At 59.3% G+C, this 57,671-nt stretch carries 39 protein-coding genes and 5 tRNA genes (1 of these 44 running past the window's edge); 35 read left to right on the top strand and 9 right to left on the bottom strand.

The genetic code is table 11. The features are described from left to right. Window positions 1-603: 603 nt before the first annotated feature. The 29 genes from NG895_RS12705 to NG895_RS12845 all read left to right on the top strand — a co-directional run bounded on the left by NG895_RS12705 (window position 604) and on the right by NG895_RS12845 (window position 35,992). Window positions 604-972: a hypothetical protein gene (locus NG895_RS12705; RefSeq protein ID WP_252852885.1), complete on the top strand. Its 369-nt coding sequence runs from the start codon at window positions 604-606 to the stop codon at window positions 970-972. A gap of 127 nt (window positions 973-1,099) precedes the next feature. Then, entirely contained in the window at window positions 1,100-1,402 is a 303-nt protein-coding gene (locus NG895_RS12710) for a hypothetical protein (protein ID WP_252852886.1), read from the top strand. A 106-nt stretch (window positions 1,403-1,508) separates the two neighbouring features. After that, entirely contained in the window at window positions 1,509-2,984 is a 1,476-nt protein-coding gene (locus NG895_RS12715) for an SDR family oxidoreductase (protein WP_252852887.1), read from the top strand. A gap of 131 nt (window positions 2,985-3,115) precedes the next feature. After that, window positions 3,116-3,436 carry a winged helix-turn-helix domain-containing protein gene (locus NG895_RS12720; RefSeq protein WP_252852888.1) on the top strand — a complete coding sequence of 107 codons (321 nt, stop codon included), beginning with the start codon at window positions 3,116-3,118 and terminating at the stop codon, window positions 3,434-3,436. Between the two features lie 22 nt (window positions 3,437-3,458). After that, on the top strand, window positions 3,459-4,694 hold the full coding sequence (locus NG895_RS12725) for a metallophosphoesterase family protein (protein WP_252852889.1): 1,236 nt from the start codon (window positions 3,459-3,461) through the stop codon (window positions 4,692-4,694). A 36-nt stretch (window positions 4,695-4,730) separates the two neighbouring features. Then, window positions 4,731-5,717, top strand: a complete 987-nt coding sequence (gene mgrA, locus NG895_RS12730; protein WP_279676295.1) for an L-glyceraldehyde 3-phosphate reductase — start codon at window positions 4,731-4,733, stop codon at window positions 5,715-5,717. Between the two features lie 38 nt (window positions 5,718-5,755). Then, on the top strand, window positions 5,756-6,670 hold the full coding sequence (locus NG895_RS12735; protein ID WP_252852890.1) for a malate dehydrogenase: 915 nt from the start codon (window positions 5,756-5,758) through the stop codon (window positions 6,668-6,670). A gap of 155 nt (window positions 6,671-6,825) precedes the next feature. Further along, a tRNA-Thr gene (locus tag NG895_RS12740) sits at window positions 6,826-6,898 on the top strand. Between the two features lie 187 nt (window positions 6,899-7,085). Next, window positions 7,086-7,168 (top strand) — tRNA-Tyr (locus NG895_RS12745). 97 nt (window positions 7,169-7,265) lie between these two features. Continuing rightward, a tRNA-Gly gene (locus tag NG895_RS12750) sits at window positions 7,266-7,336 on the top strand. Between the two features lie 103 nt (window positions 7,337-7,439). Further along, a tRNA-Thr gene (locus tag NG895_RS12755) sits at window positions 7,440-7,512 on the top strand. A gap of 85 nt (window positions 7,513-7,597) precedes the next feature. After that, the gene (gene tuf, locus NG895_RS12760) at window positions 7,598-8,797 is read left to right on the top strand and encodes an elongation factor Tu (protein ID WP_252852891.1); all 1,200 of its coding nucleotides are present in this window, start codon (window positions 7,598-7,600) and stop codon (window positions 8,795-8,797) included. A 74-nt stretch (window positions 8,798-8,871) separates the two neighbouring features. Continuing rightward, a tRNA-Trp gene (locus NG895_RS12765) sits at window positions 8,872-8,947 on the top strand. 91 nt (window positions 8,948-9,038) lie between these two features. Continuing rightward, window positions 9,039-9,482, top strand: a complete 444-nt coding sequence (gene secE, locus NG895_RS12770; RefSeq protein ID WP_252852892.1) for a preprotein translocase subunit SecE — start codon at window positions 9,039-9,041, stop codon at window positions 9,480-9,482. A gap of 68 nt (window positions 9,483-9,550) precedes the next feature. Beyond that, complete coding sequence (gene nusG / locus NG895_RS12775) at window positions 9,551-10,435, top strand: transcription termination/antitermination protein NusG (protein ID WP_252852893.1); 885 nt, start codon at window positions 9,551-9,553, stop codon at window positions 10,433-10,435. 193 nt (window positions 10,436-10,628) lie between these two features. Further along, window positions 10,629-11,054: a 50S ribosomal protein L11 gene (gene rplK, locus NG895_RS12780; RefSeq protein ID WP_252852894.1), complete on the top strand. Its 426-nt coding sequence runs from the start codon at window positions 10,629-10,631 to the stop codon at window positions 11,052-11,054. Between the two features lie 126 nt (window positions 11,055-11,180). Further along, window positions 11,181-11,858 carry a 50S ribosomal protein L1 gene (gene rplA, locus NG895_RS12785; RefSeq protein WP_252852895.1) on the top strand — a complete coding sequence of 226 codons (678 nt, stop codon included), beginning with the start codon at window positions 11,181-11,183 and terminating at the stop codon, window positions 11,856-11,858. 59 nt (window positions 11,859-11,917) lie between these two features. After that, on the top strand, window positions 11,918-12,442 hold the full coding sequence (gene rplJ, locus NG895_RS12790; protein ID WP_252852896.1) for a 50S ribosomal protein L10: 525 nt from the start codon (window positions 11,918-11,920) through the stop codon (window positions 12,440-12,442). 187 nt (window positions 12,443-12,629) lie between these two features. After that, window positions 12,630-13,046 carry a 50S ribosomal protein L7/L12 gene (rplL, locus tag NG895_RS12795; protein ID WP_252852897.1) on the top strand — a complete coding sequence of 139 codons (417 nt, stop codon included), beginning with the start codon at window positions 12,630-12,632 and terminating at the stop codon, window positions 13,044-13,046. Between the two features lie 400 nt (window positions 13,047-13,446). After that, window positions 13,447-17,169, top strand: coding sequence for a DNA-directed RNA polymerase subunit beta (gene rpoB / locus NG895_RS12800; protein WP_252852898.1), 3,723 nt, complete (start codon window positions 13,447-13,449; stop codon window positions 17,167-17,169). A 127-nt stretch (window positions 17,170-17,296) separates the two neighbouring features. Beyond that, window positions 17,297-21,673 (top strand): DNA-directed RNA polymerase subunit beta', encoded by a 4,377-nt coding sequence (gene rpoC, locus NG895_RS12805; protein WP_252852899.1) that lies wholly within the window; start codon window positions 17,297-17,299, stop codon window positions 21,671-21,673. Window positions 21,674-21,814: 141 nt separating this feature from the next. Next, window positions 21,815-22,183: a 30S ribosomal protein S12 gene (gene rpsL / locus NG895_RS12810; RefSeq protein ID WP_252852900.1), complete on the top strand. Its 369-nt coding sequence runs from the start codon at window positions 21,815-21,817 to the stop codon at window positions 22,181-22,183. Between the two features lie 92 nt (window positions 22,184-22,275). After that, window positions 22,276-22,746: a 30S ribosomal protein S7 gene (gene rpsG, locus NG895_RS12815; RefSeq protein ID WP_252852901.1), complete on the top strand. Its 471-nt coding sequence runs from the start codon at window positions 22,276-22,278 to the stop codon at window positions 22,744-22,746. Window positions 22,747-22,863: 117 nt separating this feature from the next. After that, window positions 22,864-23,070 (top strand): tautomerase family protein, encoded by a 207-nt coding sequence (locus tag NG895_RS12820; protein WP_252852902.1) that lies wholly within the window; start codon window positions 22,864-22,866, stop codon window positions 23,068-23,070. Between the two features lie 39 nt (window positions 23,071-23,109). Further along, a complete protein-coding gene (fusA, locus tag NG895_RS12825; protein WP_252852903.1) occupies window positions 23,110-25,236 on the top strand; it encodes an elongation factor G in 2,127 nt (708 codons plus the stop codon). A 197-nt stretch (window positions 25,237-25,433) separates the two neighbouring features. Continuing rightward, window positions 25,434-26,279, top strand: coding sequence for an exosortase-associated EpsI family protein (locus NG895_RS12830; RefSeq protein ID WP_252852904.1), 846 nt, complete (start codon window positions 25,434-25,436; stop codon window positions 26,277-26,279). 357 nt (window positions 26,280-26,636) lie between these two features. Continuing rightward, window positions 26,637-28,307, top strand: coding sequence for a sulfatase (locus tag NG895_RS12835; protein WP_252852905.1), 1,671 nt, complete (start codon window positions 26,637-26,639; stop codon window positions 28,305-28,307). Between the two features lie 296 nt (window positions 28,308-28,603). Next, complete coding sequence (locus NG895_RS12840) at window positions 28,604-29,821, top strand: Lpg1974 family pore-forming outer membrane protein (RefSeq protein ID WP_252852906.1); 1,218 nt, start codon at window positions 28,604-28,606, stop codon at window positions 29,819-29,821. A 444-nt stretch (window positions 29,822-30,265) separates the two neighbouring features. Beyond that, the gene (locus tag NG895_RS12845; RefSeq protein ID WP_252852907.1) at window positions 30,266-35,992 is read left to right on the top strand and encodes a dockerin type I domain-containing protein; all 5,727 of its coding nucleotides are present in this window, start codon (window positions 30,266-30,268) and stop codon (window positions 35,990-35,992) included. Between the two features lie 84 nt (window positions 35,993-36,076). Here NG895_RS12845 and NG895_RS12850 read toward each other — a convergent pair whose 3' ends face one another. From NG895_RS12850 to NG895_RS12880, 7 genes are all read right to left on the bottom strand, one after another. Beyond that, window positions 36,077-36,439, bottom strand: coding sequence for a carboxypeptidase-like regulatory domain-containing protein (locus tag NG895_RS12850; RefSeq protein WP_252852908.1), 363 nt, complete (start codon window positions 36,437-36,439; stop codon window positions 36,077-36,079). Window positions 36,440-36,467: 28 nt separating this feature from the next. Next, the gene (locus NG895_RS12855; protein ID WP_252852909.1) at window positions 36,468-37,523 is read right to left on the bottom strand and encodes a DUF1559 domain-containing protein; all 1,056 of its coding nucleotides are present in this window, start codon (window positions 37,521-37,523) and stop codon (window positions 36,468-36,470) included. Window positions 37,524-37,679: 156 nt separating this feature from the next. Further along, entirely contained in the window at window positions 37,680-38,690 is a 1,011-nt protein-coding gene (locus NG895_RS12860; protein ID WP_252852910.1) for a S66 peptidase family protein, read from the bottom strand. A 71-nt stretch (window positions 38,691-38,761) separates the two neighbouring features. Beyond that, complete coding sequence (locus tag NG895_RS12865; RefSeq protein ID WP_252852911.1) at window positions 38,762-39,709, bottom strand: M14 family zinc carboxypeptidase; 948 nt, start codon at window positions 39,707-39,709, stop codon at window positions 38,762-38,764. A 58-nt stretch (window positions 39,710-39,767) separates the two neighbouring features. Further along, the gene (locus tag NG895_RS12870; RefSeq protein WP_252852912.1) at window positions 39,768-41,852 is read right to left on the bottom strand and encodes a serine hydrolase; all 2,085 of its coding nucleotides are present in this window, start codon (window positions 41,850-41,852) and stop codon (window positions 39,768-39,770) included. Between the two features lie 102 nt (window positions 41,853-41,954). Beyond that, window positions 41,955-43,010, bottom strand: a complete 1,056-nt coding sequence (locus NG895_RS12875; RefSeq protein WP_252852913.1) for an N-acetyltransferase DgcN family protein — start codon at window positions 43,008-43,010, stop codon at window positions 41,955-41,957. Window positions 43,011-43,354: 344 nt separating this feature from the next. Further along, the gene (locus NG895_RS12880) at window positions 43,355-44,560 is read right to left on the bottom strand and encodes an AraC family transcriptional regulator (RefSeq protein WP_252852914.1); all 1,206 of its coding nucleotides are present in this window, start codon (window positions 44,558-44,560) and stop codon (window positions 43,355-43,357) included. 224 nt (window positions 44,561-44,784) lie between these two features. Here NG895_RS12880 and NG895_RS12885 point away from each other — a divergent pair, with 224 nt between their 5' ends. Continuing rightward, the gene (locus tag NG895_RS12885; RefSeq protein WP_252852915.1) at window positions 44,785-45,864 is read left to right on the top strand and encodes an anhydro-N-acetylmuramic acid kinase; all 1,080 of its coding nucleotides are present in this window, start codon (window positions 44,785-44,787) and stop codon (window positions 45,862-45,864) included. A gap of 70 nt (window positions 45,865-45,934) precedes the next feature. Here the strand turns inward: NG895_RS12885 and NG895_RS12890 are convergent, their stop codons facing one another. Further along, window positions 45,935-46,909, bottom strand: a complete 975-nt coding sequence (locus NG895_RS12890; RefSeq protein WP_252852916.1) for a BadF/BadG/BcrA/BcrD ATPase family protein — start codon at window positions 46,907-46,909, stop codon at window positions 45,935-45,937. A 45-nt stretch (window positions 46,910-46,954) separates the two neighbouring features. Beyond that, the gene (murQ, locus tag NG895_RS12895) at window positions 46,955-47,857 is read right to left on the bottom strand and encodes an N-acetylmuramic acid 6-phosphate etherase (RefSeq protein ID WP_252852917.1); all 903 of its coding nucleotides are present in this window, start codon (window positions 47,855-47,857) and stop codon (window positions 46,955-46,957) included. A gap of 293 nt (window positions 47,858-48,150) precedes the next feature. Between murQ and NG895_RS12900 the strand changes: the two genes are divergently transcribed. The 5 genes from NG895_RS12900 to NG895_RS12920 all read left to right on the top strand — a co-directional run. After that, window positions 48,151-49,620, top strand: coding sequence for a sodium:solute symporter family transporter (locus NG895_RS12900; protein ID WP_252852918.1), 1,470 nt, complete (start codon window positions 48,151-48,153; stop codon window positions 49,618-49,620). A gap of 64 nt (window positions 49,621-49,684) precedes the next feature. Next, the gene (locus NG895_RS12905; protein WP_252852919.1) at window positions 49,685-51,958 is read left to right on the top strand and encodes an exo-beta-N-acetylmuramidase NamZ domain-containing protein; all 2,274 of its coding nucleotides are present in this window, start codon (window positions 49,685-49,687) and stop codon (window positions 51,956-51,958) included. 45 nt (window positions 51,959-52,003) lie between these two features. Beyond that, window positions 52,004-53,710, top strand: a complete 1,707-nt coding sequence (gene ggt / locus NG895_RS12910; protein ID WP_252852920.1) for a gamma-glutamyltransferase — start codon at window positions 52,004-52,006, stop codon at window positions 53,708-53,710. Between the two features lie 69 nt (window positions 53,711-53,779). Continuing rightward, complete coding sequence (locus NG895_RS12915; RefSeq protein WP_252852921.1) at window positions 53,780-56,254, top strand: golvesin C-terminal-like domain-containing protein; 2,475 nt, start codon at window positions 53,780-53,782, stop codon at window positions 56,252-56,254. A 561-nt stretch (window positions 56,255-56,815) separates the two neighbouring features. Beyond that, a protein-coding gene (locus NG895_RS12920; protein ID WP_252852922.1) for a PEP-CTERM sorting domain-containing protein crosses the window boundary here: on the top strand, window positions 56,816-57,671 show its 5' portion. It continues 1,067 nt past the right edge of the window; the window shows 856 of its 1,923 coding nt (coding positions 1-856); the start codon lies at window positions 56,816-56,818; its stop codon lies off the right edge, out of view.

Consider the following 57,671-nt stretch of genomic DNA (forward strand, 5'->3'; position numbering starts at 1 on the left):
CCTGCGCTACCAACAAAAAACCGCTTGCGGCTTCGTCCCGTGGGCGAAGCCGCAAGCGGCGTGGAACAAACTTCCGGTCAATTGCGACGGAGTGGAGTCGCTCGAAGACAGACGCGAATCGGACGGTGCTGCGCACAGCCATGTGATCAATTCGGGCCAATCGAAATTTTAGGTCCTCCCGACGGAATGTCGACCGGAAAGTTTGACTTGGTAATCGACCGCCCGCGGGCAGTCGATGATTGTTTCGCAGGTAAGTTATCGGGCACTCGTGCCGACTGACTTAAGTGGCTCTGGTGCACTCTAGCGAGTTCGCTGCCCAGGTCAAATGAATTCTCTTCGTCGCGTCACAAATCCGAGCAACGAAATTCGGACACCTGGGGGGAGTGGAAGCCTACTGGAAAATCATAGTTCGGAAAAGGACGGTCGCCAGCGTTTTCCCCCGGAATCGAAAAATCGATGCCGTACGCAAACTCTGTGCCGCCCGAAGAATTCGCCGACTGATCTTGCCGCTGTTGCCGAGTTGCGGTAAACGCGGCACTCGGCCGCTTCGGTGGCCAACGTTGCGATTTCTCCTCTCTGTCACTTCTCCGAAAAAAGTGCGATATGAATTCACTTCGCATCAACTCGTGTCCCCCGTCATTCGCACCCGCCGCCGGTTGGTTGGTGGCCATCGCCGGAGTGATGCTGGCGGTACTAGCAGCATTGCCGTCCGAAGCGGCCATTCCGCGCGGGCCCGTGCTTGAAGAACGCCTGTTACTGGGCCTACGCGTGAAGACGGATGCAGATCGGCTGTTCATCCATCACGTCGTCGAACTGGTCGAAGACGGCAAGCTGCCCATCGGGCTGGTGGATGGCACCTACTTTTGGGCTCGAGAGAAGGCCGAAGAGCATCGCCGGTTGTACAACAATCCGATGGTGTTCTTCCGTCCCGCGCTGCGTGCTCGGGCGGCCCGGCTGGGCATCCGCATCTGACGGATGGGTAGGGCTTGCTTTGCGGAGTCTGCCGCGGAGGTGACCCGGTAGGCATTTCGGCACCGGGCCGCTAAAATCAGGGTTTCCCGGGGCCCCATCACCCTCCCGTCGATCGAAAGCATCCGCCATGGCGCGTAAAGTTGTAAGCCGCAGAGATAAACGAGCCGAAGTCGAGGCTGCCGAAGCCGCCGAGGCAGCGGAACCCAAGAAGAAAAAGAAAAAAGCCACCAAGCGGAAGAGCCGCTCGAAGGCCGCCAAAGAGGTGCGTCTGAAGGCTTTCTGGGGCGTTTTCAACCAATCGCTGCGGCGCGTGGCCCTGTATGAGTTCAACCAGCGAAAAGAAGCCGAAAAGAAGGCCAAGGAACTCAGTGCCAGTGGCAAGTCGCCGCACTTTGTTCAACCCGTGAAAGAAGCCATCGAAGAGGCCTAATTCACCCCGCGTCGAGCTGGTCACTCTTCTCGGCAGACCCTAGCGTTTCTTAGACGCCCCGCAGTAGTGGGGTGGTGCGAAGGAAACCATGTGCGGGGCCGCCAGCTTGAACCACAACGCTTCATCTCGCCGCATCCTGCTTACAGGCGCCACAGGTTATGTGGGCGGCCGGCTGCTACCGCTGCTCTTAAAGCGAGGCTTCCAGGTTCGTTGCCTGGCCCGACGCCCCGAAGCGCTGAGGTCGGAAGTCCACCCCGATGTGGAAGTTGCGGCTGGCGACGTGCTGGAGCGCACCGCTCTCGATCAGCCGCTGCAGGGCATCGATACGGCGATCTATCTCATTCACTCCATGGGCGCCACCGGCGACTTTGAGGCTGAGGACCGCCAGGCCGCCGAGAACTTCGCCCACGCCGCCACGGCCGCTGGTGTCCGTCGCATCGTTTATCTGGGGGGCTTAGGCGAGGATTCTCCTGATTTATCCAAGCATCTGCGAAGCCGCCAGGAAGTGGGACGAATTCTTCGCAGCTCGTCGGCCGAGGTGATCGAGCTGCGGGCGTCGATCGTCATCGGTTCGGGCAGCCTTTCGTACGAGTTGGTGCGAGCTCTGGTCGAACGGCTGCCAATCATGATCTGCCCCCGCTGGGTGCGGGCGCGAGCCCAGCCGATCGCCATTGAAGATCTGTTGGAGTACCTGGTGGCTGCTATCGATGTGGAGGCCGGCGGTTCGCGGGTATTCGAAATTGGCGGCCCCGAACAGGTCTCGTACGGCGACATCATGCGCGAGTACGCTCGCCAGCGGGGCCTGCGGCGGTGGATGATTCCAGTACCGGTGCTGACTCCCTATTTGTCGAGCTTGTGGTTGGGGCTGGTGACCCCCATTTACGCGCGGGTGGGTAGCAAATTGGTTTCGAGCTTGCGGAATCCCACGGTCGTCGCCGACGACTCTGCCCGCGAGGTATTCACCATCGAGCCGCGCGGCCTGACAGCAGCCATTTCGCGGGCGCTGGTAAACGAGGACCGCAAATTTGCCCTGACCCGCTGGAGCGACGCACTGGCCTCGAGCGGCAAACCTCAGGAGTGGGGCGGCGCGGTGTTTGGATCTCGCATCGTCGATTCGCGTACTGCCCAGGTCGGCGCCCCGACCTCCAAGGCATTTGCCCCCATTCAGCAGATTGGCGGCAGCCGGGGCTGGTACTACGGTAGCTGGCTGTGGCGGCTGCGGGGATTCTTGGATCTGCTGGCGGGCGGTATCGGCGTGCGTCGTGGCCGACGACATCCGGTGGAATTGCGGGTGGGCGATACGCTCGATTTTTGGCGTGTCGAAAAGTTCGAGCCAGGGCGGCTGTTGCGGTTGAGGGCCGAGATGAAGGTACCCGGTCGAGCCTGGCTGGAGTTCGACGTCGATCAGGGAGCCGATGGCAGGCATAGCGTCATTCGCCAGACGGCTGTTTTCGACCCGCATGGGTTTTTGGGGCTCGCGTACTGGTATGTCCTGTACCCGCTGCACAATTTGGTGTTTGCTGGCATGTTGAGAAACATCGCCCGCGCAGCCGAGCGAGATGCAGCCTCAACCGCCAATTAAGCATCTTGCCCGCTTGCATTCTGGGGCGAAGCGAACGACCATACAGCTCGTCGTGCCCGCTGCGTGATGCGGTCTGTCCGCCCGCCCCCGGTGTCCCGTCATTGCACCACTGTTTGAGAGAGGATCTTGCCGTGGCCAAGAAGAAAGCTACCTCCGGTTCGAAGTCGACTGCTCCCGAGAAAGCTGCGCCGAAAAAAACTGCTGCCAAGAAGAGCGCCCCCAAGAAAGCGGTAGCCAAACCGGCTCCCGCCCTCACGGCCGAAGAGATTGGCCATGCCGCTGGCCAGGTCTGGGCGGCGCTGGTCGAGGCGCCGGGGCAGACCGCCACGGCACTGAAGAAAAACGTGGACGCCCCTGGCGACATGGCGATGGCCGCAATCGGCTGGCTGGCACGGGAGGAGAAGCTCGAGTTCGACACGTCGGGTCGCACGGTCAAGATCTCGCTGAAGTAGATCTGCCCTTCCGGGAGCCAAAATGGATCGTCGAGTGTTTCTGGGCGCGGCACCTCTCTCCGCGTTTGCCTTCCAGCCGGCACAAGCAGCTGCCACAGTGGCTGCTGGACCCGTGTTGGCGGGACCGCCAGTGGTGCAGCATCCCGGACCTCGCGGATTCACCATTGCATTCGCCCTCGGTGGTCTCGCCACCGGTTGGGTGGAGTGGGGGCTTGCGCCGGACCAGCTCGATCGCCAGGTCATTCCGCGCCGCGGCGGACTCATCGATGCGAGCGATCGCGCCCTGGCTGTGCGTGTGGAACTCGATGATCCGATTTCGGCCGATCAGCCGATTTACTACCGAGTCGCCGCCCAGGGGTTGGCGTACCGCAACGCTTACCAGCTGACGCGTGCGGAACCGGAATTCGGTGCCATACAGAGTCTCCGTCTGCCGAAGACGGACAGCGAGTCGTTCCTGCTGGCAATGGTGAACGACACCCACGAAAACTCCGAAACCTTGTCGCAGCTGCACGCCACGCTCGAGCGACTCGAACCCGATGCCCTGCTGTGGTGTGGCGACACTTGCAACGACTTCGATGCTGCGGACCACCCCGAACAGGTAACTTTGGCGCCACTAGGGCAGCGGGACAGCGGGTGGGCCAGTCGCTGGCCGCTGCTGTTCGTGCCCGGCAATCACGACGTACGAGGGCAGCGTGCACGCGAGCTGCACGACTGCCTGCCGGGCTGGCCCGGTCAAGCGGACCTGCCGTACTGTCAGGCGGTGCGGCTGGGGCCAATCGGTTTAGTGATGCTCGACACCGGCGAGGATAAACCCGATCGCCATCCGGTATTCGCCGGCACCGCCGCCTACGAACCCTACCGTAAGGCGCAGACCGAATGGTTACGCGAAGCGTTAGCCTCGCCCGCCATGGCCACCGCGCCGTTCAAGATTGCCGCCTGCCACATTCCGCTGCGCGGCGTTCCGGGGGAGTCGGATGGGACCACACTCGAAGGCTATGCCAATCACTGTGGCGATGCCGCCCGACAGTGGTTGCCAGTGTTGGCCGAACATGGCGTGCGCCTCGTGTTGAGTGGCCACACGCACTCAACGCGGATCGACGATCCCACGCCTGAAATGCCTGTCATGCAGGTGGTGGGCGGCGGGCCAAGGCCCGCTGCCGCCTCGCTGACCACCCTTCACGCCACACCCGAACGTCTGGTGCTCTCCATCGAGCACCTGAACGGCGATGAGTGGATGCGGCGCGAGTTTCGCGCTTAGCCGACCAATACGCAATCCCCGCGGGAGAGCTTCCTGATGTACCAAGCAACTGAGAATCGCTACGAATCGATGCCTTACAAGCGGTGTGGCAACAGTGGTCTGCATCTGCCGGCGGTGTCGCTTGGCTTGTGGCACAATTTTGGCGGGGTGGACCAATTCGAAAACGGGCGGGCGATCATTCACCGCGCGTTCGATTTGGGGATCACGCATTTCGATCTGGCCAACAACTACGGACCGCCACCCGGGTCGGCCGAGGAGAACTTCGGTAAGCTGCTGGCCACGGACCTGGCCGCCTATCGCGACGAGCTGGTGATCAGCACCAAGGCGGGCTACACAATGTGGCCCGGACCGTACGGCGATTGGGGCTCGCGAAAATATCTGCTGGCCAGCCTGGATCAAAGCCTGAAGAGGATGGGCATCGACTATGTCGACATTTTCTATTCGCACCGCCGCGACCCGGAAACGCCCATGGAGGAGACGCTCGGCGCCGTGGCCAGTGCGGTGAAGCAGGGCAAAGCCCTGTACGCGGGTATCTCGAACTACAACGCCGAAGACACCCGCACCGCGTGCCAAATCCTGCGTGAAATGGGGTGTCCGCTGCTGATTCACCAGCCCAAGTACTCGATGTTCGTCCGCGAGCCGGAAGCCGGCTTGCTGGATGTGCTGGGCGAGGAAGGCGTCGGCTGCATTCCATTTTCACCGCTGGCCCAGGGTATGCTGACCGACCGCTACCTGGGTGGCATTCCCGCGGAGAGCCGGGCGGCCAAGTCGCATGGTTTTCTGCAAAAGAGCGACCTTACCGAGCAGCGCCTGGGGCAGATCAGCCGCTTGAACGAGTTGGCAGCTGGCCGCGGGCAGTCGCTCGCCCAGATGGCGCTGGCGTGGGTGCTGCGCGACGCGCGGATCACCACGGTGCTGATTGGGGCCAGCAGCGTGGAGCAGTTGGAACAGAATATCGCGTGCCTGGAGAAGCGAGACTTCTCCGACGATCAGCTTGCCGCCATCGAAGAGGTACTCGCGTAACATTTAGGCGATTGGTACGAGCGAAGAGGAATATGCCGATGAAAGTGGCCATTGTGGGCATTGGGCACGTCGGGGCCGCCCTGGCGTACTCGCTGCTGGAACTGGAGACCGTGCGCGAGCTGATGCTGGTGGGAAGAAATCTGAGCCGCATCGAAGGCGAGGCCATCGACCTGCGGCACGCAGGTTCGTTTTTCGCCGCGCCGCCTTCGGTTTCTTACGGTCCGGTGAGCGAGTGCCGCGACTCGGACATCATCGTACTGTGCCTGTCTCAGAAAACCACGAGCCTCGACCGCACGCACCTGGCCGTGGACAACGCCCAGTTATTTGCCGAAGTGGTGCCGGTGCTGACCCGCCAGAATCCGAACAGCATCTTCGTCGTGGCCACCAATCCGGTCGATTCGCTGACTCAACTGACGATCGAACTGAGTGACTTGCCCCCGTCCCGAGTCTTAGGGGCGGGCACCGTGATCGACAGTTGCCGATTCCGCCATGCATTGTCCGATCACCTGCGGGTCCATCCCGACGATGTGCGGGCTTACGTATTGGGCGAGCACGGCGAGTCGCAGTTCATTTGGCTCAGTGGTGCCGCTGTCGGGGGGGTGCGGCTCGAGGCTTCGGATATCCCCTTGCACGTAATCGAGTCGACGCGATCCAGTGGTACCGATATTTTTCGGCTCAAGGGAAACACCTGTTACGCCATCGCGCAGGCGCTGAAGTTGATGGTCCGCAGCATTGCGGGTAATCGACTGGGGACGATGCCGGTTTCGACCCAGGTGAACCTGGGCACCGACTTTCCCCTGCTGTGCCTGGCGACGCCTTGCGTGGTGGGCCGTCGGGGTATCGAGCAGGTGCTGAAACCGCATTTTTCCAGCGAAGAACAGCAGATGTGGCTGACCAGCGGGCGCCGCGTAGCGGCGACGTTGGCCGAAATTCACCAATCACTCGGAGTTTAGTCTCCAAAAGTGCTGGAATTAGCCAGCCCATGGCGTTTGAGGCTTCAGAGGCCCGCTCCGCCCGACCGAAACGTAAGTGCTAGTAGCGAACCACCCTTGCGGCTGCTGGTGTCACCTGTATATTAAGCGATTCGCACGATATCGCGAGGATTCGCGCTAGCGTAGCTCAATTGGCAGAGCAGCGGTTTTGTAAACCGCAGGTTGTGGGTTCAAGTCCCTCCGCTAGCTCTCTGGCATTGAGGTGCCACGCCGAAGCGGTCATCGCGAGGGTCTTGCGGCCGTGGCAGGCAAGTTTCTCCGCGATGGTTGGCCGGCAGGTTGGGTACCCACTGGGTTCGGTGGCGGTCGCTCAAGGCGGCTGGCGGCGAGATCGGCCAGTTCGCGGCGAAAAATCCCAGAGATGGGCCCCCTAGGGGGGAGGTTACCGAAGCGGTCAAACGGGTCAGACTGTAAATCTGATGGCTTATGCCTTCGTAGGTTCGAATCCTACACCTCCCACTGAAGAGATCGGAAAGGCGAAAGTGGAAAGGCGAACCAGATAGCGGGAAGCGGAGTTGCGTTTTTCCTTTCCGCATTCGGCTTTCGCCTTTGGTTTGCGGGTGTAGCTCAATGGTAGAGCAATAGCCTTCCAAGCTAAAGACGAGGGTTCGATTCCCTTCACCCGCTTTTGTGGCAATCGGCGTTCGACAGCCTCAGCTAGCCTTCGTGGCGTAAACATGGATAATTTCGTGTTGGCTGGAGGTTGGTCGCTGGCGGCCAGAGGCTAATTGCTGCTGTAGCTCAGTTGGTAGAGCACGTCCTTGGTAAGGACGAGGTCACGCGTTCGAGTCGCGTCAGCAGCTTTAACCGCGGTGACTTTCCGGTTACCTTTTAATTTGTATTTGTCAGCTTCTGTAATTTTCAGGTATTTGTGAGTTAGGGACAAAAATGGCCAAGGATACCTTTACCAGCACCAAGCCGCACGTGAACGTCGGCACCATCGGTCACATTGACCACGGCAAAACAACCACCACCGGCGCCATCGTGGCCGTGCAGGCTGCAAAGGGTCTGGCTAAGGCCAAGTCGTACGCCGACATCGCCAAGGGCGGTACCGTTCGCGATGAAACCAAAACAGTGACCATCGCCGCCGCCCACGTCGAGTACGAGACCGATACTCGTCACTACGCCCACATCGACTGCCCGGGCCACGCCGACTTTATTAAGAACATGATTACCGGTGCGGCCCAGATGGACGGCGCCATCCTTGTGGTTTCGGCGCCGGACGGCCCGATGCCCCAGACTCGTGAGCATATTCTGCTCGCCCGTCAGGTGGGTGTGCCCAAGATCGTGGTTTACCTGAATAAGTGCGACCTGGTCGACGACGAAGAATTGCTGGAGCTAGTGGAGATCGAAGTCCGCGAACTGCTGGACAAGTACGACTTCCCTGGCGACGAAGTGCCCGTGATCAAGGGTAATTCGAAGGCTGCTTACGAGAATCCTAGCGATCCTGAAGCCTCGAAGTGCATCAGCGAGTTGATGGACGCCATCGACACCTACATCCCCGAGCCCACCCGCGAAGTCGACAAGCCGTTCCTGATGGCCATCGAGGACGTTTTCTCGATCGAAGGCCGCGGTACCGTGGCGACCGGTCGTGTGGAGAAGGGTGTGATCAAGGTTGGCGACGAAGTCGAGATCATCGGCCTGACCGATGCTCCTTCTAAGACCACCTGCACCGGTGTGGAAGCCTTCAATAAGACCATGGAATCCGCCGAGGCTGGCCACAATGTGGGCTGCCTGCTGCGTGGTGTGAAGCGTGAAGACATTCAGCGTGGCCAGGTGCTCGCCAAGCCGGGCTCCATCACCCCGCACACCAAGTTCGAGGGCGAGGTCTACGTGCTGAGCAAGGAGGAAGGTGGACGTCACACGCCGTTCTTTAGCGGTTACCGTCCGCAGTTCTACTTCCGTACAACCGATGTGACCGGTACCGCCAACCTGATGGGTGATGCCGAAATGTGCATGCCGGGCGACAACACCCGTTTGAGCGTCGAGCTGTCGAAGCCGATCGCGATGGAAGACGGTGTCCGCTTCGCTATTCGCGAAGGTGGCAAGACCGTCGGTTCCGGCGTGGTGACGAAGATTGTTGAGTAGTTAAAAGCCAATGCCGGATGACCAATGGCCAAACGTGGCCATTGGTCATCCGTGCTTGCGGTTTTGTGATTTATAGGGGCGTAGCTCAATTGGCAGAGCGCTGGTCTCCAAAACCAGAGGTTGTGAGTTCGATTCCCACCGCCCCTGCCATTTTATGTGCGAAGCCGAGGATGGATGGGCGCCGTGCCCGGAAGCCGGCCGAGGCCCGTACGGACATTTATTCGAGTGGCGGGAGACGTCAGTGGGTGCGTTCCTTCAGGAGCTGCTGAAGTTCGATCTCTATAAGCGAAGCCAGGGACGCATCGTCCGCCAGGTGACATTTGCCGCCTGCGCCATCATCGTCGCTTTGGGTTGCTGGTCGTTGTCGTACAGCATGCAGGATGTGGACAATCAGGCGACGCGGTATCTGGTTCCGCTGGGGCTGCTAGCCGCCGGTGTGTGGGCCAGCTTCCGGCTGGTGCAGTTGCCTCAGTTTGCCGACTTTTTGATCTCGGTCGAAGCCGAGATGAATAAGGTCGCGTGGCCGAAGCGGCATGAGCTGATCAACGCGTCGATCGTGGTGATTCTGGTGATATTCATCATGGCGGCCCTGTTGTTCGGCTTCGACCTCGGTTTGCAGTACATCAAAGGAGTGCTCGAGTACTGGGTCACTGGCGGTGCCGCTGGTGAGCCCCCTGCCGGCTAGCCTGCAGGATGGCAGTCGCCCCGGGTAATTCGCACAAGCACGGTTTGCTAGAAAACGGTGGAGTTAGCGTGAACGACGAAGGTCACAAGGTGGATGCCGAGGAGCCGGTCGATTCGGCGGCAGCCGAAGCGAGCAATGCCGCTGCGCCGCAGCCTGCCAGTGATGAGCCCGTCGGCGAGCCTGTGCCCAGCAAACCCGATGAGGAAGCTGTGTCGCAGAGCGATCCGGACGTGATGGAGACCGCTGCCTCGGACGACACCGTGATGGATGCGCCCGCCTCGGCTGGGGACGCAGAGTCGAACGCCGAAGCCGACGAGGATGTCGAGGACGAACTGGACGACGAGGAGGATGAGCAGGACGAGGCCAGTGTCGCTTCGCCTGCGGGGCCCGTTGAGCTCGATTTGCCCGAGGAAGAGGACGTCAGGCTCGACTGGTATATCCTGAAGGTTCAGAGCAATCGCGAGCGCTCGATCGCCGACGCGTTGCGGCGAAAAATCGCCATCGAAGGTCTCGATCACCTGTTCGGCCAGGTATTGGTGCCCACCGAGAAGGTCACCGAGTTCAAGGGCGGCAAGAAGAAGATTGTCGAACGCAAGCTGTGGCCCGGCTACATCGCGGTCGAAATGCACGTGAACGATGACACTTGGTTCGCCATCCGCGAAACCTCGGGCATCGGCGATTTCACGGGCTCGGCGGGCAAGCCGACGCCGATGGAGCCCAGCGAAGTGGCCATGATTCTGCAGTCCGACGTCGAAGAGACCGAAGAGGCCCCCAAGCTGGACATCAAGTTCAGCCCTGGCGACAAGGTCAAGGTGATGGAAGGCAACTTCGAGAACTTCGAGGGCGAGGTCAGCAGCATCGACGAGACGCACGGTCGGGTCACCGTGATGCTCAGCATCTTTGGCCGGCCCACCCCTGTGGAGCTGGAATACTGGCAGGTCGAGGGGCTTTAGGTATTTCGGCCAGCCGAGTGGAGGCTGCCTACAGCCGTGCTCAACCGGAACTTCCGTGCCATTTTCTGGTGCCGCGTAAAAGTTTTCTTGAAAAGTCTCTCGCCCCCACTTCCACCCGCCGGGCTTTGCGGGTAGAAAACAGGGCTCGGCGATAGTCGATATTCATCATCTATAGCCCTCCCTTGGTGAGGTCATGGCAAAGCAAGTTGTTGGCAAAGCGGCGTTTCAGATTCCTGGTGGTCAGGCAACCCCTGCTCCTCCAGTTGGTACGGCGCTCGGTAAGCACGGTATCAACCTCGGTCAGTTCGTTCAGGCGTTCAACGACGCCACGAAGGAAGCCGGCGGGATGATGATTCCGGTGGTCGTCACGGTTTACAACGACCGCTCGTTCGACTTTATCACCAAGAGTCCTCCCGCAGCGGTGCTGCTGAAGAAAGCGGCCGGCCTGGCTAAGGGTTCCGGTGTGCCGAACAAGACCAAGGTGGGTAAAGTAACCAATGCCCAGCTTGAAGAGATCGCCAATACCAAGATGAACGACCTTAATGCCCGTGATCTGGAGCACGCTGTGCGAATGATTGCCGGTACTGCCCGCAGTATGGGTTTAGTGGTTGAAGGCTAGGGTGTGTGTCCGGGTTCACGGGAATTCGGAAACTTGGATTAGAGTTAAACAAACAAAACGTGGGACGTCGGATCCTGTAGTTCCGGCGGTTTGAACCACACTTCTTCCGCGAAAGGGGGAAGCACGATGCCAAAGCTATCTAAGCGACTGAAGTCGTCGGTGTCCAAGCAGCCCAAGACGCCATTGCCGCTTTCTGAAGCGGTGAGTGCCCTGAAGGCATACGACAAGACCAAGTTCGACCAGTCGGTCGAAATCGCCATGCGGCTTGGGGTCGATCACACCCAGGCCGATCAGATCGTCCGAGGCTCGATTGTTCTGCCTCACGGCATTGGCAAAGATCAGCGGGTGGTGGTGTTCGCCAAAGGTCCTCAAGCCGAAGCCGCCAAGGAGGCTGGTGCCGACGAGGTGGGCGAAGAAGAGCTCGCCAAAAAAATTCAAGGCGGTTGGACCGACTTCGATGTCTGTATTGCCGCTCCCGACATGATGAAGGTCGTTGGCCCGCTGGGTCGCGTCCTCGGTCCCCGCGGCTTGATGCCTTCGCCTCGAGCCGGCACCGTGACCCCCGACGTGGCCAAGACGGTCGAAGAGTACAAAGCCGGTAAGGTGGAGTTCCGCAACGACAAGGGTGGCAATATTCACGCCATTGTCGGCAGGTTGAGCTTCGACCCCGAAAAGCTGACCGAAAACGTGCAGGCGTTCGTCGATCGTATCGTTAGCATGAAGCCTTCGGCGGTAAAAGGTGTTTACGTGAAGAGCGTGCACCTGAGTGCCACGATGAGCCCCAGCGTCAGCGTCTCCGTTTGATTTTTTGTGAAATCTCCGGGGCCGCTCGCGAGTGCGGCTCACCAAGACGAGTATAAGTCATGAGCAAGCCAGTCAAAGAATACATCACCAACGATTTGAAGAGTCGCTGGGATGGTGTGAGCGATGCACTGCTGGTCGACGTTGCCGAACTCGAGGCGAACGACACGGTCGCCCTCCGCAAGCAGCTTCGCGAGAAGAGCATCCACCTGTTAGTGGTTAAGAACAGCCTGGCCCGTCGGGCGACCGAGGGTACTTCGCTAGGTCCTGCCTTTGAAGGGCTGGGCGGCACCACTGCCGTGGTGTGGGGCGCTGAGGACATTGTTTCTCTGGCCAAGGAAGTCACCAAGCTCGCCGATGGGAAGGACTTTGAGAAGTTCGAAACCAAGGGCGGCGTGATGGACGGCGCCAAGCTGTCGCCCGAAGAGGTAAAGCAGGTCAGCAAGTGGCCTAGCCGCACCGAGCAACTCAGCATGCTGATGGGTCAGATCCTTTCGCCGGGTGCGACATTGTCCGGTCAACTGCTCGCCGGTGGTGCCAATCTGGCGAGCCAGGTCAAGCAGATCAGCGAAAAAGAAGAAGAGTAGGGCGGAATCACTCCGCTTCTGCCAAACGAGCAAATCCAACGGATGGAATTCCGTTCCACATAGCAACGGTTTAGGCGCAGCCCTGGTAGCGATTGCCAAGCCCAGCGACATCGACAACTACAAACATCCAGTCAGTTTTTAAGGCCTTATCCAGCGAGGCCGGTCCAGCGAGAAAGGGAACCCTACCATGAGCGACGAAGCAGCCGTTGCCGAATACTCCGACACCACCAAGGATCTCGGCGAAAAGATCATCGGCCTCACCCTGAAAGAGGCCAAGGAACTGAGCGATTACCTGAAGGACGTCCATGGCATCGAGCCCGCTTCGGGCGGCGGTGTTGTAATGGCTGCCCCCGGTGCCGATGGCGGCGGTGGCGGCGAAGCCGAAGCCGAGAAGACCGAATTCGACGTCGTTCTCGAAGGTTTCGGCGACAAGAAGATTGGCGTCATCAAGGTCGTCCGCAGTGCGACGGGCTTGGGCCTGAAGGAAGCCAAGGAAATGGTCGAAGGCGCTCCCAGCAAGGTCAAGGAAGGTGTCTCGAAAGAAGACGCCGAGAAGCTCAAGGCCGAACTGGAAGAAGCAGGCGCCACCGTCTCGATCAAGTAACACCGGACTGCTCGCCCCGCCAATGGGGGTGGGGCGAGCGGCTGCGTGTTGATCGATATCGGTCGGGTGACACTCCGGCCACGCCCTGCTAGCACTGCTAGCGACGGCGAGGCTGCGAAAAGCTCAGAATTGAGCAATTTTTGTGCCACCCGAGTGCCCAAGGGGGCTGCGATTTGGTATAACTGCCGTTTCGCGGCTCGCGTTTGCCTGCTCTCCCTCTCGGCTGATTGAATGAGCTTACCGTCCCTGCCCTTCCCAATCGCCCCGCCGGTGAAGTGTGCTGGTCTGTGCTGCGCGCCCGTTGCGCAGTCTCTAACCGCCCAGCGGACGAAGGCTAGAGCTGCGTCCCTCACTCGACTTCTAACGGACCTCGCTGTCCAACCAACGGAGTAGACCCGCCATGGCTGTGCCTGCGCAACGACGTCTCGACACCCCCGAAATCCGTCGCTTCGGCGGAGGTCGTGATCCGCTGGAGATCCCGGACCTCACCGAAATCCAAACCGCCAGCTACGCCCGCTTCCTGCAGTACAATGGCAGCGGTTCGCCGTCGCAAAAGCGGAAGGAAGAAGGTCTCGAGTCGGTGCTGCAAGAGATCTTCCCAATCGAAAGCTATGACAAGTCGATTAGCCTCGACTATCTGCATTACGAGCTGGGCAAGCCGCGCTACGATCCGGACGAATGTCGGCAGTTGCGGCTGACCTACGGACGGCCGTTCCGCATCTGGCTGCGACTGAACAAGGGCGACGAGCCCGTCCAGGAAGAAGTTTACCTGGGCGATCTGCCCATCATGCTGGGTGGTGGTGAGTTCATCATCAACGGTGCCGAGCGTGTGGTGGTGAGCCAGTTGCACCGCAGCCCTGGTATCGACTTCGTCAGCGAGATTGAAGCCGGCGAGCGGAAGGTCTACAGCTGCCGGGTGATTCCCGAGCGGGGTAGCTGGATCGAGGTCAACACGACCAAGAAAGACAGCATCACCGTCCGTATCGACCAGAGTGGCAAGTTCTCGGTGGTCACCCTGTTGCGGGCGATGGATCCCAAGTATTCGCTCGACTCCGATATCCTCAGGGCATTTTCGGACACCAACAAGCAGAAGATCGTCGACGGCCGCAGTGCTACGAAGATCGAAGGCAAGGTGGCGGTCGAGGACATCGTGTATCCGGTTGGCAGCGATCGCGCCGGCGAGATCATCGTCGAATGCGGCAATCGCATCACGAAGAACACCGCCGAGTTGATTTGCACCTCGGGTGTGAAATCCGTCGAGGTAATGGACCCGCCGGTCACGCCGCACTTGCTCAACGCCCTGGCTGACGACGTGACCAGCAGTCACGAAGAAGCGTTGTTGCGAATCTATCAGCGTTTGCGTCCCGGTAACCCGCCGCAGCTCGAAAAAGCCAAGACGCTGTTCCACGAGAAGTTCTACGACACCAATCGCTACCGCTTGGGTCGCGTTGGCCGGTTCCGCATTAATCGCAAGCTGGACATCAATGTCCCAGAGAGCGAGATGATTTTGCGGCCCGAAGACGTGATCAATAGCGTCTCTTACATTCTCGGTCTGGCTGCTGGCGACTCGGATTTTCAGGTGGACGACATCGACCACCTGGGCAATCGTCGTCTGCGCACCATCGACGAACTGGCTTGCGACGAACTCCGCAAGGGCTTCCTGAAGCTCCGCCGCACCGTGCAGGAGCGGATGAGCCTCAAGGATCAGGAGGACATGACTCCGCGGAGCCTGATCAACCCGAAGAGCATCTCGGCAGCGATCGAGTATTTCTTCGGTCGTGGCGAGCTGTCGCAGGTGGTCGACCAAACCAACCCACTGTCGATGCTCACGCACGAACGGCGTCTTTCGGCGCTTGGCCCGGGCGGTTTGAACCGCAAGCGTGCCGGCTTCGAAGTGCGTGACGTGCACATTTCGCACTATGGCCGTATCTGCCCGATTGAAACACCGGAAGGTACGAACATCGGCCTGATCTCCAGTCTGGCGATGTACGCCTCGGTGGACGAGTACGGCTTCCTGATCACTCCTTACCGCGCGATCAAGAACACCAAGCTCACCGACGAAGTGGTGTGGCTGCGGGCCGACGAAGAGCACCGCGCTTACGTGGCTTCGGCCGACTCGGCAGTGAAGGACGACAAGCTGGAAGGCGACACGATCGTTGCCCGGTTCAAGTCCGACTTCGTGTTAGTGCCGACTGAGCGAATCGAATACATGGACGTGGCACCGAGCCAGATGATCGGTGTTTCGGCCGGTTTGATTCCGTTCCTCGAGCATGACGATGCGAACCGCGCGCTGATGGGCTCCAATATGCAGCGGCAAGCCGTGCCGCTGTTGGTGGCTGAGCCGCCTGTCGTGGGCACCGGCTTGGAACGCGACGTGGCCCGTCATAGTGGTATGTTGGTTCGCGCCGGCCACAAGGGCACGGTTACCTACGTGGACGCCGAGCGGATTGAGATCGGTCCCGAGGTGCATAAGCTTCGCAAGTTTGTCGGCCTGAACGAACGGACCTGCCAAAACCAGAAGCCGATCGTCAAGCCGGGCGACAAAGTGGAGAAGGGCGACGTCATTGCCGACGGAGCCGCCACGTTCCAGGGCGAATTGGCCCTGGGTCGCAACGTGCTCGTGGCTTTTATGTCGTTCGAAGGTTACAACTTCGAGGACGCCATCATTATCAGCGAAGAGCTGGTGCAGCGGGACACCTACACCTCGATTCACATCGAGGAGTTTGACGTCGAAATCCGCGAAACCAAGCTCGGTCGTGAAGAGTTCACGCGCGACATCCCCAACGTCAGCGAAAAGATGCTGCGAAACCTGGACGAGAGCGGCATCGTGCAGATCGGCACGTACGTTCAGTCGGGCGACATCCTGGTGGGTAAGGTTTCGCCGAAGAGTAAGACCGAACTGACGCCGGAAGAAAAGCTGCTGCACGCCATTTTCGGTCGTGCGGGCGAAGACGTGAAGAACGACTCGCTGGAAGTGCCCTCGGGCGTGGAAGGCATCGTGATCGATACCCAGAAGTTCTCCCGCCGCATGAGCCTGTCGGAAGACGAACGGAAGGAATTCGAGGCCTCGCTGAAAGCCGCCGAGCAAGAAGGCAATGAAGCGGTCGCCTCCGCTTTCAAGGCGATGGTCGAGGAACTCGAGGAGATCATCGGTCGCAAGCTGACCGACGACGATGGCAACTCGCTGGTTCACGATCAGGATCCCAAGTTTGTCGCCGAGCAGGCACACAATTTCCGCGTCGAAGCGATTGATGTTCGCAGCCCCGACAAGAAAAAGAACGTCGAGAAGTCGTTCAAACAGTTGTGGCCGAGCGTGGAAGATGCCATCGATCAACGCGATCGCAAGCTTAACAGCATGAAGCGAGGCGACGAGCTTCGCAGCGGTGTGCTGCAGATGGTGAAGGTCTACATCGCCACCAAGCGAGTAATCTCGGTGGGTGACAAGATGGCCGGCCGTCACGGTAACAAGGGTGTGATCTCGAAGATCATGCCGATCGCCGACATGCCGTTCCTGGAAGACGGCACGCCGATCCAGATCATGCTCAACCCGCTCGGCGTGCCAAGTCGTATGAACGTGGGGCAGATTCTCGAAACGCACCTCGGTTGGGCCGGAGCCAAGCTCGGCTTCCGGGCCGTGACGCCGGTATTCAACGGTGCCAACGAGGACGAGATCAACGAGTGTCTGGATGCAGCCGGCCTGCCTCGCAATGGCAAGGCGAAGTTGCTCGACGGCCGCACTGGCGAGCAGTTCGAGCAGGCCACCACGGTGGGCTACATCTATATGCTGAAGCTTCACCATCTGGTGGACGACAAGGTGCACGCCCGCAGCACGGGCCCGTACTCGCTGATTACTCAGCAGCCGCTGGGTGGCAAGGCTCGCTTTGGTGGCCAACGTTTCGGCGAGATGGAAGTTTGGGCCTTGGAAGCCTACGGAGCGGCCTACATCCTGCAAGAGTTGTTGACCGTGAAATCGGACGACGTAGAAGGCCGGACCAAGATTTACGAATCGATGGTCAAGGGCGAGAACACGCTGGAGGCCGGCACCCCGGCCAGCTTCGACGTGCTCACCAACGAGATCCGTGGCCTGGGCCTCAACATGCAGCTTGAGAAGCGACAGATTTGATTTAGCGCAAGGGATTCGATGCTCTCACGCAAAGACGCCAAGGCGTTACGGACATCGTGAGAGTGGAGTGACAAGCACTTTGCGACTTCGCGCCTTTGCGTGAAACAAATAATCCAGGAGTTTAAGTATGAGCCTGCTCGAAACTTCCAACTTCGATCGCATCAACGACTACGCTTCGGTCAAGATCAGCCTTGCCCGGCCGCACGACATTCGAAGCTGGTCGTTTGGCGAAGTGAAGAAGCCGGAAACCATTAACTACCGGACCTATCGTCCGGAGAAAGATGGTCTGTTCTGCGAGCGGATTTTCGGTCCTGAAAAGGACTGGGAATGTGCCTGCGGAAAATACCGCGGCATGAAGTACAAAGGTATGATCTGCGACCGCTGTGGTGTGAAAGTCACCCATAGCCGGGTGCGTCGTAAGCGGATGGGCCACATCGAACTGGCCGCGCCGATCGTGCATATCTGGTTCTTCAAGGCCATGCCCAGTCGCCTGGGGTCGCTCTTGGCTATGAAGACCACCAGCCTGGAAAAGGTGATCTACTTCCAGGACTACGTGGTTACTGAGCCCGGTGACACTGCGCTGAAGCCGCAGCAACTGCTGACCGAAGAAGAGTACCGCGCCGCTCGGGAAGAGTACGGCGAGGGAGCTTTCGAAGCCGACATGGGTGCCGATGCGATTCGCAAATTGCTGGGTGCTCTGGACCTGGTGAAGCTGTCGGAAGAGCTGCGTGTGGATCTGAAGGAAACCGGCTCGAAGCAGAAGGCCAAGGACCTGATCAACCGCCTGAAGACCGTTGAGGCCATCCGTGATTCGGACAACAAGCCGGAGTGGATGGTGCTGGACGTCATTCCGGTAATTCCCCCCGATCTGCGTCCGCTGGTGTTGCTGGACAGCGGCAACTTTGCCACCAGTGACCTGAACGACTTGTACCGTCGTATTATCAACCGCAACAACCGCCTGAAGAAGCTGGTCGACCTGAATGCCCCCGAGGTGATCATTCGCAACGAGAAGCGAATGTTGCAGCAGTCGGTCGACGCGTTGTTCGACAACAATCGTTGCAAGCGTCCCGTGCTGGGTAGCTCGAACCGGCCGTTGAAGTCGCTGACCGACATGATCAAGGGTAAGCAGGGCCGCTTCCGCGAGAACCTGCTGGGCAAGCGTGTTGACTACTCGGCACGTAGCGTGATCGTGGTTGGTCCGACTCTGCGTCTGCACCAGTGTGGTCTGCCCAAGAAGATCGCCCTGGAGCTGTATCAGCCATTCATTATCCGCCGGCTCAAAGAGTTGGGGCACGCCGACACGATCAAGTCGGCGAAGAAGATGCTGGAGCGGAAGGACGAGGAAGTCTGGGATATCCTCGAAGAGGTGATTACCAACCACCCCGTGCTGCTGAACCGGGCGCCCACGCTGCACCGCATGGGTATCCAGGCATTCGAGCCGATCCTGGTGGAAGGTAACGCCATTAACCTGCATCCGCTGGTTTGTAAGGGCTTTAACGCCGACTTCGACGGCGACCAGATGGCGGTCCACTTGCCGCTGTCGATCGAAGCTCAGGTCGAAGCTCACACCCTGATGATGAGCACGCACAACATCTTCAGCCCGGCGAACGGTGCCCCGATTATCAGCCCGTCGCAAGACGTGGTGATGGGTTGCTACTACATCACGATGAACGTGCCCGACTCCAAGGGCGACGGCATGGTGTTCAGTTCGCTGGAAGAGGTCGAGATGGCTTACGCTGCCGGCAAGGTCGGCACGCACGCCAAGATCAAAGTTCGCCTGCCCAGTGATCGTTGCCTCCGCGAAGAGATGTACGTCGAAGGCGCCAAGGGCAAGGTGATTGACACCACCGTCGGCCGGGTGATGTTCAACATGATCCTGCCTCAAGGCATGCCGTATTACGACGTGGCCCTGCGGTCCGGACAGTTGTCTCGGGTGATTAGCGATAGCTATGACTTCCTCGGTCGTCGGCAAACGATTGACCTGCTGGACGACATGAACCGCATTGGTTTCCGCCAGTCGACACTCAGTGGTCTGTCCTTCGCTACCGATGACCTGGTGACGCCGGACAGCAAAGAGAAGATCCTGGCCGCTGCCGAAAAGGAAGTGCTGAAGCGAAACAAACTTTACCAACGCGGTATCATCACCGAGGGCGAGCGGTACAACGGTGTTCTCGACGCCTGGACGCATGCTCGTGAAGAGATTACCCAGGCGATGATGAGTGCCCTGGAGACCGACTTCCGCGATGGCGGTTACGTCAATCCGGTGTACCTGATGGCGCACTCCGGTGCTCGTGGTGGCGTCGAACAGATGCGTCAGCTTGGCGGTATGCGTGGTTTGATGGCCAAGCCGAGCGGCAAGATTATCGAGACGCCCATTAAGGCGAACTTCCGCGAAGGACTGACGGTGCTCGAGTACTTCAGTTCGACCCACGGTGCTCGTAAGGGTCTGGCCGATACGGCTCTGAAGACTGCCGACAGTGGTTACCTGACTCGAAAATTGGCCGACGTGGCGCAGAACGTGGTGGTCACAATGCACGACTGCCAGACCACCCAGGGTATTACCAAGGGTATTATCTACCGGGGTGAGAAGGTCGAAGTGAGCCTGGCCGACTCGATTAAGGGTCGCGTGAGCCGTTCGAATATTGTTAACCCGATCACCGACGAGGTGATCGTGAGCGAGAACGATCTGATCACCGGCGAGATTGCTCACAAGATTGAGGAACTGGGGCTGGAGAAGATTCAGGTTCGCAGTGCCATGACCTGTGACGCGCCGCTTGGTATCTGCCGGCTATGCTACGGTATGGACCTTTCGACCGGTTCGATGGTCGAAGAGGGCATGGCCGTTGGCATCATTGCCGCTCAGAGTATCGGTGAGCCGGGCACGCAGCTTACCATGCGTACGTTCCATATCGGCGGTGTGGCCACCGGCGATTTGGAGAAGAGTGACATCAAGGCTAATAAGGAAGGTATCGTCAAGTACGCCCGACTGAAGGCCGTGGTGAACGCCGAAGGCGAGCGAATCGTGCTGGCTCGCAACGGTGAGCTGTCGCTGGTGGACGACAAGGGTCGCGAGCTAGAGAAGTACGATGTGCCGACTGGTGCCCATGTGATGTTCGAAGAGGACACCAAGGTCAAGAAGGGCGATGTGCTCTGCGAATGGGACCCCCACTCCATCCCGATCCTCGCTGAAACGGGCGGTCGTGTCCGCTTCGAAGACCTGATCGAGGGCGAGACGATTCGCTCCGAAAAGGAAGCGTCAGGTCACGTTCGTTACCTGGTGATGGAGCACAAGGGCGACCTGCACCCGCAGATTGTGGTGGAAGATCCCGCGGACGGTAAAATCCTCGACTTCTACTACATGCCTGAGAAGGCGTACCTGGAAGTCAAGGAAGGCGACACCGTTTCGCCGGGCTCGGTACTGGCCAAGACCCCGCGCGAGTCGGGTGGTACGCAGGACATCACCGGTGGTCTGCCTCGGGTAACGGAGATCTTCGAGGCGCGCAAGCCGAAGGATCCTTCGGTGATCGCCGAGATCGATGGCGTGGTCGAGATCATGCAGGAGAAGAAGCGGGGCAAGCGTTCCATTATCGTCCGCAGCGAAGGCGGCATCGAACGCGAGCACCTGGTGACGCAGAATAAGCATCCGCGGGTGCACACAGGCGATAACGTCAAAGCTGGCGACTCGCTGGTGGATGGACCGCTGGTGCCACATGATATTCTGCGCGTATCCGGCGAAGAGGCCGTGCAGCAGTATCTGACTCGCGAGATTCAGAACGTCTACCGCAGCCAGCGTGTGGACATCAACGACAAGCACATCGAGATCATCGTTTCGCAGATGTTGCGGAAGGTGAAGATCGAGTCGCCGGGCGACACCGACCTGTTGCCGGGTAGCGTAGTCGACAAGTACGACTTCCGCATGGCCAACGAAAAGGTCGCACAGTGCTTGAAGATCTCCGACAAGGGCGATAGCGACTTCGAAGAGGCTGCTATCGTTCCCAAGGATGTTCTGGAGCAGGCCAATGCCCAGATCGAGGCGCTTGGTGGATCGCTGGCCAAGGGTTCCAAGCCCAAGAAGGCCACGGCAGCTACTCAGCTGTTGGGCATCACCAAGGCGTCGGTGCAAAGCCAGAGCTTCATCTCTGCGGCCAGTTTCCAGGAAACCACCAAGGTGCTCACCGAAGCTGCCCTGGCAGGACGTACTGACCACCTGGTCGGCCTGAAGGAAAACGTGATCCTGGGCCACCTGATCCCGGCTGGTACCGGTTTCCGCACGATTCAGGAGTCGGAGGTTCGGATTCGACCCGAGGCCCTGGAAGCCTTGGCGGCCGAGAAGGCCTCGCTGCTGGAGCGGAGCTTCCCGCTGCTGGAATCAGGAGTCCCCGACGGGGTCAATGGCGACATTCCTCCCACCGTCGGCACCATCCCGAGCAGTCTGGACGCCCTGTTGGGCAACGACGGCGATTCGGGCGGCGGCGACGATTTGGGCAACGAAAGCCAGGAATAACGGAATTTCGGCCTGCCGCCGGCTCCGAATGGCCGGCGGCGCGGGCCGTCCCGTTGACGCCTGGGAAAAACCCCTTATATTGAGTGATTCTCCCTCGTTCGGGAGAGCCAACCGTAACCATTCAATCAGCGTGCACTGAGAATGCCAACCATCAATCAACTTGTCCGTAAGAACCGCAAAGCCAAGCGGAAGTTCTCCAAATCGCCCGTTTTGGAGAAGTGCCCGTTCAAGCGAGGCGTTTGCCTGCAGGTTCGAACCATGACGCCCAAAAAGCCGAACTCGGCTCTGCGGAAGATTACCCGTGTGCGTCTGTCGAATGGCAAGGAAGTGACGGTCTATATTCCGGGCGAAGGCCACACCCTGCAGGAACACAGCATCGTGCTGGTCCGAGGCGGTCGGGTTCGCGACCTTCCGGGTGTGCGATACCAGGTGGTCCGTGGTGCACTCGACACCCTGGGCGTCAGTGGCCGCAAGCAAAGCCGTAGCCGCTACGGTGCCAAGAAGGGTTAGTCCGCTGCCGGCTGTCAGCAATTGGCTGTCGGCCAGACATTGTTCCTTGCGAATCTAGCGTATAGCTGAAAGCCAATAGCCGAGAGCCAAATATGGGTCGTATCACTGCCAGCCGTAAACAACTCAAGCCCGATCCGATGCATGGATCGCTCTTGGCCGCGAAGTTCATCAACTACCTGATGCTCGACGGCAAGAAGAGCACCGCGCAGCGAGTGTTCTATGATGCCCTCGACGTGATCAAGGAGCGCGTGCCGGACGAGGAGCCGATTGAAGTCTTCACCCAGGCGGTGGAGAACGTCAAGCCGGCCATCGAAGTCCGTAGCAAGCGTGTTGGTGGTGCAGCCTATCAGGTGCCGATGCAGGTCAATCGCACCCGTCAGCAGTCGCTGGCCATCCGCTGGATCCTGATGGCGGTCCGCGAGAAAAAGGGCCGTCCCACGCACCTGAAGCTGGCCGACGAATTGGTGCAGGCATTCAATCGCGAAGGTACCGCGATGACCCGCCGCGAAAACGTGCACCGCATGGCCGACGCCAACCGGGCATTCGCTCACTTCGCCTGGTAGGCCGGTTTCCGCAGCCCCCCGCGAGAAGTCACAGGGTCAGGGGTCAGAGATCAAGGTTCTTGTGGTAGAATCTTGATCTCTGGCCCCTGGCTTTTTTCATGCGCTGGACGGATTTTTATGCCCTACGTCAACCTGCAGCTCACCAAAGAAGGTCTGACGCGTGATAATAAGGCGGAGATCGTTCGCCGTATCACGGAGGTGCTTGTCGAGGTGTTGGACAAGCGGCCAGAGCATACCCATATCATTATTGAAGAAATAGAAGAGGAAAACTGGGGATTCGCCGGTATGCTGACGGACGATTTTCGGAAGCTCCCGAACGATTGAGACTACAGTGCGCTGGGCGTCCTTGGCGGTTAGAGAATTATGGCCACCGACATAACAAAAATTCGCAACATCGGCATCATTGCCCATATCGATGCCGGTAAGACCACCGTCACCGAGCAGATGCTGTGGGTGAGCGGTGTGAAGCATCGCGCTGGCGCCGTGGATCAGGGCACCACCACCACGGATGACGATCCCGAAGAGGGGGAGCGTGGCATCACCATCTATTCTGCCTGCGTGCAGTTTCCGTGGAAAGAAGTGAACATCAACCTGATCGACACGCCGGGGCATGTCGACTTCACGGCCGAGGTGGAGCGTAGCCTGCGGGTGCTCGATGGTGCCGTGGTGGTGTTCAGCGCCCGCGAGGGTGTCGAAGCGCAAAGCGAGACCGTGTGGCGGCAAGCCAACAAGTATGGTGTACCTCGCGTAGCGTTTATCAATAAGCTCGACCGCGAGGGGGCCGACTATTACGCGGTGGTCGATGAGATCGAGAAACGCCTCGGAGCGACTCCCGTAGCGCTGCAGATACCGATAGGGCAGGGCCCCCCCCATACCGACAATCCATTCCGCGGTGTGATCGATCTGATCAAGATGAAGATGCTCACCTTCCCCGGTGGCAAGGAAGATGTTCGCATCGACGTGGAGGACATTCCCGAAGAGCACCTGCCCGAAGCGCAACTCTACCGCGAGAAGTTGCTGGAGTCCCTCTATGACTACAGCAACGAACTGATGGAACTGGCGTTGGCGGAGGAAGAGATCCCCGAGAAACTCATTCATAAGGTGCTCCGCGACGCAACGGTCCACCAGCAGATTCAACCTCTATTGTGTGGCTCGGCGCTGCATGGCATGGGAGTACAGCCGTTGCTGGACGCCGTGGCAGCTTACCTGCCGAACCCGCTGGAGATGCCTCCGGTGGCGGGCACCGACCCAACCGGCAAGGCGGGCAAAAAGAAGGACGACGACGAGCCGAGCAAGATCTACCGTAAGCCTGATCCATCCGAGCCGTTCTGTGGATTGGTGTTCAAGATCTTGCCCTACAAGACGGGCGACTTGTTTTGGGTTCGCATCTACTCGGGCGAGCTGAAACCGAACAGTCGGGTGCTGAACGCCGGCAAGAACAAGAAAGAAAACGTCGCGCAACTGTGGCGGATCCATGCCTCGAAAAAAGACGAGCAAGTGACCGGCGCACAGGCAGGCGATATCGTAGCGATTATCGGTCTTCGCGAGAGCATCACGGGCGACACTCTGTGCGATACCCGCGAGCCGATTTTGCTGGAGTCGATCGAGTTCCCCGAGACGGTCATCTCCATGGCCATCGAACCGGAGAGCACGGCGGACAAAAAGAAGCTGGGCGACGTGCTTGACATGCTTCGCAAGCAGGATCCCACCTTCGCCGCAGTGGAGAACGAAGAGACCGGGCAGACCATTATCAGCGGCATGGGCGAGCTGCACCTGGAGGTGATCCAGCATCGATTGCAGCGCGACTTCAATCTGAACGTAAAGGTCCATCGTCCACGGGTGAGCTACCGAGAAACGGTGGAAAAGGCCGTGGAGGTGACCGGCGAGTGCAATCGCCTGATCAACGGTGTGCAACACGCGGCGAGCGTCCGGTTAAAGGTGGAGCCGTTCGTCGCCACCGGCCCATTGGCTGCCCATGCGCCGCCGGTCGTGGTATCGATCGATCCCAATCAGAATCTACCGGGCGAGTTCCTGAACGTGGTGATGGAGGAACTCGAGACGGCAGCGTCCGGTGGCGGCACAATCGGCTTCCCGCTGATGCGGCTAAAGGTAACAGTGCTGGGTGGCGAAGTGCACGAAACCGACTCGACCGACATCGCGTTCCGTACCGCGGCAAACCACGCGTTCGACATGGGCCTGCGAGAGGCAGGCCTGGTATTGCTGGAGCCGATCATGAAGCTCGAGCTGTCCACGCCCGACGAGCATGTCGGCGACCTGGTGGGCGATTTGCAGCAACGACGAGCCATTATTCACCAAACGGAAACCCGCGGTACGGACACAGTGCTGCATGCCGAGGCTCCGCTAGCCAACCTGTTTGGCTATTCAAGCGCAATGCGGAGTCTCAGCCAGGGACGGGCGGGCTGCTCGATGACCCCCAGTGACTATGGCCCGGCTCCAGACGATGTGGTGAAGAAATTTATGGGCGAGTGACCCGCGCGAACCGTACGGTCGAACCGTTCGTATCAAATATGCCGCGGTAGCGATCCAAAGCCCGCTTCTGAGCGGTCCTGCGCGCTTGACACTCCCGTGAGCACCGCCTACCGTGAAAGTTTACCCCCACCGCCTTTGCGGATTTCCCCGCCGCACGGCGTCGTACCTACATCCTTGGGATCCACGGCGGACCTTCCATGCTCAAATACTTGCCCTTCATCGTTGTCGGCCTTGTCCTCATTCCACTCACTTACGTGCAGTGGCGGATGATGGATTGGGTATGGACTTCGAACGTACCTGCCCAGCAGTGCGCTTACTTGCTCCAGACGGAGATCCCGCAGGAAATTGGCGATTGGGTTGGAACAGATAACCCAGTTGATCCGGAAGTGAGGAAGACTGCTGGTGCGGATGGCTACATCAGCCGCACCTATGTCAATAAGAACTCCCCCGACCAGCGCGTTACTGTCTGGCTCATTGTTGGCCACTTCCGCAATGTGTCGCGTCACACCCCCAACATTTGTTACAGGGGTGCCGGTTACGAACAAGTCGAACGCGCCAGTGTCCAGCCCTTTGTTGTCGAAGGTATTCCAAAATCGAAGTTCCGGACAGCTAAATTCAAGGGAGCTACCAACCAGGGGCAACCGGTCTACGAGCGCGTGTTCTGGGCCTGGTGGAAGCCCGAACCTCTGGGCGATGGTCAGACGGTCGAGGACGTGAACATTGCATGGACCTCGCCCGAAGATCCCCGGCTGGAATATGGATTCTGTCGTGCATTGTACAAGCTGTACTTCACCGCCGTTTCGACGGAAGAGGAAGCTCCCATCGACAGTGTTTGCCACGAATTTGCCGAAGTGTTCCTGCCCGTGGTTCACGAACGCCTCCGCGAGAGTGGTATGGTGATGAGGAACGACGACCTGCCTGACAACTACGAAGAAGTGCTGCAGCAGATGGAGCAGGCTAACGAGCAGGGCAAGAGCGAAGATGCCGAGCCTGCCGAGGCAACCGAGTCTTCCTCTGAAGAAGAGACCGCCGAGGCCGCCTAAATCAAGCCTCACGCAGGCTTGGTGACGTTTCTCCGGACGGAGCGCTTCCATCGTCGAGGTGGCGGTCTGCTGCTTGGTCCGTCTGCATCGATAGATAGCATATTGCCTGCCTGGGCCTCTGTGCAGCGCGCCCACGCATCGGGGGCATTCCTGGGCACCAATTCTGGACACGCCGTAGCTGCCAGGCGATGCCGGTCCGGGCGTTTGGCCCGGCGGATAGGGAACGGGTAGCACTAGTTGGGGAAAAACCCCGCCACTTATCGCATCTACCATGCCCCCCGGAAGTGTGTCCCGCCCACTTTGACTATAATGATATTGCTTGCTTGATTCTTCTCGCTCTCGATTTGGAGCACGACGATGCAGTACGTTTACAGGCGATGTGGTTGGTTGCTCGCACTCGGCGTGATCGTGGCGAGCGGTTCGTTTGCGGCTGCCCAGCCGAATATCGTGTTGATCATGGCCGACGACCTGGGATGGTGCGATACGAGCAATCCGCTCACCACCAGGGGGCATGCCAGCGACTTCTACGAGACGCCCGCCATCGATCGACTGGCGGCCGAAGGAATGGCGCTGACCAATGCCTACACCAATGGGCCAAACTGCGCCCCCACCCGCGCTGCGATCCTGAGTGGCCAATGGGCGCAGCGGCCAACAAACAACATTTACCAGGTAGACCATCTGAACCGCGGCGGTCCGGATACGTTGCTGGTGGGTCCTCGCCAGGGCCTGCCCCGCGGCGACGACGCCTTGCCGACCAAGACGTTTACCTACGCGGAACACCTGCGCGATAACGGCGGCTACGCCACGGCCCACGTCGGCAAGTTTCACGTCGCCACCTCCGGCCGGCCGATCACGCAACAGCATGGGTTCCTGGAGAACATGGGCGGCGGTCGAGCCGGTGCGCCAACCGCATACCATTGCAACGACGGTGAGTTTGGCCCCCACATCAGCAGCTCGCTCGACAGGTTCGCAGGCTTCTATAGTCAGGACTACGTCGACCGACACATCAAGCCTTACGCCAGAAATCAGTCGCCCGAGAGCATCGACCAGTTGGTGGGCACGCCGATTCATGTTTCGGATGCAATGGCCGACGCGGCGACATGGTTCATGGAGCAACACAAGACGAAGCCGCTGATGGTGCAATTTCACCCGTTCGCCGTTCATACGCCCATCGGCAACAAACAGGCACGCCGAGACCTGTTGGCCAAGTACCAAGCCAAGACGCCTGGTGACGAAGATCGCAATGCCTCGTTCGCCGCGTTGATCGAAGGCATGGATCAGAGCGTCGCACGGCTGATCGACTACCTGCAGACGACCGACGACCCGCGTAATCCAGGGCAAACACTCGATAAGAATACGCTGGTCATTTTCCTTTCCGACAATGGCGGCAAGCAACCGCAGTCGAACAATGGTCCGCTGAAGGGTCAGAAGGGCGAGCTCGATGAGGGGGGCATTCGCGTGCCGATGGTTGCCTGGAGCGGCAATCCCACGCTCGTCGACCGCGGCACCGTAAACCACACGCCCGTCTCGGGCATCGACCTCTACCCCACGTTCGCCGCGTTGGCGGGCGCGGGCCTACCTGAAGGAGTAACACTCGACGGTGCGGATTTGTCTGGAATCCTGGCCGATGCCGAGGCGACGCTCGATCGCGATGCCTTGTACTGGCACCTTCCAGGGTATCTGATTGGCGGCGGTCGCGATCAGCATCCGCAATCGGTAATTCGCGCCGGCAAGTGGAAGCTACTGTACAACTACGAAGATCAAAGCTTCGAACTGTACGACCTGGAGGCCGACCTGGCCGAGGCGAACAACCTGGCCAGTTCCAACCCGCAAATGGTTCGCGAACTGGGCGCCAGGCTCATCGAGTGGCTCGCCGACACCGCTGCCCCGCTGGCGACGGTGCGGGCCGGCGAGTTGGAAGTCGAAGCGGCGGGGCCCTACTACGCAGACGGCGAGATTCGCGAGGCCAGTGGAACTCTTACGCTCACGGCCGGAGACGAAGTACCGCTGGTACTACCGGCCGAGTAGTTTTCGCCACGCGATCATCGCAGGCATAAGCCTCCGAACAGCAATCCGCCCCCCCCGCCAGTGCTAGCACTGCCTGCTCGACGTGGGCCGCAGATTCCGCGCAGTTTAACTAACCGGAATATCTCGAACAATGCGAACAAGCCGTATGAGGTTCGCCGAAAAACTCTCGTAGTCGGCAGAACCGGTACAAACCCATAACCAGTGGGTCGCTTGTCGGACGCACAGACCCAATTGGATGCGTCCCACCGGCCAGCCAACTCTTTGGGGTGGTCAAGATTCATTAGGGGGGAATCGAGATGACAATTAGACTTTTCACGACCGGACTGCGGTGGTCGGCCATGTTGCTGACCCTGGCCGGCGGTTGGGCAAATGTTTCCAGCGCGCAACAATTCAACGACTTGCACCGCGGCGGATCCATTAACGAGCCGAAGTGGGAGCAACTGGCCTTCTGCTCCGACTGCAACTCCGGTGGGGCTTATGTAAGCGACGACTATGGCAGCGCCTATGGCGACGCACCAGGCTGCTGCGACGACGGTTGCTGTGGCAGCTGTGACCTGGAGTGCTGCGACACGGGTTGCTGCGATCCTTGCACCCCGCCGTGGGCGCATCGCACCGGGGTGTGGGGTACGTTCCTGTACCTGCACGCTACGGGGGCGGATATGCATCACGCCCAGCAACAGAACGGCACCGGCGGCGCGGGCACCACGCCGTTTGGCCTGATTGGCGTGACCGATCCCGATCACGAGCCCGGCTTTCGCGTGGGGGGCCAGGTGGCTTGCGACATGTGCACCAGCGTGGCAGTGAACTACACGTTCTTCGAATCGAGTGCAATCGATAGCCTCGACATCCCCGCCAACGTGGGTGGTGGTTTGGGAACGGTCGGATCACTGGTTCATCATCCGGCAGCCGACATCACCAGCTCGGCTGGCCCGGTGAATGCCGACTATGACCTGAAGATGCAGCTGTTGGACGCCGACTATCGACGGTTGTTCCGCGCATCGAACTGTGGCTGGATGAACTACTTCGTCGGTGCTCGCTATGGACGTCTGGAACAGGACTTCCGCCAGTTGGGTACTTTCGGTGGCTCGCAAGGTGGCGTGATCGACACCACTACCCAGATCGACTTCGACGGCACCGGCCTGCGAGTCGGCCTGGACGGCGAGCGGATCCTTGGCCATGGCTGCTTCTCGGCCTATGGCAACCTGTCGGCGAGTGCCCTGGTGGGGTCATTCCGCGGCGACTACCGCATGAATAACGCCACGACGGTCAGCGACCTGGCCATCGTCCGCTGGGAAGACGACCGTGTCGCTCCCATGCTTGAGTACGAGGTCGGCCTGGCCTGGACCAGTTGCTCGGGCTGCTGGCGGGCTAAGATCGGCTACACCGCCATTCACTGGTTCAATGTTGCCACAACGCCCGACTTCGTCGACGCCGTGCAGGCTGACAACTACGTGGACATCGGCGACACATTGTCGTTCAGCGGTCTGACCTCCAGCGTCGAATGGCGGTTCTAGGCACTTTTCGAGCGAAAAACCAGAAAAACACTGACAAGCACCAACGCCAGGACCGCCCATTTGGGTGGCCCTGGCGTTTTTTCGTTCGATCGGTGCGCACCACCAGCGACGCCGCCAAAATTTACCCACGCAAAACAGCTTCAATAACCCGCAAGGTCGTTGTAACGGCTTCGGATTTCCGATACTCTATCTGCTTGTGGGGTCGGAGGCCCAAGCCCTGGTATTTCTTTCTCGGGGGCTGGGGGAGGCTGCTCGACCGTGCACGGACGGTCATATATTGCGCGACGGACCGCTTGGTTGTCCGTCGCTGCACATCTCAATCGGGGGAGTTGCGGCGGCGGAACTTGGCACCAAGTTTTGCTGCTTAGAGGTCCACTGATGGCACGCCGTCCGCGCTCGAATTCTGCCCGTCGTTCTCGCCTATTCCGCTCCGTCGATCGCGCAATGGAGTTCAAACGCAGTCGCACCTTGCGCTGCGAGCCGCTCGAAGAGCGTCATCTGCTGGCTGTGGATGTGTTCATCCATCCGGTAACGGGCAACATCACCATCATGGACCAGTCGGCCTTCAGCGAGGGCTCCGAGGTCCAGGAAGACAACAACGTCACGTTGTCGCTGGGCAACTTCGATCCTGACGGCGGCGAAGGTGCAGCGGCACAAGACGGCCTGCTCATCACTGACCCCTCTGGCGTAAATGCCTTGTCGTTTGGGCTACTGCAAGTCAGTGATACGGAGGTTTTCGTACCGCAAAACTTCGACTTCCAGATTGGGATCGGCCAGAATATCCAAGATGTGCTGACAGCTTTAATCGATATCGACCTGCAAAGCGGCGACGACGATCTAACCTTCTCGTTCGACCTGGACCTCGTACCAGTCGTCACGAACTATGACATCCACGGCGGCGATAGCAGTCAGTTTACCGACGTCCTACACATGCAAGGTACCGCGGGTGTGGCCGAGTCGGTGATTATCAACCCTAGCTCTGCCGATCCCGACGTGGTCGAGATCTCCGGCTATGCCGGCGTCGCCACGCAGTCGCAGGGCTTCGAACTCATCGTCTACGACGCGGCCAATCTCGACGACAATCTCGACGTCAACGTCGGTAACGGATCCGCCGCCGCTCGCGTGCAGGCAGCCACTTATGTGGGACGCGACGAAGTGATTTCGGGCACGCTACCCCGCATTCAGTTCGACGCATTGAACCAATTTACACTTATTTCCAGCACCGCCGACTCGACAAACACTTTTGTGCTCGAAGACCTGCAAGGTGCGGAGAACTATCTGTTCGATAGCCGGGCCAATGAGACGCTCATCGTCGAAGGCAGCAGCGATCGCGATGTTCTCACCGCCTCACTTGATGCTGCAGGCGACCTCCAGATCACCGGAGTAGTGAATACTCTCAATACGTCCGCAATGCAGGTCACCGATCAACTTCAGGTACGCACCCTTTCGGGCAACGACCAGTTGATCGTTGATGTCGAAGGCACGGATGTTATCCGCACGCCCATTTTCTTCGATGGTGGAATCGGATCGGACGAACTTCAAGTCATCGGCACATCCACCAATGGCGTGCAACAGATCACCTATACTCCGGGTTTACAACCGGATGAGGGCAAGCTTCTCTACGACACAGATCTGGTTGAGGCGGGGATCGATATGCAGATCGATTTCGATAACCTTGAACCGATCATCGATCTGGTACCCGCTCTGATACTCGACGTGCAAGGCACCGGCGCCGCGAATCAAATCACGTATGGTCCGGCACTTCCCGGACGTGGTTTGGTCTCGATCGACGGATTTGAGACGATCGCCTTCGAAAACAAAACCGGCCTGCAAATCTCCGCCCGCGGAGGCGACGACACCATCGTCATCAACAACTCCGACCTGCCTACGGGGCTCGAGAGCATCCAGGCCAATGGCGAAGACGGCAATGATACTATCCGCATCGAAGCCCTGCCCGATGCCAGTGCCACCAGCTTCGTCGCGCTGGCAGCGGACGGTGCCGGCGGCAACGACACCATCGACGGCAGTGCCATCTTGGTCGATACGCCGCTCAACCTGATTGGTGGCGAAGGGAACGATACCCTGCAAGGCGGTGCCAGCAACGATGGCCTGGTCGGTGAATCGGGCGACGATACCATCATCGACAGCCCTGGCGACGACATCATCAACGCCGGCCTGGGCAACGACACGTTTGTCGTACGTGGTACCTTCCTGGGCGAGTTGATCAGCGTCATTCAGGACGCTCCTTCGTTGGTAGTGGCCGACGACTACACCCTCTCGGTGCTCGGGCCCACACAGGGCGTCAAACAGGTCGGCAAGACGAACCTCGCACTGGCACCCGCCGATGCGGCAAACTCACCTACGCTCGAGCGAATCATCGTCGAAGGGCTCGCCGGCGACGATACCATTCGCGTGGGACATGCCGATGAGTATGGCGATTTGGATGCCAACAATGGCGTTCCCGGGCAGACGATCCCCTACGAGGTCGTGGGCAACGGCCCCAACGCCAGCGATCGCCTGGTGGTGCCGGACCTCGGCCTGGGCGACCTGGTGATTCAGCGACAGGGTGCCGACCAGCGCAGTGGATCGATCACCGTGGGCTCGCTGGCCCCCGTCGACTACTCAGAGATCGAGTTCGTGAACGTCACGCCGCTCGATCCCATTACGGGCGGTACAGGCACCGATGGAGCTGGTCGGTTGGTGATCTTCAAGGCCGATCCGTTCGAGTCGAATGATACCCGACCGAATGCCACCTTCCTGGGGTCTGGACCGACGATCAACATCGACCCGACCATCGATCCGGGCGGCATTCCAGAGTTCGGCGTGCCCGGCGATAACGACTTCTATCAGTTCGTCGCCCAGGAGACCGGCACGCTCGATCTGCAGCTCTACTTCGAAGAGATTGGCACCCTCGAAAACGGCCGCCCTGGCCTGCCGGTGAATGGCGACCTGGTTGCCACGGTGCTCGACTCCGATGGGGTTCCTGTCTCTATCGCCATGGCGAGCGACCTCGACGACCCCAATGGCATCAAGATCGGCAAGCGAGTTGTCGTGCCTGTGGTTCGCAACAACACCTACTACCTGCGCGTCGAAGGCCGCGCCGGCGACCAGGGTGTTACCGGCATCAATGTCTACAACTTCACCGCCATTACGACAGCTGCCCCCATCCCCGAACTGGTCGACCTGCAGGCCGATAGCGATTCGGGACGCAACAACACCGATGACGTCACCAAGATCGAGACGCCCACCTTCAACATCATCCTCGACGACGACCGCATCGACGAGTTCATGAATATCGATATGATGCCGGACACCGTGGACGACGATGCCCCGACGGCTGGTTTCGACTACGGCGTCGAGGTGTTCAACAACGCCACGTCGATTGGCTTCGCGTTCTACACCGGTGTCGGCAACATCTGGGAATTCACCGCCACGGCCGGCGATTTGAATGAAGGCGATTTCAACCACATTGCGGCCGCCGTCTGGATTCGCGACGCAGCAGATCCCGCACAACTGGGCAGGCACCTGCTCTCCGATTCGCTGCAGATCACACTCGACACGATGACACCGCCCGTCTCGTTCGGCCTGCCAAATGGCGTCAACGCCGAGGATGGCCTCGATGCCGATAGCGACTCAGGCGTCACTACCATGCCGATGACTTATGCCGATCGCGTGACGAGCGACACCACACCCAACCTGTGGGGATACGCCGAAGCGAACACCATCGTCCGCCTGTATCACGACGATAATGGCAACGGCATCATCGACCTGCTGACCGACACCTTCCTGGGAATGACCGTCGCGGTACCGTACGACGGCAACCTGGCCTACCCGGACGGGTACTGGGAGATCGAGTCGGTTCTCGACCTCAACGAGATCGTCGGCCTACCGAAGGACGGCCTGCGTCAACTATTGGTCACCGCCGAGGACGTCGCTGGCAACCCCATGCCGATGAACGACCAGATCGAAGATGGAGTGGACGAACTCGACATCTTCATCGACACCCAAGGGCCGCAGGTCTATGACCCGGCAGGCGCTACGGGGGCGGTGCATCCCACCGTAGATCCGGAGTACGACCTGTTCGATCCCAAGCCCTCGGAAAACGGCTTCACGCCGCTCACCAACCAGATCACGATCCATGTGCGAGATCTTCCTGAGCGATCCAATGCCGACCCGAATTTCCTGTACGAGGCCCTCAAGGAAGACATTGCCGAGACCCTGGGCAACTACACCTTGGTGGGAGACCATGTCGGTCACATAGGCATCATCGATGTCGACGTCATCAACGATGCACCGGCGGATGGCCAGGTTGCCACCGCAACGATCATTATCACCTTCGACCAGTACCTGCCTGACGATCGCTACACGCTGACCGTCTCCGATAACCTGGTCGATCCTGCCGGCAACAATTTGGATGGCGAATCCAATGCCACGGGTCCGTTGGACGATCCCACGTTCCCCACTGGCGATGGCGTGCCTGGCGGCGAATTCGTGGCCCGGTTCACCATCGATTCGCGGCCCGAAATTGGCACCTTCGTCCCATCGTCGATCACCATCGACATCAATGGCAACTTCGTCTGGGATCCCTCCAATGGCCAGATCGGCAACGACGCGACCAACGTCGACCTGACCTTCACCATGGACCGCCCCGACGTAGCGCCGGGTGGGTTCGCCACCCATGACACGGTGTTCGCCGGCAAGTTTGTGGGCGGTGGATTCGGTGGCGGTGGTATGGTGGCCGATCGGTACTTCGACCAGCTTGCCGTTTACGGATACTCGGTCGAGACCGTTGAGCATCGCTGGCTGATCGACCTCGACAGCGATGGCGTGGCCGATGTGTACAGTGCGCAGCCGCTGTTGGCCAACTTCAACGTGGCCGGTGCGCTGCCAATTGCCGGCAACTTTGACGACAACCTGGCCAATGGCGACGAGATCGGCCTGTACTACGCCGGCAACTGGGCGTTTGACTTCAACCACAACTTCGTGATCGAAGCGGGTGAGGTGGTCGCCAACACGGGACTATTGGGCATCCCGATCGTTGGCGACTTCGATGGCAACGGCATCGACGACGTCGGCGTGTTCAACAACAACATTTTCAACTTTGCCTTCAGCATCGGTGCTTTCGGGGCTTTTGGTGCGTTCGACTCGCTACAGTGGGGTTTCTCGGGAGTGCTCGAGCGCCCAGTCGCGGCCGACATGGACCAGGATGGCGTCGACGACATTGGCCTGTTCGTTCCACGCAACTCCTCGCAGCCGCTGCGTGAAACGGCCGAATGGTACTTCTTGCTGTCGGATGCTTTCAACACTGTCTTGCAAGAAGGAACGCTCAGCTTGCTCGATCACGCGTTCGAGCCGGTTCCATTCGGAGCCGATCTGTACGCGGAGTTTGGCGACGAGTTGTCACTGCCAGTAGTTGGCAATTTCGATCCCCCCGTCGCTGCCCAAACCAGTCCCAATGAGCAGAGCGTGGATGACCTGCCCGGCGACTACGATGGCAGTGGCACGGTCGACCGATCCGACTACGAAGTATGGAAGGCCAACTTTGGCCTTTCCGGCAGCGGCATCGCGGGCGATGGCAACAACGACGGCAACGTCGACCTGGCGGACTTCACCGTTTGGCGCAATCACCTGGGCCAATCCCTCCCGACTAATACGGTGGCCAGTAACAATCTGCCCGGCGACTTCGATGGCAACGGCACCGTCGATACGGGCGACTACTCGCTGTGGAAGGAATCGTTCGGCCAGGCCGGTACCGGTCTGGCGGCGGACGGCAATGGGGATGGCCAGGTGGACCTCGCCGATTTTACCGTCTGGCGGAACCACTTGGGCACCAGCCAACCCGTTGCGGCACTGGCTGCCCTGTCGACAACTACCGAAATTGTCTCTGCTGCTTCGTCAGGTACGACAACTACCGATGTAGCGACACCCAAGTCCGACACCACTGCCGAAGCCAAGGCCCTGGCGTTGGAGGGACTTGTGGACGACGAGAAGCCCAGCGAAGGGCCAACTTCGTACTTTGCTGACGCCGGCTTCAGTGATGGAGATGACTTACTCTTGCTCCGCACATCGAAGGACGAACAAGAATCAGAGTGGCCCGAAGAAGCCCTGGACGAAGCAATTCAGTCACACAGCAATGAATTGTTCGGACTGGCTATTGACTGGGGATGGTAAACGACCTGGCCGGAGCGATGGGTGATGGTCGCCCCAATGGCGATATTGTGGGCGAGCTACCGACCAACCGCCGTGAATCCGGCACTACATCTGCAGGTCCTTGGTAAAATCCTGCGGCTGCTCCACCTTCACCTGCAGCTTCGTGGTTGTCGCCTGGGTGTAGTCTTTGGGCACCGCCACGGGCGGATCCGGCACTGGGTCGCCCTCCTTCCAGCCTTCTGGTAGATGGACCGACGGGCGAACCACCACGTTATAAGTGCCAGGTGGAAGCGCTATTTGATAGCTTCCTTCGCCCTCCGTGGTGGTGGCAATCGGTCGACCGCCCCCAACAGGGTGGAATTGAACACTACACGGACCGACGGGGGTTGTGCCGACGGTTACGACGCCAGTGACAACGGCCATCGGGTCGGATGTGGAGCATCCGCTGAGCAGTAGCGCGGCGGCCATCGAAAAGGCCAATCGGCTGAAGCCAGGCCTATTCAACTTCGCCCCCGTTTCTCGATGCAAGTGCCAGGTAGACGTTGATGTTGATATCGTCCTGCAGGAAAGTCACGCTCCCATCGCCGTAAGCGAAGTTAACGCCCCCGGGGTGGAAGCTTCCAAATGGCAAATCGTTTACCGACAGCGATCGGCACTGCTCCACCGGCAAATCCTGAGGGCGATCCGTGGCGTTGTCGTGCCCGATATAGCAGCTGACCCTGAGATCAACATTCAGAGGCACATTGGCCGTCACGTTCTTCATCGCAAACAGTGCAGACACCGGCTGCGGACCCTTGGGAGTAGAGGCGCCAAATCTCCCTGGCGGCGGATCGGTAGGCTGGAGCCAGTACGATCCGATCATCCAGGCTCGTACGCCATACCATCGCTCGCCGATCATCATTGTATTACTCAGGCCGTCAGTAGCTGTGCGCAACTTAACGGGCCAATCCTGGATCATCAGGCCATCGTAGTTATTGTTCGCAAACGTTCCCGTCAGCGAGTTGGCAACACAGTAGATACCAGTCTGCCGAGTCTTGGGACACTCGCCCGTTCGACTGTAGTACGAACCCGAAACGCCCGAGTAGCTCATCTGCCGGCGATCTGCAGTTAGGTACTTTTCCTGTTGCGTTTTGATCTCTGGATCGCTGGGGCAGTAGTACATCGGCATGATCATCCGGTTCAATTCATCCATCGCCGAGCCATAGGCGTCACCACTGGCGGCGAATGCATCAATGGCCTGTTCGGTAACCACGCTGCCTTCGCAGTAGGGTAGCACCCACACCGGCCACCCCAGACCACTTTGTTGTTGGCCCGGAGCATTCACTCCACCCGGGGGCAGGGTTCCTTTGGCCGACTCATAATTCAAACAGGCCAGCGCGATGTTCTTGAGGTTGTTGCCACAGCTAAGTCGCCGTGCCGACTCGCGAGCCGCCTGCACCGCAGGCAGGAGCAGCGCCACCAGAATGCCAATAATGGCGATGACCACCAGCAGTTCGACCAAAGTGAAGCCGAACGCCAGTCGATGTCGACAATGGGGTTTTAGACGATCCATGACGAGCCACTTTCGGGAAAGCTGCGTTTGTAGGCGGGGATGAACTTCAGTACGTACATGCGCACAAATTCATCGTAGGTGAATTGCAGCAACTTGCGATGCGTGTTCGCGCACTTTTTTATGCGCGCCGCGCACATTCTTCTCACGCGAGCTGCTCTAGTCCTCGATTTGGACGGGTGTTTCAAGCAACTCGATCACGCCAGAGTCTGCGTCCAACCGCACTTTTACCCCCTCGGGCAGGGTGCAGTTGTTGGGCTGATGTCCCACCGGGAATCTCATCAGCACTGGGTAAGGCGCGTCCTGAAAAAAGTCGCGCAGTACGTCGTCGATGGTCCGTACTTCGCCCGAAGTATCTTCGTCGTCACGCCGGGTAAACGCGCCCAACACGATGCCGGAAACCTCGTCGAGCAAACCACCCGACTTGAGTGTCTGAAGCATGCGATCGACTCGATAGGGAGCTTCCCCAACATCTTCGATGAACAGGATGTTGCCGGCCGTTTCCACTTGGTAGGGCGTACCCATCATCGCGGCAAGCAGCGAGAGGTTGCCACCAATCAAGCGACCTTCAGCTTGCCCTGAAACCAAGGCAAACGGCTCCAGCTTCACGTCATCGCCGGGCTCCACTCCCAACGTGTAAGTCAATTGCGACGGCTTGTAGTCCTTAGCCAATAGCGCCCGCCAGAAGGTTCGCTCGGCGAATGGCGTCAGCCCTCCTTTGGAGCCCAGGCCATAACTGGCCACTGGCGAGTGGAACGTGATGAGCCCCGTCTTTTGGTGAATCGCCACATGCAGGGCCGTGATATCCGAGTAGCCGATCAGTACCTTGGGGTTCTGCCGAATCTTCTCGAAGTCGAGTAAGTCGAGAATCCTCGTCGCTCCATAGCCACCACCTCCGGGAAAAATGGCGTCGACCTCGGGGTCGGTAAAGGCCGCCATCAACTCATCGGCACGCTGCTGGTCGGTGCCAGCCAGATAGCCATGGGAGCGAAAGAGATTGTCAGGAATCTTTACCTTGAAGCCCATCGACTCCAGCTTCTCTTTAGCCCGCGTGATCGCCTCGCGCTGCAGCGGCTTGGCTGGCGCCACGATGACAATCGTATCGCCCGGCTTGAGTGGCCTGGCCTTGATGACTGACGGCGCCTCGTCGCCCAGACTCGTGTGAGACATTGTGGCGTTCAGGGCAGATACCAAGGCGAACAGAACAAAGGTGCGAATCATATCGGAGCTAACCTACGGTACTATTTCACGATCTTGTTGAGCGGCAGTGACTTGTATTGGGTGGACTCGATCTCGGAAAACGCCTGCTGATGAATCGACCGCAGGGCCGTCATCAACGTGACGTAGTGTAACTCGTCCCGCCAGACAGGCTGATCCTTGGGCCAGCCGCCTGCCTCCAGCAGCATGGTCGACGCGCCTTGCGCCTGCACCCACTCGCCGAAGGCGGTGGGCATGTATCCCGCCTCGTAGCGGGTGGAGTGTCCTGGCAAGAGCCGCTGCCCGACTGCAAACATCTCAATTGCCAACTGACGAGCGCGAATCACCGAGGGCGAGTCCGTATCGTCATAGTCGAGCGGGGGCGCCAGCACGCTGAGCACGGCTATCTTTCCCGTGTCGGTGACGGTCTTGTCCGCTCGTTGATTGTGGAGGTTGAATCCGTATTGCGGCTCGAGCTGCAGCACCACTTCGCGGAGGATCCGGCCTTCGGGCGTGTTCAGTTCCACCGCGTCGCGATTGATGTCGACGCCTTGGGCATTCTCTCGGGTCTGGCGGGCGGCCCCATCGGGATTCAGCATCGGCAGGACATGCAGCGTGCAATCCCCCAGAAAATCCGCGCCGCCGAAGGCCTCGTTGCCCAAGTTCACGAGCGTATTGAGTATCGACAGCACCACCGACGTGTGGGTCGATTCATCGCCATGCATCTGCGTCCACATGAAGATGCTTCGCTCGCCGGTTCCAATAGACACCAGGCGAATGGTGCGTCCTTCGAACGACTTGCCAAGAATCTTCTGACGCAATCGCTGGGGCACCTCTTTGCCGGCGCTCTCGCTCAACAGCGTCTGAGTCGCCGCGGCTACGTCCGCCTCGCGAAGCAGTTCGCTACGCTCCTGATCGATCTTGTACTCGGCGTACAGTTGGCGGAACGACTTGTCCTTGGAGACGAGTTCTTCAAAGGGAAACTCACGCATCACAAACTCGCAGTGGATTTCTTCTCGAGCCAAGAGATTCTGACAACCCGGAGACGGATTACTGAGCGGCGGCAGCAGTTTCCTGCACGGCCTCCGTCGACTCGGGATTCATCGACCAGACGTAGCGGAACAGGTTCCGCATGTCGGAATAGCGAGCGTCACTACAACTGGAACCCAGGACGACGCCGAAAGTTTCGCGACCGTTACGTTCGCCACAGGCCACCAAGCAAGCTCCGGCTGCCCCGGTCGTGCCCGTCTTCACTCCCAGGTAGCCTTCGTAACCCAGCAATCGATTCGTGTTGTTCCACACAACCTCTCGCTCGTAGCCCACTACCGAACTGACGGTATAGACGTGCTGCCGCGTGGACACAATCTCGCGAAGCAAAGGATGTTTCATCGCCTCGCGTGCCAGCAAGGTCATGTCCCAGGCGGAGGTCACATGCCCCTTGGCCGTCAGTCCATGGGGGTTCTTGTAGCCGGTGTTCTTCATACCAAGCCGCTCGGCTTCGGCGTTCATTTCGGCGATGAACCGATCGTAGCTGGTGCCATCCTCGTCCGGTCGAATCAACGCACCAAAGTGCTCGGCAAACGCCACCGAGGCGTCGTTGCCCGAGGGCAGCATCAAACCATACAACAGTTCTCGCACGGGCAGTTTTTCGCCCTCACGCACTGCGGAGGTCGAACCGGAAGTTTGGTCCGCCCGCTTGCTGAAGGTAATAGTCTCGTCAAGTGCCTCGGGATGCTCTTCGGCGTACTTCAGCACCAGATGGGCCGTCATGATCTTCGTGACGCTGGCCGGATCGCGGGTGCCGTTCTCGTTATCGCCAGCCAGCAACTCGCCCGTGCTGCCGTCCACGAAGCACCAGGCTTTGCAGGTAACAACCGGCGGGCCATTGAGCGATTCGCGCGGTTGCTTCTTGGTGTTCTTTCGTGCCACGGCTTCTTGCGAAGGTGTCGGTTCGTCTTCTGTCGCCAGCGGGCCCAGCTTGGCCCAGAAGTCGCGGTCGACGACACCAGTGGTCTCCAATCCCTCCTGCTTCTGGAACGCGAGCACGGCCCTTTCGGTGTTAGGGCCGAAATCGCCGTCTACGGACAAGCCAGGCGAAGGCTTCAGGCGGGCATTGAGCGTCCGTTGCAGCGACTCGACTAACGGGCCGGCGGCTCCCAACTCCAATTTGCGGGCCACTTGCACAGTCTTCGCTTCTGTGTCGCCGACGAAGTGCGAGTAGGCGGCTTTGGCGATTTCTGCCATCAGCAGCTTCGCTTCGTTGTCGTCGTCCCAAGTCTTGTCTTCATTGGCCGTGGTGAGCACCGAGATGGCAATCGGACCCGCTGGAGAGTAGATGATGCCCGCCTCGGTGCGGGTATCGCCAACGGCGCCCGTCTTGTGAGCAACCTTGGTGCCGTCGGGCAGGTACCGTGGTAGCCCCACCGTCGAGAGGCAATCGCCCATGTACTTGAGCACCAGATCGCTACGTTCCTTGTCGACGAACTCACCCGCGTCAAGCATCTCGAGCAGGCGGACCATGTCCTCGCTACTGGTGCTGCCGAGGCCGTACTTTTTACTTCGCTCCAGGTTGTTGGTTGTATCGCGCCGATAAACCTTGGAGTTCAGCCGGGTTGCATCGCATCCCAACTCGGCCATCAGTTCATTGGTCGCGTTAAGTCCGACCTGATCGATCACCAGGTTGGTTGCTGTGTTGTCGGAATAGGCAATCATCAGATGGATGGCATCGTGCAACGTCAACTCGAGCCCCGGCGCAAAATGCTCCGTGAGAATACCAGAGCCCGGCACCTGATCTTCTTTAGTTAGCTTGATGCGGCCGTCGAGGGACACGTCGCCCTCCTCCAGGGCCTTGGCGGTTGCCATCAGCAGCGGAAACTTGATCAAACTGGCGGTGGGCATGGCCACCGTTTCGCGATGTTTGAAGGTCTGCCCCGAGGGAAGATGGCGGATCATTACGCCCACCTCGCCTCGATGCCCCTCTATCAAGGGCTTCAACCGTGCCTCGAGTTTGGAGACATCGGGGATGGACTCCTTGCTGCTGGACTCTTCCGCCCAAGACGCGGGCATCGCACCAACCAAAGCCAGTAGCAGAACTGTGCCTGTAGCCAAAATCCAACGCTGCGGATCACTCTTCATATTTTCAATTCCTGTTCCGGTACGAAGGTTGGTGCCTGGAGAGTATCGTACAAGTCATGGCGAGGTTCGGCGTCCCGATTGGCCATCGCGTGGGCGTGTCGACTAGCTGGCGACAGGTGTGCCAAAAATTTCAGCCCGCAGGTTCATCACAGCGGCCGCCAAGGGTTCGGAGCCGTCTCGGAACACGTCGCAGACCACCAATCCGGTTTCGTCTTGCACGCGTTTGCGTTCATCCTCAGCCTGCTCGGGAGTGAGCAAGCGGCCATTCATGGCAAGCCCGATCACCTTCGAGGGCATGTGGAGTGCTGCCAGGTTTTCGTAAGCCTGAATCAGTTTGGGCAAAGGTGTGAGCGGGATATGGGGCATGCCGCTAACCGTCTTGCGTCCCGCCTCGAACACCAGGATCATGCCATGCGGCAGACAACCGTGCAACAAACCTGCCGTCACCGCCGAGTAACGAGGATGGGCCAACGATGCCTGGCCTTCGATCACGAGTATGTCGTGATGCTGATTGGCAAGAATCTGCTTTTCGATCGAGCCATTCACGAAGTCGCTCACCACGCAATCCACGGGACAGCCGTCGCCTTCGATCATGATGCCCGTCTGCCCGGTGGCGACGAATTTGGCGTCCTGACCTTGGCGTTTGAGTTCGTTGGTCAGTTCGACCGAGGTTACCATCTTGCCAATCGAGCAATCGTGTCCCACCGTATGGATGCGCAAGCAATCTTCACGCAGATCGAGCCGGTTCGAGACATCGCGTTCGTTGTTCTTGCGAATATCGACCAGCTCAACGCCGTGCTGCTCGGCGGCGGCCACCAGATCCTTGTCGTTCGACAAAAAGTCATGCAGGCCCGAGATGATGGTCATGCCACGTTCGATGGCCGACACGATGATGGACTTCCATTCGGTTGGCAGCTTGCCACCCATCGGTGCGATGCCGATCAGCAGGGCGTCGGGTTCGGCGACTTCGTCCAGTGAACCAATGATCGGGATGTCGCCGCCCACATTCATCAACTCGCCGGCAGTCTTGCCCGCCTGGGTGGTGTCGAACAGGGCGACCACATCGCCGCCACGATAACGCAGGACCGCCCACGCCGTCTTGGCGGTAATGGGGTTGGTGTGTCCCTCGGTAAGTATCACGATACGTTTGCTGCGCATTGCAGAAGCCACCTAAACGAAACGGTTTGCGTGGATATATTGGTGACCGCCCTTGGTCTGATGGTAGCCCCCCGCCTGTAGAACCAGAAGGGGCCAGTGCGCATTCGATTCCTCGCTTCGCGCAAGCAAAATGGACGACCGTTAACGCCCGAATCTGCCTTGCGTGAAAAAAAGAGAAGTCTGCGCATATCTCATTGTTTGTTCCGCCAACTTCACTATGCTAGAAGCCTGGTGAGAGCTAATCACTCTCCCGGGCAGCACGCCACCTCGCCGCTCGCGACGGGGTGGCGTTTTTTTGTGCGCCGATTGCATGTCGACCGCCTCGCCAAGCAAGCGCGCCCCGATCATTCGGCAAACAGGGTCTTGCGAAAACTCCGTGGAGTCATGCCGTACTGCTTGCGGAAAGCGATGCCGAAGCGAGTGGTATTCGAGAACCCTGAGGCCAGCGCCACTTCTGTGATCGACATCTCCCTCTTGCCCAACAGAGTGCGACCACGCTCGAGTTTCGCCCGCCGAATCTCCTCCGCCGGCGACCGATCCAGGTAGGCCCGGAACTGAATCTCCAGGCTGCGGCGCGAAATGGGCACCTCACGCAAAATGTCGTCGACGCCGATGCCGCGGTGTGCATGATCCTGGATGTAGCGCAGCGCCTGCACCACGGCGGGATCGTCGATCGACAGGATGTCGGTGGAGTGGCGACTGACAACGTCGTGTGGTTTTACAACGATGGGCTCCTTGGGTACCGGAGCGCCGTCCATCATGCTGGCCAATAGTTCGGCCGCCTGATAACCGATACGTTCGCTGGCGGTGGATATGGCCGAGAGCGGGGGCATCGATACGTCGCACAGCAGATCGTCCGAGTCGCCGGCCAGAATCGCCACTTCGTCGGGCACACGGATGTCAGCAAGGTGGCAAATCTCCGCGATTTGGTGGGCGTGGTGAGCATCGACGGCCAAAATCGCCACGGGACGAGGCAAAGAAGCAAGCCACCGCGTGACACGCCGCTGTTGCTCGTTCCAGCTAATCCGTCGACCGGCCCGATAACCTGGACGGTACTCGTGGCAAATGTATCCCGCTTGTTGAACCGCCGCTGCGAATGCCTTGCCGCGGCGATTGCTGTAGCGGTTGCTAGGTGGTGCAAAGTAGGCGTAGTTAACCAGACCTCGCCCGCTTAGGTGCTCTAGGGCGAGCTTTGCCCGGGCTTCTTCATCCGTGATCACTTTGGCGATGTCCAACTGATCCTCAAACACGTCGTCCACGTCCACGACGGGCAGACCACTTGCAGACAATTGCTCATACTGCATGCGGCTGGCAATGCGGGCGATGACTCCATGCCCCCGCCAGCCATCGGGCAAGGCCGAGCGGTGCTCGTGATCGCGGGGGTCGATCAACAGATGCCACGCGGCGTGCTTCTCCGCGTAGCTGGCAATTCCACGAATCACCCGTCGTCCCCAGGTCGACTCCGTCTCGATAAGGATAGCGACTCTGGCCACCCTGAGCGGATCCTGAAGTTGTTGTAAAGTCGGATTGTCCTTGATGCTTGTCGCCATAGACTACTACTGTCGAGAGGAGTACTCACGCCGATACCTACTCCTCAGGTCCGCCACGTGTTAGTCTGGGGAAGGGCCTTCGGTGCGCGAAAGGGATATTCATTTTACGTCGCCGGAGTGAGAAATGCGACCTAAAAGGCCCATTTGGTGAGCTTTTCGACCACATTTTTCTGCTGGGGGGAGCCGCAACCCTGCGGTATATTGCCAAACGGAAGGATATCTAAGTGCCAGCAAAAAAGGTCTACAAATCGATTGGCTTGATGAGCGGCACCTCCGCCGACGGCGTGGATGCAGCGCTTGTCGAGACCGACGGCGAGGAAAACATCGAGTTTCACGGCGGTCTGACTCTGCCGTACGACGAGACGCTACGCGCCTTGCTGTTGGAAGCTTCGCAGCACAACTTGCCAACTACCGAGCTGTTGCGACTGGAGAAACAGGTCACTCAACATCACGCCGATGCCGTTCGCGCGCTGCTTGAGCACTTGGGTAAAGCGGGCGAAGGTGCCTCGGTGATTGGCTTCCACGGACATACTGTCAGGCATTTGCCACAGGAAGACCTTACCCTGCAGATCGGAAATCCCTGGCTGCTGAACGAGTTGGTAAAGCTACCGGTGGTTAGTGATTTTCGCCGTCGCGACATGGCCAAAGGTGGGCAAGGAGCTCCCTTGGTCTCGATGTTTCACCAGGCGCTGTTCGCCAAGGAAGATCGGCCAACACTGGTGCTGAACCTGGGCGGCGTCGCCAACATTACCTGGATGGGCGAGAAAGACGACATCATTGCGGGCGATACTGGTCCCGGCTGCGGACTACTGGACGAATGGGTGCAGGAGATGGCTCACATGCACCACGATGTTGATGGCAAGCTAGCCCTGCAGGGATCGGTGAATCAGGACCTGGTCGACGAGGCGCTAGACCGCGAATTCTTTCGGCGGCCGCTCCCCAAATCGGCTGATCGATTCGACTTCGACCATGTGGATGTCTCCGGCCTGAGCGTCGAAGACGGCGCCGCCACTCTGTGCGCTATCACCGTCCAGGCGGTGGTGCGAGCCGTGGCCACGATGCCCGCCAACCCTACCAGCATTTGGGTTACAGGCGGTGGAGTTCATCACCCCGTGATCATGAAGATGCTGCTGGAGCACTTCTCGGAGGTGAACTCGGTCGACCACCGTGGTTTCAATCCCGATACACTGGAAGCAGAATGCTTTGCCTGGCTGGCGGTTCGTCACATGAGGGACCTACCGCTATCGATTCCCCAGACTACCGGCTGCCGTGAGGCGTCGACCGGTGGTGTATTGGTAGACTGACGCTGCCAGCCCGCAATGACTCGAATTCCTAGCAGCAGATGGCTGCCCAAGCATCCCTCTGCCCATTTGCCTACTCGGCAAATAGGATCGGGCGCGAGAAAGCCTCGTCGTGAAGCAAATGGTGCACGCACTCCAGCGGCTCGTCCACGAACCGCACACTTGCATAGCCGGGGGTGCGCAGGATGGCTCGCTCGAGTGGCTGCCGGAGGGGGCTACCAGGTCTGAACATCCCCCCCATCACGGCGACAGGCACGTCGTCGCCGGGCGGCATTAGGCGCGAGACGGCGCGATGGAGCAGTATCAGTAGGTGCTCGATCGTCTGCTCAAGAATTGTGATCGCCGGCTTGTCTTCCGCTTTCGCGCATTGCACTACAGCCGGAGCCAACGACGCCAGCAAGTCGCGATGGTTCTCGGGTTGGTAGACGGTTTTCTTGATGGCCGCTACGGAGCTGGCCTCGAGTTGCTCGGAGACGCATTGCCCTAGAAGCGATAGCCCTGCCCCCATCTCCAACTCAAGCAGCGTTTGCCGAACCGCTTCCCGGCCGACACTGAATCCGCTGCCTTCGTCGCCCAGCAGGTATCCCCAACCTCCCGCCAGAAAGCACTTGCCATATGCGTTTCTCGCAATGGCCGTGGCGCCGGTGCCCGAAATCAGCCCGGCCGCTGTGCCTGTGGTAGCCGCCGCGGAGAGGATGGGCAAGACGTCGGGGAAAACACGACATTCGCCAGCCAGGCTTTGCTGCCGAAGCAAATGCTCGAGTTCCTTGCGGCGCGTTTCGTCCACCGTTCCGGCCACGGCAATGGCGGCTCGCGCAATTCGCGTTTCGTCAGGAAGTCCGGCCGCTTTCCTGGCAGCCTCGATGGCCTCGGCAATCGCGGTGGTGGCGTTGGCCGTCCCAATTGCGTTTGGATTGCATCCGGAAGAACGCCCCTGGGCGACGACCGTAAAGCGCTCGTCATCGCGGCGGACGACCTGGCAATCGGTCTTGGTGCCTCCCCCATCCACAACGAGGCAGAGGTCAGAACTTGAGGCACTAGCATTCATAGTCGCTCACCAAGCACTCCGGAACTCCGGTGGCTCGGCGCCAGATCAGGACGGCTCTTTCGTGGCCAAAGCCTGCTGGAGCTGCCCCTTGCAGGAATGCAGCACTTTGCGGGCTGCATCGGGCGGATGACCACTGTGAAACGACAGTATAGCGGTCTTCACTTCACCGTTGCAGTCCTTCAGGAGTTGCTGGGCCCTTTCCTGCGAAAGCTGCGTGGTCATCGAAACGATCCGCGCGGCTCGCGCCATCAGCTTGGTGTTTGTCGCGCGCAGGTCGACCATCAGGTTTCCATAGGTCTTCCCCAGCTGAATCATCACACCCGTGCTCAGCATGTTGAGCACCATCTTGGTGGCGGTGCCCGCTTTCATGCGTGTCGATCCGCTGAGCACCTCGGGGCCGACAACCGGAATGATGTTCACTTCGCACCGAGTGGTCAGCTCCGCGTCGCGATTGCAAGCCAACCCGACGCGGAAGGCGCCCACTTCGCGAGCGTATTCCAAACCACCCAACACATATGGCGTGCGGCCACTGGTTGCGATGCCAACAACCGCGTCTTGAGCAGTGAGTCCGATGGACTTCAGATCGGCTTCGCCCAATTGAGGATTATCCTCAGCTCCTTCGACGGCACATGTCAGCGCATCGAATCCGCCAGCAATCAATCCAACCACCATGCTGGGGTCGGTATTGAACGTAGGTGGACACTCCACGGCGTCGAGCACGCCGAGTCGCCCTGATGTTCCGGCACCAAAATAGATCAGTCGTCCCCCCGAAGCCAACCTCAAAGAGATCGTCTCGATCGCCTTGGCGATGGCAGCAGACTGTTCTCCTACAGCGGTCGCGACCTTCGCGTCTTCTGCATTGATAAGGTTAACGATTTCAGTGGGACTGAGCGCATCCAGCATCTCCGATGCTGGATTGCGAGCTTCCGTTGTAAGCGAGTCGAGCATGATTGCCGCTGAGTTTTGCGTTTCAGTGGAGACGATTTCTTTCGCCAGTTCCTTGGACTTGGAGTATTCTAGATGATGGTTTTATTCATTCCACTAGTAGTGCGCAAAACGAATACAACCTTGCGCTGCCTTGCCTATAGACTACCATTCTTGAGGAACTTAACTTGAAATTGGTGCGTCAGTTCGATCCATGCGTCGACCCGGCAGGCCAGCTTTACCGAAGCAAGAGCCCATCCTCCAGCAGGATGAGCCATTAACCCCAGGCCGCCCCCGCGCTATATTTTTTCGTCGTCATGGACTCTATCGACCTCTGGATCATCGGCTGCTATCTACTGGCTACGCTAGTACTGGGAGTCTGGTTGGGACGAGGGCAGAAGAATCAGGCCGACTTCTTTCTGGGGGGACGGGACCTGCCATGGGTGGCGCTACTGCTATCCATTGTAGCTACCGAAACAAGCACCGTTACCTTTCTCAGCGTGCCGGGATTGAGCTTCCAGGAAGGGGGCAACTTTTATTTCCTACAGCTGGCAATCGGCTATATCATCGGCAGGCTCGCCGTAGTCGTCATCTTGTTGCCAATGCATTTTTCCGGCCGACCTCTTACGGCTTACGCCATTCTGGAGCACCGTTTTGGCACTGCTACCAGGCAAGCGGGCTCGATTGTGTTTCTGCTGGCCCGTACCGCAGGCGATGGTCTGCGTTTGCTGCTGACCGCCCTGGCATTGCACCACGCGGTTGGCTGGCCGATCGAAGGGTGCGTCGTTGCTATCGCCGGGGTGGCCGGCATTTATTCGTTATGGGGTGGCGTCAAATCGGTTGTTTGGAACGATTGCCTGCAATTCGGAATCTACACGTTGGGGGCATTCGTGATCCTCGCGGTGATATTGGGAAGGTTGCCGAGAGGATTTTCGCAACTGACCGACTTCGCCGTACAAACCGGTCGCGATCACTTTCTCGATTTTACTTTGCCATTTACCGGGCATGTCGACCATATCACGTTTTGGTCCGGTCTCTTCGGGGGAGCGTTCCTCAGCCTGGCTACCCATGGCGCCGATCATTTGATCGTTCAGCGGTATTTGTGTGCGAAAAATCAGAAGGCGGCCGCCCTGGCTTTGGCGACCAGCGGACCGGTAGTGTTTTTGCAGTTTGCCCTATTCCTGCTGATTGGCCTGGGCGTGGCCTGCTATTTCAATGAGTTCGATCCCAGTCGGCTCACCACCCCCAAAGACCAGGCGCTCGCCAGTTTCGTCGTCACCGAACTCAGTCCTGGTGTCCGAGGATTGATCATGGCAGCCGTATTCGCCGCGGCCATGTCGACGCTGTCCAGTTCGGTGAACTCTTCGGCGAGTTCGCTGATGGACGACTTGATCGCTCCCTGGGTCCGCCATTGGTCGGAAGAAAAGGTGATGCTAATGGCTCGCATCCTGACGGCCGTGTTCACCGTTGCCCAGGCGGTTGTGGCAATCGCGGTGTACTGGACTTATAACGACAGCGCCATCATCACCCAGGTGTTGGCCATTGCCGGTTTCGCGGCCGGACTGCTGCTGGGGCTCTACTTCCTCGGCATGGCGGTTGGCCGGGCGAAGAACTGGCAGGCAATTTCCGCATTGATAGTGGGGGCGGCCGTCACCAGCTATGCACTCGCTTGCGAAGTCAACGGATTGTGGTTTCCTGTGATTGGCGCAGGCACGACCATGATGACCGGGATTCTGCTTACACTGATGTTTCCTTCTAATGAACCGGAATCGAATGCCAACGCTTAGAAAGGCCTCGATGAAAATTCTCTCTGCCATGTTCTGCGGATGCGCACTGGTTGTAGCTCTGGGTATGCCAGTTACTGCAGCACCGTTGCCCTCCGCCGCGCCTCAGCAAGTGGGCATGCGTGATGGAATTTCCGCGGATATCGACCGCGCTGTCGAGCAGCAGCTAGCGAAGAAGCGGCTTCCTGGTTGCGTGGTCGTCGTCGGCCGCCACGGCAAGATCGTGCACCGGCAGGCCTATGGAAACCGTCGTTTGCAGCCTTCGCCGGAAGAGATGACGCTGGACACCGTATTCGACATGGCATCGCTAACCAAGTCGATCGCCACCAGCACCAGCATCATGCAGTTGGTGCAAAGCGGTCAGATTCGCCTGCGCGACAAAGTGAGCGACTACTTTCCCGAATTCGCCGCCAATGGCAAGGAAGACATTACCATCGAACAGTTGCTGGTGCACTCCGGCGGGTTAATCCCTGATAACCCAGTTGGCGATTTCCACGACGGTTGGGAGGTAGCCTTCGATCACATCTGCCAATTGAAACCTCTGTCTCCGCCCGGGGAAAAATTCAAGTACTCGGATGTTGGGTTCCTGGTGCTCGGTGCACTTGTGGAGAAGGTCTCGGGTCAACCGCTTAACGAGTACGCGGCGGAACACGTGTTTGCACCATTGGGCATGAACGACACCATGTACAAGCCCAACGATGCATTGAGCAAGCGGGCGGCCACCACGGAGAAGGTCGATGGTCAGTGGCTGCGCGGGGTGGTTCACGATCCCCGCGCTCGCCTGTTGGGGGGAGTGGCGGGGCACGCGGGGCTATTTAGCACGGCCGACGATCTCACGATCTACGCCCAGGCTCTGCTCGATGGGGGAAGCCCTGTCGTCACGGGCACAACGCTCAAGGAGTGGACCACTCCACGCGACGTCGACGGCAACCTTCGTGGGCTCGGCTGGGACATGAACAGCGCCTATTCGAAAAACCGGGGCGAGATGATGAGCCCTCGCGCTTTTGGGCATGGCGGATTCACCGGTACAGCCATGTGGATCGACCCCGAACTCGATCTTTTCGTTGTCTTCCTGTCGAACCGAGTTCACCCCGATGGCAAAGGAGCGATCAACGAACTGGCTGGCCGCATCGGAACCATCGCCAGCAGCGGCTGTCTATCGGTACAAGCAGACACTCCCGCCGAAAAGGCCGAACCGCCGATTGAAACCAAGCCCGTTGTGTTGGGAATTGACGCCCTGGTGGAGGATGGCTTCAAGGCGCTGGAAGGCAAGCGGGTTGGCCTGATCGTCAATCACACGAGCCTCAACGCTGCTGGTCGTCCCACGCTGGAACTGCTGGCCGAGGCACCCAATGTCAATCTGGTAGCGTTGTTCAGCCCCGAACATGGTCTTCAAGGCAAGGCCGACCACGCCAATATTGGCGACACCGTGGAAGAGAAGACCCAACTACCCGTTTACAGTCTGTACGGCAAGACTCGCAAACCAACCCCTGAGCAGATGGCCGAAGTCGACGTGCTGGTATTCGACATCCAGGACATTGGTTGCCGTTTCTACACATACCTGTCGACGATGGGTCTAGCCATGGAAGCGGCCTCCGAAGCAGGCAAGTCGTTCGTTGTGCTTGATCGCCCCAATCCGATCGATGGCGTCACCATCGAAGGCCCCGTGCTCGACGCTGGAGGCGAGACCTTTGTTGGGTTCCACACCCTTCCAGTCCGTCACGGCATGACGATGGGCGAGATGGCGGAACTGCTGATGGCCGAAAAACAGCTGGACCTGGATCTAACGGTCGTGAAGCTGAAGCACTGGAATCGCTCGACCTATCTCTATGACACCGGTCTGCCATGGGTGCAGACATCGCCGAACATGCGATCACTCACCGAAGCAGTACTCTATCCCGGCGTGGGGCTCTACGAGACGACCAACCTCTCGGTAGGCCGCGGCACGGATACCCCCTTCGAGGTTGTCGGAGCGCCATGGATTGATGGTCGACGTCTAGCCGCCGCCATTCAAAAGCACCACCCGCCCGGCGTGCAGGTGGTCCCCGTTCGTTTCACTCCAGATGCCAGCAAGTTTGAAGGAGAGGAATGCGGAGGGGTGAATTTCATCGTCACCAACTGGGCCGATTTTCAAGCGCTCGACCTCGCTTGGGCGTTCGGCGCGGCATTGGTCGAGCTGTACCCCGACGATTGGAAAACAACCAGTTTCAACCGGTTGCTGATCAGCGAGAAGACTTTGGAGCTGCTGCGCAGCGGAGCCTCGCCGACAGAAATCAAGCAGAGCTACCAGCAGCAACTCGAAGAGTTCAAGCAACGCCGGCAGAAGTACCTGCTCTACTAACTCCCACCTACTGTCGTTTCCACCCTTCCCCAAGTGGTCCCACCTATGACGACGAATTGTAATTCGATCCTGCGTTCCGCAGTCTGTGTCGCACTGGGCCTGCTGCTCACGTGTTTGCCGCTGCGAGCCAACACCTTTCATGGCGATGAGTATGTTGTGGCCTCGGTGAATCCGATCGCGACCGATGCCGGCGTGAAGGTGTTCGAAGAAGGGGGTAACGCCATCGACGCAGCCATTACCACGGCCCTGACACTGGCGGTGGTTGACGGACACAACTCGGGCGTCGGGGGTGGCTGCCTGATAATGATTCGCACCGCCGATGGTCGCCTGATCGCCATCGATGGCCGCGAACGAGCCCCTGCTCGGGCAACGGCCGACATGTTCGTCATCGATGGACAGGCCGACCCAAACGCCAGCCAACTTGGCCCGTTGGCGAGTGGTGTGCCTGGCGCTTTGGCGGCTTACGAGAAGGCCCGCGAAGTGTGCGGCACGATGCCGATGAGCCGTTTGCTGGCTCCTGCTATTGAAGCAGCCGAATCTGGCTTCGAAGTCAGCCGCCCGCTGGCGAACTCCCTGGCGGGACACACAGACAAATTGGAGCAGTTCGAAGGGACGAAGGCCGTCTACTTCAAGCCCGATGGCAGCGTCTATCAGGAGGGCGATCGATTGGTGCAGCCCGATCTGGCCAACACCCTGAAGCAAGTTGCCAAGCATGGTGTCGACTGGTTCTATCGAGGCGAACTGGCCGAGCAGATCGGCGACTGGATGGCTCAGAACGGTGGACTGCTAACGGCCAAAGACTTTGCCGACTATGAGGCCGTCTCCAGAGAACCAATTGTCTCGACCTACCGCGGCTACACTATTGTCGGGTTCCCTCCGCCCAGCAGCGGCGGTGTGCATGTTGCGCAGGTGTTGAACATTCTGGAAAACTACGACCTTGCAGCGTTGCACAGAAGCGATCCACTGCGGGCTATTCATCTGGTCAGCGAGGCGTTTACCCGCGCATTTGCCGACCGCGCTTACTGGCTGGGAGATGCTGACCATGCTCCGGTGCCACGAGGTCTGCTGAGCAAGCAATACGCCAAACAACTGGCCGCTTCCATCGATCTGGATCGCGCGGTCGAAGTCTCCACGCACGGCAATCCCCCGCAATGGAAGCAAGACCTGTTTGGCCGCCACACGACCCACATTTCGGCCGTCGATTCCGAGGGCAACTGGGTGGCGATCACCGCCACGGTGAATACTTCCTTCGGCTCAGGCGTGATTGTTCCCGGTACGGGCGTTGTATTGAACAACGAGATGGACGATTTCTCCATTCAACCGGGCGTGCCCAATGCTTTTGGTCTCATCGGGGCAGAGAATAACTCCATCGCCCCCGGCAAGCGTCCCCTGTCGAGCATGAGCCCCACCATCGTGCTCGACGAAGAGAAGAAGCCGATACTCTCGATCGGAGCCGCTGGCGGCCCCAAGATCATCACGCAGGTGTTGCTGGGTATCATCCGCACAATCGACTATGGCGAGCCCCTCGACAAGGCTGTCGGCGATCCTCGCTTCCATCACCAGTGGCGGCCCAACCAATTGGGCATCGAAGATGTTGCGCCGCGGCAGTGGGCCACCGAGCTCGCCGCCCGCGGCCACGACGTGCAGACGTTGCCTTCGGCTGGTGTCTGCCAGGCCATTGCCCTGACGAGCGACGGTCGATTGGTGGGCGTTTCCGATCCCCGCATTCCCGGTAAAGCAGCGGGCAAGTAGGCCAGTTGCCTCTGCTCGCGTTGCGCTTTGTAGATTCCTTCCACACACCACAATCTTCACGAGGTGGCCATGGCGTGCACACGCCGCGTTAGTTGGTTTCTGGCCGAGTTGGCCTGCGTACTCGCTTTGTGGACTGCCGGTTCGCTGTTCCCTCTATCGTCGCGGTGCCTGGCGGCTGATCCGCCGGCGACTTCCCAGGACTCCAACGCCCCAGGCATTCAAGAGTCACCTTACACGCCCGTCGGCGGCCTTAGTGGCAAGATCGTCTACGTCCATGGTGGCCATGGGTACTTTGCCGACAACTTGGGAGATGGCCATTGGGCATTTCAGCGTCCCCTGCTGCACGAGATGATCGAAGACCTTGGTAATCAGGATCAGATGACGCTGCTGGTGGATTACCTGTTCCGCGCGGGTGCCACCGTTGTGCCGCTGCGGCCGGTGGGCCATCAGCCGCAAGAAATCGTACTGGACAACGACGACTCGCCGGTTTCCTTTACCGGCGACTGGAGCGACAGCACCGCCGGCGTCTTCTACGGTTCGCAAGGCGACGTACCCTATCGATTTGCAATCACCAGCGCGACCGAAACCGCCGTGGCGCGCTATCAACCAGACTTGCCCGAGGCTGGTTTTTACCCGGTGTACGCGTGGACGACCTACGGAGGAAACCGGGCCAGCGACCAACTGTATCGGATTCATCACGCTGGTGGCGAGACTGAAGTTACGGTCAACCACCGGCGGGTTGGGAATGGATTGGTCTACCTGGGGACCTACTACTTCACGGCCGGCACACAGGGGTATGTCGAGATAAGCAACAAGTCCAGCGAACCCGGACGTGCCATCATCGCCGACATGATCCGTTTCGGTAACGGCATCGGCGACATCGACCGCGGTGGGGGCGTCTCGGGCCGCACGCGTGAAGACGAGATGGCCGTCTATTGGATACAGTGGCACGTCGACCGATCTCAAGGGATTCCAGAGAGTACCTATCGAGTATCGGAGCGTGATTTTGCCAGCCGAGTGGGTGCACCGCCGCTCTACGCCGCGTACATGAATCGTGAGGCCGATGGAGCCCTCCAAGATCGCGTGTTCGTCAGCTATCACTCAAACGCCAGCGGCGGTCCAGCCACCTCTCGTGGGGTGGTCGGGCTGTGGAATAAGGGCCGCAGGGGCAACAGAGCCACGCCCAATCAGTTTCAACTCGCCGAGATCCTTGGCCAAGAAGTAAACGACGATCTGGTACAACTCGCGGGGACGTTTGCACACGACTGGGCCGACCGCGATACGATCACCTATGGAGCGACGTTTGGGGAAATCAATAATCAACGCATCGGTGACGAGTTCGATGCAACGATCGTGGAATCGGGGTTTCATGACAATCAACAGGACGCCGAGATGCTGCGGGACGCCGGAGTCCGCGACGCCATTGCCCGCGCCACCTATCACGGAATCATCAAGTATTTCCGTGCCGTCGACGGAGACCAGACACCGGCAACCACAGCGCCTGCGATGGTGTCCGGCGTGTGGGCAGCGCCCCGGGAAAATGGCTCGGTGACCGTCCACTGGACTCCTCCTGCGACGAGTCCAGCCTTGGGCGATTCGGCAACCGGTTATCGTCTGTTCGTTTCGACCAACGGCTACGCCTTCGATGGTGGTACTCATGTCGCCGATGGAGACACAACCTCCCACACGGTCACCGGGCTCGACCCCGAAACTGTTTATTATTTCAAAGTAGTCGCCGAGAACGCCGGTGGCTCTTCGCCAGGCTCACAAGTCGTAGCCGCCAAACCGGAGGATGCCGAACAGCAGGTGCTGATCGTCAACGCCTTTGATCGGCTGAGCTTCGCACAGGCTGTTAAAGAGCCCGTTGGGACCAAGGGCAACACGGTCGACCGCGTACGGCTTCGCCAAATCAACTCTGGCGACTATCCCATCGTCGTGGCGAATGCCATCGCGCGACAGGCTCCGACCTTAGGAGTGTCCACGTCCAGCAACGAGAGTGTGGCCAGCGGCGATGTCGACCTGTCAGACTACGATGCGGTGATCTGGATGGCGGGAGAAGAGTCTTCCCATGACGAGACGTTCAGCAAAACCGAACAGGAGCTTTTGGAACGGTACGTCGCGGCAGGGGGCAACCTGTTTGCCTCCGGCTCGGAAATTGGTTGGGACCTCGTTCACAAAGGAAACGGACAGAACTTCTTCGAGGAAACGTTGAAAGCCGAATTCGTATCCGACGATGCCGACACGCACACCGCAACCGGCGTGGAACTGCTCGCGGGCCTCGATCTCTCGTTCGACGATGGCAGCCGGTTCTACGATGTCGACCATCCCGATGTGTTGGCAGCCACCAGTGGCTCCAGCGTCATTGCCACCTACCCGGATGGAGGTGGAATGGCAATTTTTGCACCCGGCACTGCCGGCGCAGGCAATGTGGTGTTGTTTGGCATTCCGCTCGAAAGCGTGCGTTCCACAACGGCGCGCGACGAGTCGATACGCCGCATTCTCGAGGTGTTTGGTCTAACAAAGGCGGCCAAACACACCAATTGATGCTGAGCCGATCGCGATCGGCCGCGAAACGTGACACAACGGTGCCTTCGTCCACCGGCGGCATCGCCAGACTCCGTCGCAGTCGCCTTGGACTTCCCTAGGTAGGTGTTTACCGCAGCTTCGCAAAACCGCAGGCGATGTAGATCACCTGCGGCTTGTCGCCCATGCGGTTGTACGCTACCTCCAACTGTCTGACGTTAGCCGAAAGCACATCTGGGCGTCCCGCATCACCCACGCGGCAAGAACTCCTCTTTGCGCATGGACGTCTACCAAAAGCGCAAAGTCACACGAAGTTTCCAAACTGACAGAGCACACTGAAAACGCCAAAGAAGCCACGTTGCGCAACACCGAGACAGATTCTCGCAAAAAGAGCAGGACAATCGCGCAGTGTATGGCTATACCAGTAACAGAAGCTCGCGGAAGGCTTGTCGACATAGGTTGTCTGACGAGTCTCTCTGAAGGCGAATTGCGACGCTTCGAATGATCTACCTTACTGGTCGCAACTACCAGTGCCACATCAGCAGTGCAGACCCTCTGAAGCGCATTAAGCAGGAGCTAACTATGGGACGACGGGTATTTTCCCTTGCCGTACTACTAACCCTCTCACAGGCATTTGCCGCCACATCGCAGGCCGTACCTTACGCATCCGGCATCCGTAACACATCGGGCAGCACCTATGAGTTTGTCCTCAACGAGTCGGCGGATAGCGTCGTCGTTAAGCGTGATGGCGGGAATGAAGTCGATCTTGGCGCCCTGGCAGCTGGTCGCCACACCTTCGACCTCGAGTCTTTCAGCGACTACAACATCGAGGTTATCAAGCGTGCCCCCAAAGCCTGGACTGAAATTACCGACACGGAGACCAACGGTTACCTTAACGTCTTTCGGGCCACGGGTATCGCCGTGAACAAGGACCCCTCAAGTCCTTACTTTGGTACCGTCTACATCAACAATCCCAATCCCACGGACACCGCCGATGGACGTCCCCAGGGCGACGGCCTCTACGCCTACACGGCTGACATGATCGGCGTTGATCTGGCCAACAACTGGGCAGTACCGGACGTAAATGACGTCTCGATGTTCAAGGCTCCCGGCTTTACCGTCGATGGCAGCACCACTTCGTCGGCCTATCGTCTGACGCTCGACGATTCTGGCAACGTGATTGTTGGCGACTGGTCGGATGCTTCAGGCGGCATCAAGTACGCCTCACCCGACCTGACCAGCGGCGGCTTGGTACTTGGTGGCTGGGAACTGGATCAGAACGGCAACTACATTGCCGAGACCCCAGAATCCGGTCCGTCGGGTGGTGTGTTCAGTTCGGTTTCTGACAATTTCGGCCCGATCCCACTGCATGGTTCGATCGTCTCGCAAGTTGTGGTCACGGGCTCGGTTGGCGTGGACCTCACGGTGTGGGCGATGG

It is taken from the genome of Aeoliella straminimaris (genome assembly GCF_024054565.1).
Lineage (GTDB): Bacteria > Planctomycetota > Planctomycetia > Pirellulales > Lacipirellulaceae > Aeoliella > Aeoliella straminimaris.

Coding starts and splice junctions, on each gene's coding strand:
- NG895_RS12725 (WP_252852889.1), top strand. CDS start 3,459: ATGGATCGTCGAGTGTTTCTGGGCGCGGCACCTCTCTCCGCGTTTGCC.
- NG895_RS12830 (WP_252852904.1), top strand. CDS start 25,434: ATGCTCAAATACTTGCCCTTCATCGTTGTCGGCCTTGTCCTCATTCCA.
- NG895_RS12735 (WP_252852890.1), top strand. CDS start 5,756: ATGAAAGTGGCCATTGTGGGCATTGGGCACGTCGGGGCCGCCCTGGCG.
- NG895_RS12890 (WP_252852916.1), bottom strand. CDS start 46,909: ATGAATGCTAGTGCCTCAAGTTCTGACCTCTGCCTCGTTGTGGATGGG.
- NG895_RS12705 (WP_252852885.1), top strand. CDS start 604: ATGAATTCACTTCGCATCAACTCGTGTCCCCCGTCATTCGCACCCGCC.
- rplJ (WP_252852896.1), top strand. CDS start 11,918: ATGAGCAAGCCAGTCAAAGAATACATCACCAACGATTTGAAGAGTCGC.
- NG895_RS12845 (WP_252852907.1), top strand. CDS start 30,266: ATGGAGTTCAAACGCAGTCGCACCTTGCGCTGCGAGCCGCTCGAAGAG.
- rpsL (WP_252852900.1), top strand. CDS start 21,815: ATGCCAACCATCAATCAACTTGTCCGTAAGAACCGCAAAGCCAAGCGG.
- NG895_RS12840 (WP_252852906.1), top strand. CDS start 28,604: ATGACAATTAGACTTTTCACGACCGGACTGCGGTGGTCGGCCATGTTG.
- ggt (WP_252852920.1), top strand. CDS start 52,004: ATGACGACGAATTGTAATTCGATCCTGCGTTCCGCAGTCTGTGTCGCA.
- NG895_RS12905 (WP_252852919.1), top strand. CDS start 49,685: ATGCCAGTTACTGCAGCACCGTTGCCCTCCGCCGCGCCTCAGCAAGTG.
- NG895_RS12880 (WP_252852914.1), bottom strand. CDS start 44,560: ATGGCGACAAGCATCAAGGACAATCCGACTTTACAACAACTTCAGGAT.
- mgrA (WP_279676295.1), top strand. CDS start 4,731: ATGTACCAAGCAACTGAGAATCGCTACGAATCGATGCCTTACAAGCGG.
- tuf (WP_252852891.1), top strand. CDS start 7,598: ATGGCCAAGGATACCTTTACCAGCACCAAGCCGCACGTGAACGTCGGC.
- rpsG (WP_252852901.1), top strand. CDS start 22,276: ATGGGTCGTATCACTGCCAGCCGTAAACAACTCAAGCCCGATCCGATG.
- NG895_RS12710 (WP_252852886.1), top strand. CDS start 1,100: ATGGCGCGTAAAGTTGTAAGCCGCAGAGATAAACGAGCCGAAGTCGAG.
- NG895_RS12860 (WP_252852910.1), bottom strand. CDS start 38,690: ATGTCTCACACGAGTCTGGGCGACGAGGCGCCGTCAGTCATCAAGGCC.
- NG895_RS12850 (WP_252852908.1), bottom strand. CDS start 36,439: ATGGCCGCCGCGCTACTGCTCAGCGGATGCTCCACATCCGACCCGATG.
- murQ (WP_252852917.1), bottom strand. CDS start 47,857: ATGCTCGACTCGCTTACAACGGAAGCTCGCAATCCAGCATCGGAGATG.
- fusA (WP_252852903.1), top strand. CDS start 23,110: ATGGCCACCGACATAACAAAAATTCGCAACATCGGCATCATTGCCCAT.
- NG895_RS12865 (WP_252852911.1), bottom strand. CDS start 39,709: ATGCGTGAGTTTCCCTTTGAAGAACTCGTCTCCAAGGACAAGTCGTTC.
- rpoC (WP_252852899.1), top strand. CDS start 17,297: ATGAGCCTGCTCGAAACTTCCAACTTCGATCGCATCAACGACTACGCT.
- NG895_RS12915 (WP_252852921.1), top strand. CDS start 53,780: ATGGCGTGCACACGCCGCGTTAGTTGGTTTCTGGCCGAGTTGGCCTGC.
- rpoB (WP_252852898.1), top strand. CDS start 13,447: ATGGCTGTGCCTGCGCAACGACGTCTCGACACCCCCGAAATCCGTCGC.
- NG895_RS12855 (WP_252852909.1), bottom strand. CDS start 37,523: ATGGATCGTCTAAAACCCCATTGTCGACATCGACTGGCGTTCGGCTTC.
- NG895_RS12900 (WP_252852918.1), top strand. CDS start 48,151: ATGGACTCTATCGACCTCTGGATCATCGGCTGCTATCTACTGGCTACG.
- rplA (WP_252852895.1), top strand. CDS start 11,181: ATGCCAAAGCTATCTAAGCGACTGAAGTCGTCGGTGTCCAAGCAGCCC.
- NG895_RS12875 (WP_252852913.1), bottom strand. CDS start 43,010: ATGCGCAGCAAACGTATCGTGATACTTACCGAGGGACACACCAACCCC.
- NG895_RS12820 (WP_252852902.1), top strand. CDS start 22,864: ATGCCCTACGTCAACCTGCAGCTCACCAAAGAAGGTCTGACGCGTGAT.
- NG895_RS12835 (WP_252852905.1), top strand. CDS start 26,637: ATGCAGTACGTTTACAGGCGATGTGGTTGGTTGCTCGCACTCGGCGTG.
- rplK (WP_252852894.1), top strand. CDS start 10,629: ATGGCAAAGCAAGTTGTTGGCAAAGCGGCGTTTCAGATTCCTGGTGGT.
- NG895_RS12870 (WP_252852912.1), bottom strand. CDS start 41,852: ATGAAGAGTGATCCGCAGCGTTGGATTTTGGCTACAGGCACAGTTCTG.
- rplL (WP_252852897.1), top strand. CDS start 12,630: ATGAGCGACGAAGCAGCCGTTGCCGAATACTCCGACACCACCAAGGAT.